General features: G+C 59.3%; 34 protein-coding genes (1 of these 34 running past the window's edge). 19 read left to right on the forward strand and 15 right to left on the reverse strand.

Annotated elements, in window-relative coordinates; translation table 11 throughout:
- The 5 genes from ftsW to KF767_02580 form a co-directional block, all read left to right on the forward strand.
- A protein-coding gene (gene ftsW / locus KF767_02560) for a putative lipid II flippase FtsW (protein MBX3016745.1) crosses the window boundary here: on the forward strand, positions 1-524 show its end. 541 nt of this gene lie to the left of the window's left edge; the window shows 524 of its 1,065 coding nt (coding positions 542-1,065); the start codon falls outside the window, past its left edge; the stop codon is at positions 522-524.
- A 48-nt stretch (positions 525-572) separates the two neighbouring features.
- Positions 573-1,664: an undecaprenyldiphospho-muramoylpentapeptide beta-N-acetylglucosaminyltransferase gene (murG, locus tag KF767_02565; protein ID MBX3016746.1), complete on the forward strand. Its 1,092-nt coding sequence runs from the start codon at positions 573-575 to the stop codon at positions 1,662-1,664.
- 8 nt (positions 1,665-1,672) lie between these two features.
- The gene (locus tag KF767_02570; protein ID MBX3016747.1) at positions 1,673-3,070 is read left to right on the forward strand and encodes a UDP-N-acetylmuramate--L-alanine ligase; all 1,398 of its coding nucleotides are present in this window, start codon (positions 1,673-1,675) and stop codon (positions 3,068-3,070) included.
- A gap of 146 nt (positions 3,071-3,216) precedes the next feature.
- Positions 3,217-4,071 carry a hypothetical protein gene (locus KF767_02575; GenBank protein ID MBX3016748.1) on the forward strand — a complete coding sequence of 285 codons (855 nt, stop codon included), beginning with the start codon at positions 3,217-3,219 and terminating at the stop codon, positions 4,069-4,071.
- Positions 4,072-4,219: 148 nt separating this feature from the next.
- The gene (locus KF767_02580; protein ID MBX3016749.1) at positions 4,220-4,816 is read left to right on the forward strand and encodes a hypothetical protein; all 597 of its coding nucleotides are present in this window, start codon (positions 4,220-4,222) and stop codon (positions 4,814-4,816) included.
- Between the two features lie 57 nt (positions 4,817-4,873).
- Here the strand turns inward: KF767_02580 and KF767_02585 are convergent, their stop codons facing one another.
- On the reverse strand, positions 4,874-5,206 hold the full coding sequence (locus KF767_02585; protein MBX3016750.1) for a hypothetical protein: 333 nt from the start codon (positions 5,204-5,206) through the stop codon (positions 4,874-4,876).
- Between the two features lie 100 nt (positions 5,207-5,306).
- Here KF767_02585 and murB point away from each other — a divergent pair, with 100 nt between their 5' ends.
- The 6 genes from murB to KF767_02615 all read left to right on the forward strand — a co-directional run bounded on the left by murB (position 5,307) and on the right by KF767_02615 (position 11,750).
- A complete protein-coding gene (gene murB / locus KF767_02590) occupies positions 5,307-6,254 on the forward strand; it encodes a UDP-N-acetylmuramate dehydrogenase (GenBank protein ID MBX3016751.1) in 948 nt (315 codons plus the stop codon).
- The gene (locus KF767_02595; protein ID MBX3016752.1) at positions 6,244-7,005 is read left to right on the forward strand and encodes an FtsQ-type POTRA domain-containing protein; all 762 of its coding nucleotides are present in this window, start codon (positions 6,244-6,246) and stop codon (positions 7,003-7,005) included. Before murB ends, KF767_02595 begins: the two co-directional genes overlap by 11 nt.
- A 38-nt stretch (positions 7,006-7,043) precedes the next feature.
- Positions 7,044-8,306 (forward strand): cell division protein FtsA, encoded by a 1,263-nt coding sequence (gene ftsA / locus KF767_02600; protein ID MBX3016753.1) that lies wholly within the window; start codon positions 7,044-7,046, stop codon positions 8,304-8,306.
- Between the two features lie 75 nt (positions 8,307-8,381).
- A complete protein-coding gene (gene ftsZ / locus KF767_02605) occupies positions 8,382-9,986 on the forward strand; it encodes a cell division protein FtsZ (protein ID MBX3016754.1) in 1,605 nt (534 codons plus the stop codon).
- 11 nt (positions 9,987-9,997) lie between these two features.
- Positions 9,998-10,768 (forward strand): UDP-2,3-diacylglucosamine diphosphatase, encoded by a 771-nt coding sequence (locus tag KF767_02610; protein MBX3016755.1) that lies wholly within the window; start codon positions 9,998-10,000, stop codon positions 10,766-10,768.
- A gap of 85 nt (positions 10,769-10,853) precedes the next feature.
- On the forward strand, positions 10,854-11,750 hold the full coding sequence (locus KF767_02615) for a GntR family transcriptional regulator (protein MBX3016756.1): 897 nt from the start codon (positions 10,854-10,856) through the stop codon (positions 11,748-11,750).
- A 105-nt stretch (positions 11,751-11,855) separates the two neighbouring features.
- Here the strand turns inward: KF767_02615 and KF767_02620 are convergent, their stop codons facing one another.
- The 5 genes from KF767_02620 to KF767_02640 all read right to left on the reverse strand — a co-directional run bounded on the left by KF767_02620 (position 11,856) and on the right by KF767_02640 (position 18,096).
- Complete coding sequence (locus KF767_02620; protein MBX3016757.1) at positions 11,856-12,566, reverse strand: hypothetical protein; 711 nt, start codon at positions 12,564-12,566, stop codon at positions 11,856-11,858.
- 103 nt (positions 12,567-12,669) lie between these two features.
- Positions 12,670-14,352, reverse strand: a complete 1,683-nt coding sequence (gene recN / locus KF767_02625) for a DNA repair protein RecN (protein ID MBX3016758.1) — start codon at positions 14,350-14,352, stop codon at positions 12,670-12,672.
- Positions 14,353-14,391: 39 nt separating this feature from the next.
- Entirely contained in the window at positions 14,392-15,333 is a 942-nt protein-coding gene (locus tag KF767_02630) for an NAD(+)/NADH kinase (GenBank protein ID MBX3016759.1), read from the reverse strand.
- The gene (locus KF767_02635) at positions 15,333-17,390 is read right to left on the reverse strand and encodes a M3 family metallopeptidase (protein ID MBX3016760.1); all 2,058 of its coding nucleotides are present in this window, start codon (positions 17,388-17,390) and stop codon (positions 15,333-15,335) included. Before KF767_02635 ends, KF767_02630 begins: the two co-directional genes overlap by 1 nt.
- A 157-nt stretch (positions 17,391-17,547) precedes the next feature.
- Positions 17,548-18,096 carry a hypothetical protein gene (locus KF767_02640; protein MBX3016761.1) on the reverse strand — a complete coding sequence of 183 codons (549 nt, stop codon included), beginning with the start codon at positions 18,094-18,096 and terminating at the stop codon, positions 17,548-17,550.
- A 269-nt stretch (positions 18,097-18,365) separates the two neighbouring features.
- Here KF767_02640 and KF767_02645 point away from each other — a divergent pair, with 269 nt between their 5' ends.
- Positions 18,366-19,349, forward strand: coding sequence for a hypothetical protein (locus KF767_02645; GenBank protein ID MBX3016762.1), 984 nt, complete (start codon positions 18,366-18,368; stop codon positions 19,347-19,349).
- Positions 19,349-20,113, forward strand: coding sequence for a hypothetical protein (locus KF767_02650; protein MBX3016763.1), 765 nt, complete (start codon positions 19,349-19,351; stop codon positions 20,111-20,113). The genes KF767_02645 and KF767_02650 overlap by 1 nt, the downstream gene beginning before the upstream one ends.
- On the opposite strand, the gene KF767_02655 is transcribed toward KF767_02650, so the two are convergent.
- The 4 genes from KF767_02655 to KF767_02670 all read right to left on the reverse strand — a co-directional run bounded on the left by KF767_02655 (position 20,110) and on the right by KF767_02670 (position 27,585).
- Positions 20,110-21,096 (reverse strand): HNH endonuclease, encoded by a 987-nt coding sequence (locus KF767_02655; GenBank protein MBX3016764.1) that lies wholly within the window; start codon positions 21,094-21,096, stop codon positions 20,110-20,112. The two genes, KF767_02650 and KF767_02655, sit on opposite strands and share 4 nt — an antisense overlap.
- Before the next feature lie 1,050 nt (positions 21,097-22,146).
- On the reverse strand, positions 22,147-23,352 hold the full coding sequence (locus tag KF767_02660; GenBank protein ID MBX3016765.1) for a threonine--tRNA ligase: 1,206 nt from the start codon (positions 23,350-23,352) through the stop codon (positions 22,147-22,149).
- Between the two features lie 240 nt (positions 23,353-23,592).
- A complete protein-coding gene (locus tag KF767_02665; protein ID MBX3016766.1) occupies positions 23,593-25,407 on the reverse strand; it encodes a long-chain fatty acid--CoA ligase in 1,815 nt (604 codons plus the stop codon).
- Between the two features lie 54 nt (positions 25,408-25,461).
- Entirely contained in the window at positions 25,462-27,585 is a 2,124-nt protein-coding gene (locus KF767_02670; GenBank protein ID MBX3016767.1) for a protein kinase, read from the reverse strand.
- A 176-nt stretch (positions 27,586-27,761) separates the two neighbouring features.
- Between KF767_02670 and coaE the strand changes: the two genes are divergently transcribed.
- Positions 27,762-28,352 (forward strand): dephospho-CoA kinase, encoded by a 591-nt coding sequence (coaE, locus tag KF767_02675; protein MBX3016768.1) that lies wholly within the window; start codon positions 27,762-27,764, stop codon positions 28,350-28,352.
- A 9-nt stretch (positions 28,353-28,361) separates the two neighbouring features.
- Here coaE and KF767_02680 read toward each other — a convergent pair whose 3' ends face one another.
- Entirely contained in the window at positions 28,362-29,057 is a 696-nt protein-coding gene (locus KF767_02680; GenBank protein MBX3016769.1) for a hypothetical protein, read from the reverse strand.
- A 47-nt stretch (positions 29,058-29,104) separates the two neighbouring features.
- On the opposite strand from KF767_02680, the gene KF767_02685 reads away from it, so the two are divergent.
- Complete coding sequence (locus KF767_02685) at positions 29,105-30,280, forward strand: hypothetical protein (protein MBX3016770.1); 1,176 nt, start codon at positions 29,105-29,107, stop codon at positions 30,278-30,280.
- Between the two features lie 44 nt (positions 30,281-30,324).
- On the opposite strand, the gene KF767_02690 is transcribed toward KF767_02685, so the two are convergent.
- Positions 30,325-30,996 (reverse strand): hypothetical protein, encoded by a 672-nt coding sequence (locus KF767_02690; protein ID MBX3016771.1) that lies wholly within the window; start codon positions 30,994-30,996, stop codon positions 30,325-30,327.
- 254 nt (positions 30,997-31,250) lie between these two features.
- On the opposite strand from KF767_02690, the gene KF767_02695 reads away from it, so the two are divergent.
- The 4 genes from KF767_02695 to KF767_02710 all read left to right on the forward strand — a co-directional run bounded on the left by KF767_02695 (position 31,251) and on the right by KF767_02710 (position 35,789).
- Positions 31,251-32,306, forward strand: a complete 1,056-nt coding sequence (locus KF767_02695) for a hypothetical protein (protein MBX3016772.1) — start codon at positions 31,251-31,253, stop codon at positions 32,304-32,306.
- 12 nt (positions 32,307-32,318) lie between these two features.
- Positions 32,319-33,161, forward strand: coding sequence for a hypothetical protein (locus KF767_02700; GenBank protein ID MBX3016773.1), 843 nt, complete (start codon positions 32,319-32,321; stop codon positions 33,159-33,161).
- Positions 33,158-34,294 carry a hypothetical protein gene (locus KF767_02705; GenBank protein MBX3016774.1) on the forward strand — a complete coding sequence of 379 codons (1,137 nt, stop codon included), beginning with the start codon at positions 33,158-33,160 and terminating at the stop codon, positions 34,292-34,294. The genes KF767_02700 and KF767_02705 overlap by 4 nt, the downstream gene beginning before the upstream one ends.
- A 100-nt stretch (positions 34,295-34,394) precedes the next feature.
- On the forward strand, positions 34,395-35,789 hold the full coding sequence (locus tag KF767_02710) for a hypothetical protein (GenBank protein ID MBX3016775.1): 1,395 nt from the start codon (positions 34,395-34,397) through the stop codon (positions 35,787-35,789).
- Here the strand turns inward: KF767_02710 and KF767_02715 are convergent.
- Genes KF767_02715 through KF767_02725 form a run of 3 tightly spaced genes read right to left on the reverse strand, consistent with a single transcriptional unit; the run spans position 35,786 to position 42,344 of the window.
- Positions 35,786-36,982, reverse strand: coding sequence for a hypothetical protein (locus tag KF767_02715; protein ID MBX3016776.1), 1,197 nt, complete (start codon positions 36,980-36,982; stop codon positions 35,786-35,788). The two genes, KF767_02710 and KF767_02715, sit on opposite strands and share 4 nt — an antisense overlap.
- Complete coding sequence (locus tag KF767_02720) at positions 36,979-38,856, reverse strand: hypothetical protein (GenBank protein MBX3016777.1); 1,878 nt, start codon at positions 38,854-38,856, stop codon at positions 36,979-36,981. Before KF767_02720 ends, KF767_02715 begins: the two co-directional genes overlap by 4 nt.
- Before the next feature lie 5 nt (positions 38,857-38,861).
- Complete coding sequence (locus KF767_02725; protein MBX3016778.1) at positions 38,862-42,344, reverse strand: S8 family serine peptidase; 3,483 nt, start codon at positions 42,342-42,344, stop codon at positions 38,862-38,864.
- Positions 42,345-42,694: the final 350 nt, after the last annotated feature.

Consider the following 42,694-nt stretch of genomic DNA (forward strand, 5'->3'; position numbering starts at 1 on the left):
CATTTTACTTTTTGGTCATGGCCGTTCCCTACCGCCGGGCGCGGGTGATGAGCTTTCTGGATCCGTGGTCGGATCCCGAACAAGCGGGCTTTCAGGTCATCCAGTCGCTGCTGAGTTTTTCGAGCGGGGGCGCGACCGGTGTCGGTTTGGGGCAAGGACAGGGGAAACTTTTCTTCCTACCCGAGGCGCACACGGATTTCACGCTCGCGGTGCTGGGTGAAGAGACCGGCTTCGTGGGATTTTTCATCGTGATGTCTTTGTACGCATTTTTGATTTTCCGCGGCTTGCGGATCGCGGCCCGCAGCGAAGATAATTTCATCCGTTCGCTCGCGACGGGTCTGACGACCTTGTTCGCGATGAACGTGTTCATCAACGTCGGCGTCGCGCTGGGGCTTTTACCCACGAAGGGGTTGACCCTGCCGTTCATGAGCTACGGTGGCTCGTCGCTGGTCGCGATGGGAATCTTGTTCGGCCTGCTTTTGAATTTGGAACGTCAGGCGAACCTCAGCAGTCGTCATGGCTAGGCCGTCGACGTAAAGGATCAAGTGAAGGATTCGCAACGCTGTTATTTTATCGCTGGCGGAGGCACCGGGGGCCACGTTTTTCCCGGCATCGCCATCGCCAAAGCCCTGCAAGAGATGGATCCCGGCTGCAAAATTTATTTCGTCGGCACGTCGCAAGGGCTCGAAACGAAATTGGTGCCCGCCGCGGGTTATGAGTTGTTTCTGCTTCCGGGCGGCAAACTCAATATGCCGGGACGTTATTTCGAAAAACTCAAAACTTTGCTTAAGATGCCTTTCGGATTTCTGAAGGCAGCACGTCTGTTGTTGCGTCACCCACCGCAAGCGGTTCTCGGCGTTGGCGGTTACGCTTCGGGCCCCTTCGTGCTGATCGCTTCGTTGATGGGCTTCAAGACCGCGCTCTGGGAGGCGAATGCCTATCCCGGAAAAGCGAACAAGTGGCTGTCGAAGTTCGTGGATCGGGCCTTCGTTGTTTTCGAAGAGGCGCGTCCTCAGTTGAAGGCCAAACACGTGCAACGTTTGGGGATGCCCGTGCGGGCCGAGATCGAAGCCGGTTACGCGATGACGAAAGCCGCGCTTTCTTCGGGGCTGGCCGCCCCGGAGCGCGCTAAACTTCATGTCCTTTGTTTCGGCGGCAGTATGGGCGCGCGCGCCGTGAATCAGGCGCTGGCGCAGGTTCTGGAAAACTGGGGCGAGCAACTGGATCTGGAAGTCGTGCACCAAATCGGCTCGACCGATTGGACGCAGTTTCAAGAGCGTTACAAGAAGCAGGGCGCCTGGCTTCGTCCCATGGAATTTCTGAAGGATATGCCTGAACGCTACGCATGGGCCGATCTGGTGATCGCGCGCGCGGGGGCGTCGACCGTGGCGGAGATCGCGGCCTTCGGGAAGCCCGCGATCCTGATTCCGCTGCCGGGGGCGGAAGCTCATCAAGAGAAGAACGCCGAGGCCCTGGCGGCTAAAAATGCCGTCGTGCTGCTGCGCCAAAGTGAGCTGACTCCGGAACGATTGAAACTCGAGATTGAATCGTTGAAAGGCGACCCCGCTCGGCGTAAACAAATGGCCGAAAACGTCGTCGAATTTTTCGAACCCAAGGCCGCACATCAGATCGCGCGCACTTTGATGGATTTCGAAACGCCTTAAGGAGTCCCATGAATTCCACCGCCAGCCACCAACTCTGGAAGTCCAAATTTCACTTCGTCGGGATCGGCGGAATCGGGATGTGTGGGTTAGCGGAGCTTCTGCACAATATGGGCGCGCAAGTGACCGGCTCCGATCTGGGAGAGAATGCCAACACCGATCGCTTGAAAGCGATGGGCGTCAAAGTCATGAAGGGACATGCGGCCGAGAATCTGGGCGCCGTGGATGTCGTCGTCTATTCCAGCGCCGTCTCGATGGAGAATCCCGAAGTCGCGGCCGCGCGCGCGCGTGGCATCCCGCTCATTCCGCGCGCGGAAGCTTTGGCCGAAATGATGCGCTTGAAACGCGGAATCGCGCTGGCGGGCACGCACGGGAAAACCACGACGACGGCGATGACCGCGGCGATTTTCTTAGAGGCACAAGCGCGTCCCACGATCGTCGTCGGCGGACGTTTGGATCTGATTCAGTCGACGGCGCTGCTCGGGGACGGTGAATGGTTGATCGCCGAAGCGGACGAGAGCGACGGCAGCTTCCACAAGCTGCAACCCGAGATCGCGGTCGTGACCAACATCGACTCGGATCACCTGGACTACTACAAAAGCTTCGAGAACCTGCAGCAGTCGTTCACGGCCTTCGGTTTGAAGGTGCCGTTCTACGGTTCGCTGATCGCGTGCGGGGACGATCCGCAAGTGCGCAGGGTCTTCGAAAACTTCCCGAAACGCGTGAAGTACTACGGCTTCGACGCGAAGAACGAGTACCGCATCGAGGGCGGCAAGGGGCGCTACAAGCTCTTCCAGAAGAAAAAGCTCGCCGGCGATCTTGCGCAAACGGAAGACAAGCTTCTCGGGGATTTTGAAGTGAAAGTGCCCGGGCAACATAATGCTTTGAACGCGACGGCGTCGCTCTTGGCGGGACTCGCGGCCGGCATTCCCTTCGCGATCTGCCAAAAAGGGCTCGCGAACTTTCAAGGCGTCGATCGCCGTTTTCAACTCAAAGGCGAAGCGAAGAACATCAAAGTGTACGACGATTACGGACACCATCCGACCGAGGTGCGCGCGACCCTGCAGGGCTTCCGCGAGCGCTTCCCCGACAATCGCGTGGTGGCGCTTTTCCAGCCGCATCGGTACTCGCGCACGCAGCTGTGCTGGCATGACTTCACGAACTGTTTCAGCCAGGCCGATCACGTCATTCTGACCGACATCTACGCCGCCGGCGAAAAACCCATCGATGGCATCACCGGTGAACGTTTGGTCGCCGAGGCCAAACACAATTCGAAGTTGTACCTCGCGAAAGACGATCAGCTGGCGGCCAAAGTGCGCGCCCAGCTCAAGGACGGCGACGTGCTTGTCACCTTGGGCGCGGGCGATATCTGGAAGACGGGGATGCAGGTCCTCGATCTGCTGAAATAGCCCCTCTCGATACATAATTCTTGGAGTTTCGCCGGAAGTGTTGAGGTCCTTGTCAGGACCATCACCCTTCATTCACGAGTCGCGTCCACGACTTCGACGAAGGTCCAGATATTCAAGACGTAGGTCCAGTCGCCCGATGAAGCTTCATGCGACTTTGGATCACCCTTTTTCTGCTGACCGCCTTTACGACCTTGCTTGCCGGTTGCGGAAATTCCATGAGTATCGAAGACCGAAACGCGACGGGCGACAATGCCAGTTTGCGCGACCCCGCCGGGGAAGAGCCTGAAGACCCCGTGAAGCCTCCGCCGGTGGGCGGGAATGACTGGTCGGATGCGGCCGTGAAACTTGATGCGACGGGTGAGGCCTTCGCGAGCTCTATCGCGAACGGTTTGAAGGCTTCACGTTATATGGAAGACGAGTGTCGTGACGACCGCAGCTGGCCGCTGTACGGCGATCTGCCCGTGATTCGTTGCAAGTACGGACTGGGCGGGCAAAGGGCCGAGGTCGTGATGTTGAATCCTGGGCCGCGCCGTCTGACCCAGTGGTTGGCGGACGCTTGCCAAGGTTTGAACGAGAACCTGACGACCTGTATGAACCGCGGCTATCGGCAAATCCTTCACCAGTCGGGCGGACAGTTCCCGGTCACGGGCGTGGTGCTGGAAGACATGAGCGGGAACGGCAAAGGCGAAGCCTTCGCCTTTCGCGAGGGCGTCACCATTCGGATCAGCACGTTCGGCACCGGTACCGAGTCGATCATCTCTGCCAGTCAGGTGCAGGCCGCGATGACCGCGACCGCGATGTACACCTACACTTACGGTCGCCCCATTTCGGTCACGCGCGATCAGATGACCACTTACGCACGCAAAGAAGGACTCACGATTCCGGTCTTGGGGGCGAGTTCGGAACGGAAGAACAACTGGCACGTCTTGATCGGTGAGATGTATCGCGACTCGTGGAAGACGGGACGCAGTCACATCTTGCGTGCCTGGCTTCGTCGCTGAGGCCGAGATTTTCTCCCTATACTCGTGGCGCAATTCCCCCGGACCTCGGTGAGGTTTGCGTAGTCTCATAGCAATTCCGTTGAAAACCCGACCTTTTCCTATGGTGTCCGTCTTGCACAACGAGGACGACAGGAGAGAAGGAGGTCGTGTGAACACGCCTAAAATGATGAGTCGGTTTGGATCTGCATTGGCGGCGGGAGCCGTCGCAACTGTTCTTTCAGCTTTGTTTTCGGTCTCGGCGTTCGCCCAGACTTCAACTTTGCCGGCCGTGCGCGGTCCCGCGATTGACGATGAGTTGAAACCTCACGTCGGTGCGATCATCGGCTTCAGCGAACCGGATGGCTCCGGTCGTGCGGGTGGGGACTTCGGTGTGGACATCGGCTTTCAGCCCTACATTCCCTTCGGCTTCGGCTTGGAATTGGCGGGATCGAACAACACCGAGGTGGATCAGACCCGTTTGTTGATCCGCGGAACTTATAACTTCGGCGGGACGATTCCGGTGATCAAAAGCAGCTACGTCGGTGCGGGGATCGGTCCCGTCATCGGTTCGGTGGGCGACAGCGATCGCGTTCTGTTGGGCTTCGCCCCCATGGTCGGCTTCGATATGCCGGTTTACCGGTTCTCGTCGATGTCGGAAGGTCGTAAAGACTATCTGACCCTCGGCCTGCACGCGAAATATCTGATCCTTGAAGGCAGCGATCCCGACGCGCTCAGCGCGAACGGCGTCGTGAAATACTGGTTCTAAGCTGGATTTCGAAATTGAGGACTGAGGACGGCTCCCGGAAGGGGGCCGTTTTCGTTTCTACCGTTCGCGGTAGGTCAGGCCGAAGTTGTAGTTCGCGCAGTCGGTGATGCCCGAGTAGCAGTTATTGTACTGGGAAATATCGGTCGCGAAGCCGGCGACCTCTTTACGGCCGCGCAGTGGGCGCCCCGTACCGGTGGTGGGCGGGAAGTCGCTTTTCACGCGCGAGGGTGCGCCGCTAATGGTGACCGAAGACTGCGTGCTGTCGAAGCGTGAGTATTGAACCTGCCCGTTCTCGTCGGTCACGAAGGTCGGCCCGCAGTTTTGGAAACTGAGGGCGCCGGCGATGATGCCAAAAATGACGACAAGTCGTAAAACGGCAGGTTTCTTCATTCCTTTCCAGTGTATCCGCGACGGACGTCCAGGACAAGACGCCCTCTTTAGAGGGACAGTTCTTTTGAAGATGGCGTCTTATCATGAGACACTTTTGGGTATGAACCCCTCTGGTCCCTTGGCCATCGCGCGCGACGTGAAGCTGTCCACCTACAACACCTGGCAGGTGGGGGGCAGCGCCGAATTCTTTTGTCTGCCGCGGACGGTGGACGAAGTGGTGCAAGCGCAGAAGTGGGCCGAGGCGCAGCACTGCCCGGTGCACATTTTGAGCGGTGGATCGAATGTGCTGGTGTCCGATGAGGGGCTTTCGGGCCTGACGATCTGTCTGAAAAATCTGGCGGGGACCGAAATCGCGGAAAGCGACGGTCGCTTGCGGATCACCGCGCTGGCGGGGACGGGCAAGTCGGAACTCTTGAAGATTTTTTTGAAACACAAACTCGCGCCCGCGCTGTTTTTGGCGGGAATCCCCGGCGATACCGGCGGGGGCGTCGTGATGAATGCGGGAGTGGCCGAGTCGTTCAAGCCGCGTGAATTCACCGAGATCACGGAGTGGTTCGAAGTGTTGAAGCCCGACGGCTCGATCCGTCGCTATGAGCACAAAGACGTGCGTTGGAACTATCGTCATTCCGACGGTTGGCAGCCCGGCATCATCGTGCGTGTGGGGATCGGTTGGCCGAACGAGCCGGACGCTTCGATCCTGACCCAGGTGCGTGACGCGAATAAGATTCGATTGCAGAAACAGCCGCTCGACATGCCCAGTTGCGGCTCGGTTTTTCAGAATCCGGTGGGCCACAAGGCCGCGCAGCTGATCGATCAATCGGGGCTGAAGGGTTTTCAGGTCGGCCAAGCGCAGGTGTCGCTGAAGCACGCCAATTTTATCGTCAATCTGGGCGGCGCCAAAGCCCGCGACATCTGGTCGGTCATCCAAAACGTGCGCCGCGTGGTGAAGGAAAAAAAGCAAGTGGAGCTTCGAACCGAAGTCGTCCTGATGGGCGCTTGGTCGGATCCCACTTTGAATCTACGGGAAGTGAAAAAGGATGAGCACTAAAACTTTGTCATGGAAAATCATCGCCCTGCGAACGTTCGGCGTGTTGGCCGTCGCCGGTTTGGTCGTGGCGACGCCTTTCATTTTACAGCGCGAAGGTTTTTTCAAGATCGAAAGCGTCGAAATCAGCCTGAATGAAGGCGTCATGATGCCCGCATGGTTGCAATCGGAATGGCAATCCATGCGCAAAGACGCTTTGAAGATGAAGGGTCGCGATCTTTGGTCGCTCGATATGGATGAAGTCGTGCGTGAGATCAAGGCGCGTCCTTGGGTCCGTGAGGTCAGTCTTTCGCGTTCGTGGCCGGATGCTTTGGTTCTTTCGATCGATCCCAAAGAATTGAAGGCGCTCGCGCGCGCGAAGAAGGGGGCGCTCGTTCCCGTGCTCGAAGACGGCACGACTTTGTCGGCCGAACAAATGACGAACTTCGTTTCGTTGCCGATCTTTTCGGGTGAAATTACGAATGAAGATCCCGCGCGTATCAAAGAGGCGTTGCGGTTGCTTTCACTTTTTCCGGGACAAGGTGTGCTTTCGATTGATCGCGTCTCGGAAGTCGGATTTCACGAGAAGGAAGGTTACTGGATTCTCGTGATGCCGTTCGCAACGAAAGTGCGTTGGGGCTTCGGCGATTTCGAAAAAAAGATTTCGCGCGTGAAACAAGTGATGGAATATCTTGATTCTCGTCAAATAGGCGCTCGCGTCATCGACGCGGACTTGTCAAAGAAAGTTGTTGTCAGGCTGCGTAAGACTCCTTAGCCTTTAAGCAGGACATGAGTCCTGTTCAAGACTTAAGGATGAGAATGACTAAACTGAGTGCACCGGTCATCGCTGGCCTCGACATCGGTTCGACGAAAGTCACCGTCATTATCGGTACGGTGAACGACCAGAATTCCCTGCAGATCGTTGGTGTGGGCACGGCCCCCAACCCGGGAATGCGGCAAGGGATGGTCGTCAACATCGAAGCGACCACCGAATCCATCAAAAAAGCACGTGAAGAAGCGGAATTGATGTCGGGCTACAAGATCCAAGAGGTCTGGCTCGGCGTCTCGGGGAGCCACATCCAGTCCTTCGATTCGAAGGGGATGGTCGCGATCAAAAACAAAGAAGTCGCCTCGATGGATGTCGAGCGCGTGATCGAAGCGGCGAAGGCCGTCGCGGTCCCCAACGACCGCACCGTTTTGCACGTCATTCCCCGCGAATACAAAGTCGACGGCCACGAAGGGATCTTGGACCCCATCGGGATGTCGGGTATCCGTTTGGAAGCCAGCGTTCACATCGTGACCGGTTCGCAAACCGCGCTGGCGAACAACTCCAAGTGTTTGGAAAAAGCGGGACTGAAAAGCGCGGGCCTCGTGCTTGAGCCCCTCGCGGCGGCGATGGCGACGTTGTCCGAGGACGAAAAAGCCCTCGGCGTTTGCGTCGTCGATATCGGGGGCGGCAGCTGCAACCTGATTTATTTCGTGAACGGATCGGTCGCGCACACGTCGCTGATCCCGGTCGGCGGGCAGCATTTCAGCCACGACGTCGCGATCGGTCTGCGTACCCCGCAGTCGGCGGCGGAAGAACTCAAGAAAAAGTACGGCGCGGCCATGCTTTCGATGGTTTCCAGTGACGAAAGCATCGAAGTCGAAGGCGTCGGCGGCCGCAAGCCCCGCAGCGTTCTGCGCCGCGATCTGGTCGAAGTTCTCGAGCCCCGTGCCGAAGAAACCCTCCAGCTCATCCAGCAAGATATTCGCCTGAGCGGATTGATGCCGCTAATGGGTTCGGGAGTCGTGCTGACCGGTGGCGCGAGCCAGCTGGAGGGCATGCTCGAGATGGCGGAGTTCGTCTTCGACATTCCCGTGCGTCGCGGAGTCCCGGTGAAAGTCGGCGGCCTGACGGAAATCGTGCGTGCGGCGAGCTTCTCGACCGCCGTGGGACTTCTGCTCTTCGGACAAAGTAAAAAACGTTTCACCGAGGCCTTTCCGGTTTCGGTGTCGTCCAGCGTGACGGGCGCGAAAGAAGACGCTCCGAAATGGACATTGAAGATGAAAGAGTTTTTTGACGGTTTATTCTGATTTTTAGCCACGCGACCATGGAATGGCCGCGTGCGCGCGTCGACGGCGAAGCCGTGACGGGCAACAGGGGGTCTCATGTTTGAGCTCGAAGAAAACGTCCACATCGGTGCCAACATTAAAGTTGTCGGCGTCGGCGGTGGTGGATCGAACGCGGTTTCGACGATGATCGAAGGCGCGATGAGCGGCGTAGAATTCGTCGTTGCGAATACGGACATTCAAGCGTTGAACGCGAACAAGTCGACCGTGAAAATCCAGCTGGGCCTGGATTTGACGAAGGGCCTTGGCGCGGGTGCGAACCCCGACGTCGGCCGTCGCGCGGCGATCGAGTCGTACAACGAAATCGTCGAAAAACTTGAAGGCTCGGACATGGTCTTCGTGACCGCGGGCATGGGCGGCGGAACCGGAACCGGTGGCGCGCCGATCGTCGCGAAAATCGCACGTGAGTTGGGCGCCCTGACCATCGGGGTCGTCACTCGCCCCTTCGCTTTCGAAGGTAAACGTCGCGGCAAACACGCGGACATGGGTCTACAAGAACTCAAAGAGAACGTCGACACCCTGATCGTCATCCCGAACCAAAAACTGCTCTCGATCTCGGGTGATCGGACTCCGCTGACCGAAACTTTCAAAAAAGCGGACGAAGTTCTGCTGCAAGCGGTGAAGGGGATTTCGGACCTCATCAATATCCGCGGTCTGATCAACTTGGACTTCGCGGACATCCGCACCGTCATGCAAGCGAAAGGCATGGCGCTGATGGGCACCGGTTACGCCAAGGGCGACAACCGCGCGGTGCAAGCGGCAACGGCGGCGATCTCTTCGCCCCTGCTCGAGAACATCCGTATCGACGGCGCGACCGGCATCATCATCAACGTGACCGGCGGCCCCGATCTTTCGCTGTACGAAGTGAACGAAGCTTCGACTTTGATCACCGAAGCGGCTCATGAAGATGCGGAAATCATCTTCGGTGCGGTGATCGACGATTCGATGAAAGACGAAGTTCGCGTGACCGTGATCGCGACCGGCTTCCAAGATCCCGAGTTCAAACAAACTTCGGCGAGCGCCTCGGCCAGCATGCAGGATTTTCTGAATGCGCAGCCCTCGAACTCGATGAACATGGCGATGCCGCAGATGCCCCGCATGGAGCTGCCGCCTTTGCCGCCCGTCGCGCCCCCGCAGAATATCGAGATCAACTTCTCGGGTCTGGGACAGCCGCAACCGATGCCTCCGCCCGCGATGCCGGCGTCGTACCAACAGCAGCAGCAGCGTCCGCCGGAGTCTTACAACCCGGCTCCCGCGTCGTTCCCGCTGCAAAATAACGAGATGGATCCTTACGCTCAGCAAGCTGCGGCGATGCCCGCGGCACCGGCAGCCCCGGCTCCGCAAGCTCACGATCATTACGCGGCTCCGACCGCTCCGCACGAGTCGACACCGGTGCTGGATCAGCAGTCGGCACGCGACCAGCTGATCGCGAAGGCGAAAGCTTTTCGTGAAGGACAAGATGCGAACCGTCGCAATCCTTCGCCCGAGCAGCTTTCGATGAATATGGAAGGCCAAGAGCAACCCACTTTGGAAGAAGCGCGCCGCATGGCTCGCGAAGTGTTGAGTTCGCCCTTCTCGGGTCAGAACTTGGAAGTTCCGGCGTTCATCCGGAAGCGCCAAGGCGATCCGAACGTTAAACAGTAGTCGGGCGGACCGTGGTCGCAGCCTGGTTTGTCTCGGATATCCATCTGAAAGACATCAATGAACGGAGCGGGATCACCCTGCTCCGTTTTTTAGTTTCGCTGGCCGAAGGCGCGCGTCCTTGCACGCATCTTTTCTTATTGGGCGACATCTTCGATCTGTGGGTGGGTGGGAGCGAGGTCTTCGTGCGCCGTTACCAACCCATCGTCGACACTTTGGCGCGCCTTCGCCGTAAGGGCGTCGAAATCCATTTCTTCGAGGGGAATCACGACGTCCACATCGAGAAATTTTTCGAACGTGAGCTGAATATCCCGTGTTGGACCGAGGCGAAATACTTCCCGTTGGATGGACGAGTCTTCCGCTTGGAACACGGAGATCTGATCAACCTGAACGATGAAGCGTACTTACGCTACCGGCGCTTCTATCGCCATCCCGTCATGGAGAAGGTCGCGGACATCGTGCCCGGCACGGTTTGGGATCGGATCGGCCAGTGGGCTTCGAAAACCAGCCGTAAATATTCGGCCCGCGACCGCGCGGCTCGGGAAGCCGAGCTGCGGGACATGATCCGCATTCACGCCCGTCGCTCTTTCGCCGAGGCCCCTTTCGACGTCGTCATTTCGGGTCATATGCACATTCGCGACGATTTCGAGTTCGAGGCGGACGTCATCGGGGGGCCGGTCCGGGGGACGCGGCAGGTGCGGTCGATCAATCTGGGCTCTTGGTTCGAGGGGGCGGTGGCGCTTTCGTTCATCGACCACGAATTCACCTGGGTTGAGCTCGAGTAGCTGGACGAGGTCCGCATTTCCGCAAAGACTTCAATGGGTTCGGCGGCGGATGACGTCGCGCGAGTTTGGGTGTAGGTTGCCGCCCATGGCAGTTCTGGGCATTGGGCAATTTCTCGAGATTATGGAAGTCACCGCGAATGGTGTCTTAGTTGACGGGGGTGACCTCGGGCCCATCCTGCTTCCCAATGGCGAGGTGCCCGAGGGCGCCGGGGTCGGCGATGAAGTGGAAGTCTTCGTCTCGCGGGACTCCGAAGATCGTTTATTGGCGACGACCACTTTTCCCGTCGCGCAGGCCGGTGAGTTCGCGGTGCTTCGGGTCGCCGGGCTCGAAAAGATCGGCGCTTTTCTGGATTGGGGTTTGAAGAAAGACTTATTTCTTCCTTTCCGCGAGCAAAATCGTGAATTGAAAGTCGGCGACAAGGTCGTCGTTTACATCGGCATTGATTCCAGCGACCGTATGGTGGCCTCGATGAAGGTTTCGGATTTCACCGAAGCCGAAGTTCCCGAGATGCCCGCCGATCAGGCCGTAAAACTTTTGATCTTCGGCAAATCCGATTTGGGTTACAAGGCCGTCGTCGACGGGAAGTACGAGGGGCTGCTCTTCGCGAACGAAGTGCATCAGCCCCTTCAGTACGGGCAATCGATCGAAGGGTTCGTGAAACGTGTTCGGCAAGACGGGAAGATCGATCTGTCGTTGCGCCCGACCGGCAAGGGGTCGAACAAGGTTCTGGTCGACGAGACCTCGGCGAAAATTTTGAAATACCTCGAAGAGAATCAGGGTTTCGCCGCGCTCACGGATAAGACTTCGCCGGAAGAGATCTACAAGTTGTTCGGCGTTTCGAAGAAGAAGTACAAGATCGCGCTCGGCGGACTCTACAAGGCGCGCCGGCTCCTCGTCGAAGAGGGAGGCGTGCGCTTGGTGCCGGGAGCCGTCCCCGCGGGCGATGCGGTCGCCGGTGACGATGAAGACGACGGCGAGTGAATAAAAAAATCCCGGCACCATTTGAATTGGGTGGCCGGGATTTGAAATCTAAGTTTCCGAGATTTCGAAAATCTTTGCGCCGGCGGGTTCCCGCCGATGTCGAAACTAGAAATTGTATTGGTAAGCGAGCGAGCCGACCACGCCACTGAGAGTGGACGCGACGTCCATGCCGTTCACTTCAAGTTCGCCGTTCTCTTGCGTGATGCGCGAAGAGCCGCCGGTCAGGCCATTTCCCGAGCCCGTCAGGCGCTGCATGGGCAGGTAACGGAAGGTGCCTTCCGCGACGATGCACGACGAGTCGGTGATGCAGAAGTACGCGCCCAAGCCACCCAGCGCGCCGAAGTTTCCGCCGGTGTAGTTTCCGTTTCCGCCCGTGTTGTTCGAGAGCGCCAGATTCATGCTTCCGTAACCGAGACCGACCTGGAAGAAGAAGCGGATGAAGTCGTTTTCCAAAGGATACAGACGCAGCATCGGGAAGAAGGTGAAAGCCGTCATCTTCGCTTCGACACCGCCGCCCGAAGCCGACTGCATGACGTAAGAGGGACGGAAGTGCAGGGCGTAGATCGTGCGGTCAAAGCGGTATTCGTAGTTGAAGAACACCTCGTAGCCGGCGCCCATCTCTTTGGTACCGACGACGCCCAAGCCGCCGATCCAGCTGTTGATGTCGTCCTGAGCGGGACTGATCATCGCGACGCCGCCGCCGAACTGATGCGAGCCCGAGCTCATGCTGCCGCGGCGTTGAGCCATCGCGGGTTGATAAGCCATAAGAACGAACGCCACCACCGTGGCGAAGAAAATCAGTGCCGTACGCACCATATTGGACCTCCTGTCGCTCACTTAGGATGACGGAGGTCACACCCGATGACAACCCGACGATGGTCTGGATTCGGAGCTAACCCCGGACCATCGTGGGGAACTTCTATTTCAGAAGCTCTTCGGCGTGCGCGAGCGACGTCTTGGTGATCTTTTCACCGGAAATAAGACGAGCGATTTCTTGCACGCGGTCCTTTTTCAAAAGCTTCTTCACTTCCATCGACACGGACTCGCGTCCCGGATTTTTCTGGATCGAGAAATGGTTGTCGCCCGCGGCCGCCACCTGCGGCAAATGCGTCACGCAGATGACCTGCTGGCCTTTGCCGATCGACTTGAGCTTGCGGCCGACCTTTTCGGCGGTTTCACCCGAAACTCCCGTGTCCACTTCGTCAAAGAGGTAGGTGCGCGGGAAGCGTCCCGCGCCCATCACGGTTTTGAGCGACAGCAGAATACGGCTCAATTCACCGCCCGAGGCGACCTTCGCCAGCGGTCGTTTGGGATCGCTCTTCGAGGTCTGCGTTTGGAACTCCACTTCGTCCATGCCCGTCGGGGTCAGGCGATCGAGCTTCGTGGTTTCGACGAAAAGCTGCACGCCCTTCATGTTGAGGTCCTTCAGCTCTTCGTTCACGGAGTTCGCGAGCACCTGCGAGCCGCCGTTACGACGCTTCGAAAGCTCGCCGGCCTGCGCGCGCAGATCTTTTTCCATTTTCAGGGCCTTGGTTTCGAGGTCTTTCAAATGCGCGTCCGAGTTTTCGAGCTGGCCGAGTTCGGTTTCCATCTCGATGAGCGAGCGCAGGATATCGTCGACGGTCGGGCCGTGCTTTTTTTGCAGTTTGCGGATTTGGCTCAGGCGGCCTTCGAGCTCGTCCAGACGGCCCGCATCGGCTTCGAGTTTCGAGACGCCCGCGCGCAGCTCGAACAGACCGTCTTCGATCAGGGCCTTCGCTTGGATCAGGCTTTCCATCCGTCCCGTCATGGCGGGGTCGACGTTGTTCAGCTCTTGCGCCTTCTGGATGACCGATTGCAAACGTTGAATCGACGAATCTTCGGGACCATCGAGGTTTTCCTCGGCCCAATTCACGAAGTTCACGAGCTTTGCCGCGCCCTTCAGAAGTTTGAGTTCGCCTTCGATTTCGACGTCTTCACCGGGATTCAGGTCCAGCGCCGCGATTTCATCGCGCTGGAAACGGAGGAAGTCCAGACGCTGCGCCTTTTCGGCGGACGTGCGACGGAACTCTTCGATCTCTTCTTGCAGGGCCTGCCACTGCGTATAGCCCTTGGCGTATTGGGTGCGCGCATCCCAGACGCCGACGTACTGATCCAGCAGGTCGAGCTGGTAGGATTTCGAAAGCAGGTGACGGTTGTCGAATTGCCCCGTCATTTCGATCAGCGGCGCCGCTTGGCCCGCGACTTCGATCAAAGGCGAAACCAGGTCGCGCAAGGTGTTCAGCGGCGAAAGTGAGCCATTCAGGTAGACGCGGGATTTTCCCTCGCTGATCACGCGGCGAACGATCAGCTGATCGTCGTCCGTGGGAATGCCCAGGGCTTCCAAACGTTGCGCCAGATCGGGGCGATCCGACAGATCGAAGCAGCCTTCGATGGACGCTTGATCGTGGCCCGCGCGGATGGATTCGACCGAACCCTTCGCGCCCATGAGGAGGCCCAGCGACTTCAGCAGGATGGACTTTCCCGCGCCGGTTTCACCGGACAGGATGTTCAGGCCTTTGCCGAACTGAATATGGATGTTGTCGATGATTGCGAAGTGACTGACTTTCAGTTCTTGAAGCATCGGCGTTTCCCCCTCGTCGTGCGCTTTGCCGCTCCTGATTTAGGAGCGGTCTCCAAACTTTAACTTATCCCGCAGCAGGAAAAAGAAATTCCTTTGCGGATCTTGCACCATCCAGTGATCGACCGGGGTGCGGCGAACGCGAATCTCGTCATCGACCCCGATATCGCCGAAGAACTGACCGTCCACCACCACCTGGGCCACTTGATCCAGGTTCGTCTGCGGGCGCAGTCCCAGCGGTTTGCCGACGATGCGGAAGACGAGCTCTTCGTCGGTCGGCATGATGAGCGGTCGGCTGGTCAAACTGTGGGGCGCGATCGGTGTGACGACAATCCCGTTGACCGACGGATGCAGTAGCGGTCCACCCGCCGCGAGGTTATAGGCCGTCGAACCCGTGGGGCTCGCGATGATCAGACCGTCCGCCTTCACTTCCGACACGAAGTCGGCCCCGCACTGCATGGACAGCGTGATCAGCTGGGACTTGCGGCCCCGCTCGATCACGATGTCGTTGAGCGCGAGGATCCGGCTCTTTTTACTTCCTTTGCCGCATTCCACTTCAAGCATCGCCCGGGGCGTGAGCTCCATCTTGTTCTTCAGCGTATAGTCGACGGCTGCAAAAACCTCGTCGGCGCGGGTGGGCGTTAAAAAGCCGAGCGAACCCAGGTTCACTCCGAGAATCGGAACGGGATGGCCTTCCAGCATCCGGACGGCGCGCAGGTAAGTCCCATCGCCGCCGAGGACGACGATGAGTCCCACTTTGCGCAGCTCCGTGCGCGAACGCATCGCGCGGGTGCCGGGAACGGGTTTTTGTTCGGGAGCGGTGAACACTTTGTGTCCGCGGTCCTTCAGCCATTGGGTCAAGGCTTCCGCAAGCGTCGAGGCGCTTGCGGTTTCCAGACGGTAGACGATGGCGATCGCGGGCGTTCCTTTGAACGACAGCGGCCGGTCCTTCCTCTTTTTCGTCGCGGCTTTCTTCTTGGTCATTACGACAGACCATCCCGGCGCAGAAGCGCGTCCGGATCGGGCTCGCGTCCGCGGAAGCTCTTGTAGAGTTCCATCGGGTGCACGGTGCCGCCACGGCTCAGGATGTTGTCGCGGAACTTGGTCGCGACCTCGGCGTTGAAGAGGCCTTTTTCTTTGAAGAACTCGAACGCGTCCGCGTCCAGAACTTCCGCCCACTTGTACGAGTAGTATCCCGCCGAGTAACCGCCCGCGAAGATGTGACCGAACGAGCACGATGAGTTCGTGCCTTCCACTTTCGGGAAGATCTGCGTTTTCGCGGTGGCCTGGGCTTCGAACGCGGCGACGTCTTTGATCGACGACGGCTCGGCCGTATGCCAGTTCATGTCCAGGAACGCGAAGTTCAGCTGGCGCAGCGAGAAGTAACCCGCTTGGAATTTATCCGCACGGATCATTTTTTGGATCAGGTCCGCGGGGATCGGCGCGCCGGTCTCGTAGTGTTTCGCGAACAGATCCAGACCTTCTTTTTCCTTCGTCCAGTTTTCCATGATCTGCGAGGGCAGCTCCACGAAATCCCAGTAGACGTTCGTGCCGCCCAGCGAGCGGTACGTGCACTTCGACAGCAGGCCGTGCAACGCGTGGCCGAACTCGTGGAAGAGCGTCTGCACTTCGTCGTAGCTCAGGAGCGACGGTTTTGTCGCGGTGGGCTTCGTGAAGTTGCACACGATGGACACATGCGGGCGGCGGATCGCGCCCTGGAAGAAGCCCTGGTCACGGAAGGTCGTCATCCAGGCGCCGCCGCGTTTGGTCTCGCGCGGGAAGAAGTCCTGGTAGAAGAAGCCGATGTTTTCGCCGGTCTTCTCGTCGGTCACCTGGAAGGTTGTGACTTCGGGGTGATAGACGGGGATGTCCGTGCGCTTCTCGAACTTCAAACCGTACAGACGGCGCGCGTGTTCGAAGACGCCGGCGACGACGTTTTCGAGTTTGAAGTAGGGGCGCAGATCTTCGGCGTTGAAGTGGTACTTCTCGGCTTTGAGTTTTTCCGAGTAGTAGTTGAAATCCCAAGGCATGATTTCGTCGGTGCCTTCTTTGGCTTTACGGAACTCGCGCAGCTCTTTGATGTCCTGATCGGCCGCTTTGCGCGAAGGCGCGTAGAGCTTTTCGAGGAAGCCGAAGACCTGCTCGGGGGTTTCCGCCATGCGCTCTTCCAGAACGAAGGCCGCGTGGGTTTTGTAGCCCAGAAGTTTCGCGCGGGCGTCGCGCAGCTCGACCGTTTTCATGACGGTGGCTTGGTTGTCGAAAGAGTCCTGGAACGACTTCGAGTTGTAGGCGCGCCAGAGCTTTTCGCGGATTTCGCGTTTATCGAGATACTCCATCGCGGGCAGGTACGAGGGGATTTGCAAGGTGATCAGCCATTGGCCTTTCTTGCCTTTGCGTTCCGCCTCCATCGCTGCGGCCTCGATCGCGCCTTCGGGAAGACCCTTCAGGTCGGCGGCGTCGGTGATCCAGAGTTCGAAGGCGTTCGTCGCCTTGAGCAGGTTTTCCGAGAACTTCGGGCTGAGGACCGAAAGCTCTTGGTCGATGGCTTTGAGTTTTTCTTTTTTGTCGGCGGCGAGCAGCGCCCCGTTGCGCGCGAAATTTTTGAACGAATGCTCGACGAGGCGTTTTTGCTCGGCGTTCAAATTCAGTTTTTCGCGGTTGTCGTAGACCTCTTTCACGCGCTGGAAAATCACGGGATCGAGATTCACTTCGCTTTGGAATGCGGCCATCACCGGCGAGATGTCCTTCGCCAGGGCTTGCAGCGCCTCGGACGCTTCCGAGCTGAAGAGGTTGAAGTAGATGCCGGTCACAAGCTCGGCGGGCTCTGAGAAGGTCTCGAGCGCGAGCAGGGTGTTTTCGAAATTCGCGGGCGCGGTGTTTTCGCGGATCTTTTGCAGATTCGCGCGCGAGATTTTCAACGCCTCATCGAGGGCGGGCATGAAGTGGGTGACATCCAGCTGGTCGAACGGGAACGCCTGGTCGGGAGTTCCGAAAGTGCCGGTCGAGAAAAACGTCAGAAAGGGATTTTGCTTTGTGCTCATAGTGCCAAACACTATGGACATAAATCAGGGGAGTAGCAAGGTTGGGGACGCCGAGTCCGGAACGCGGAAATCCGCGACCGCGGCGGCGCTGGGGGCGGTCCGGAGCGCGGATGGAAGGGCCGCCGCGCTCAGGGGGCGGCGGACGTACGGACCCCGATCAGGGGCCACGAACACACAGACCGATGGTCGAACCGCCGCTGGTGGGGCGGCAGAGCTGACCCGAGGGGCAGTTATTCATGCGGACGTCGCAGCCTTGAGCCGTTTGGTTCAGACACTGCGAAGCGATCTGGGTGCCGGCATACTGATTTTGCGGAATGTTCACCCACTGCGTGTTCTGCGCGGGGCCATTCATGCCCCAGTTGAAATAGACGACGGGCTGCTGAACGAAGAATTGATTCGTGGGGGCGCAGGCGACGCTCTGGCCGTTGAAAACGGGGGTAAAGCCGTAGGGGCAACCGCAATAATCCTGCTGGGGTTGCCATTGGTAGGGCCAGTACCAGCCTTGGGGATATTGACCGGGATATTGATTCTGCGGAATGCAGCCGGGAACCAGCAACTGGGCGTTACAAGGCTGCGGCGTCGTCGCGTAAGTGGTGGGCACGGGCGCGGCGGCGGGCGCCGGGGCGTTGCCTCCGGAGTCCGATTTCTGGCAGGCCGCGAGGCCAAACAGAACGGCGAAAATGCTCCACATCAAAGCCTGCTTCATACGCGCTCCTTCACATGACAATCCATTCTCAGAATTATCAAATTTGATGCCTCGAAGAAGAGGGGCTCAGGGTGAACCTATTGCAGTCCACACTTTGGACAGCGACCAAAATCGTCACTGGCGACTCAATTGGGGCACGTCCAGTTCCCGACGGAAGCGGCCTCTGCGGGCTGCATCAAAATTGACTTCAATTGGGCCCACTGACCAAAATGGAGGCTCATTGTGTCGGATGATTGGCGCGCAGTGTCGCGCCGCCGAAGGGGGAAGAGATGCGGATCACACTATTAAGCCTCGGAGTCGTGTTGGGATGTTGTTCGTGGGCTTCGGCCGCGATTCCCAAAGCGCAGGTGAATCCGTCGCGGATCCTGATCGGGAACTCGTCCACTCAGGGCGGAAAGTCCGGACAGGCCTTGGCGTTGATGGATGTCCGCCATTCGGCCTCGAAGAGCGGAAAGATGGAGCGCGTGGTTCTCGACTTCGGGAGCTCGGATTTGAAGGACGCGAAGGGACTCGTTGGCTACTACCACGCCGAGCTTCAGCAAAATCCCGCACGTCTCGTGCTGGAGCTTCCGCAGACCTACGCTTCGCGCTTGCCGGAAAAAGAGATTTTGAAGCGCCTGCAAAAATCCAATTACGTTCGCAGCGCGCAGGTGGGTTTCGATCGCAATCTGCAAAGCTTGACGATGGTGTTTCAGTTGAAGCAGCCCGTGCAGGCGCGCGTGGCGCGAGTCACGAATCCCGAGTCGACCGGCAAGATCGTGATCGACTTTGCGCCGGACACGCCCCAAGCGCGCGCGGCCCTCGCGCGTCGTCAGCAGCAGCAAGCAAGTCGTCTGCGCGCGGCTCCCGAGCCGGGCGTTCGTGCGGCGGCCTCGCGAACCGCACCCGGTGTGGGCTCACGTCAACGTGCTCCCGCGACGGCGCCCGCGAATCGCATCGCGGCACCTGCCGCGCAAACCACAGCGGCTCCTGCGGCGCGGACGAGAACGGCCACTCCGGGCGCGAAGGCGACAGTGGTTCCCGCAGCGCGGAAGGCGACGGCGGATCGGGCTGCGGCCTCGTTGCGTGAGGCTCCGGCTCGTCAGGCTCCCGCTCTGAAAACAGCGCCGGTATCGAATGGCTTTTTCGATAGCGCACCGGTTGCGCCCGCCAAGGCGCTTCCGCCGAAGAAGAACGCGCGTCAGCCGGAGGGTTTGACCGACGCCGATCGCGCGGCCGCTGAATCCGTTTTGTCCCCGAAGGCGAATCGCTGATGAAGGCGGGGTTGTTGGGTTGGGTCTGCGGTTTCGCGTTGGTGTTGGGCGTTTTACCGGCCCACGCGCGCCAGCTCAATCTGATCAATGAAAGCTTCGCGCCTTATCTGCGTGGCGGTTACCAAGTTTCCAATCTGAAAAAGTCTTCGTTCGCCGAGTCCAGCGGGACCGGCAATGAGTTTAGCGGCGATTTGCCGTTCATCGCGAACTACGAGTTCGGTTTCGTGTGGGCGATCAAAGAGGTTTCGCTCCGCTTCGGCTTCGAGGTGATCCGTCCCCGGGCCGAGAAGGGCATCTTGGCGACGAACGCGTCGGGGACCGAACTCTTCACGGTGGATACCGATGTGTCGGGTTACGTCCCGCGGTTGGGCGTGGATATCAACATCAAGCAGTGGCCGAGCGCGCGCATTTTTTTGAATGCGAGCTACGGCATGGCGAATGTCACCGTTCAGAACTCTTACGGCTTCACGGCGGCGGGACAAGCGGCCTACTCGCTGGCGAATTTCCGGGAGGAAGTGAAGGGCAGCGCGGCCCTGCAAGAGTACGCCCTCGGTTGGGAGTACAACGCCTTCGACACGACGACCATTGTGCTCGATGCCGGTTACCGTTACCTGAAACTCGACGGTCTTTCGCACAACGTGGACGTGACGAACTTCCAAGGCGCGGTCACGAAGGGCTCCAGCGCCCTCAATAACACCGGCGGCAATCGTGCGCTGGATCTGTCGGGCTATTTCGCCTCGTTGCACCTGCGGTTCTGGCTTTAGAATCCTTGGCGGGATGCTGACCACCGATGCCGATTGTGCGCGCCACAAAGAACTTGAAGATTCTCGGGCGAACGTGAGCCGCCGCCGCTGACGGGGCGGATGTGATCAATTTGCAGATAGCGGCGTGAGCCACAGGCTTTTCCCGTGCGCGCGTCCCGATACCCACAGGCCGCGTTTCGTAGCAGCGCTTTTCGTTGATTCGGAGGAATCTGCCGTGGGTTGCGGGAGGCGTTCTTTCGCGACGCGATTGCGGGGGCCCCATTCACTTCCGCATCGGAAGTGAGATCGAACTTGTTACCGCGAACCTCGTTTGTGAATTTTGCCGGGCTTGTCCGCGAAACCGATGTGCGAGCGGGACGATGAATCTCGGTGCGACGGCGGATTTCCTGTTTCGCGAGGTAGTGCGCGAGCGCGGACGCGTGCCGAGAGCTGACGGCGTGGACCGCGAGTTCTTCCGCCCGCCGCCAGTCGGCGTATTGCTCGGGCGTGAAGGTGAGCGAGAGGGTCACCGATCCATCGGCGTGGACCTGCGTTCGCTCGGGAGCTTTCACTTCGACTTTGAGTTCCTCGGCCAGAATCCGCTGGGTTTCGAAGACGTTTTGGTTCTCCAGCTTTTCGAGCAGCTCCAGTTTCGTTTCGGAGTCCATCTTCGTGGCGAATTTCTTCTCGGCGATTTTGATCGTTTGGGCGAGTAGCGAGATCTGCGAAAGATGGATCTGACCTTGCTCTATTTTTCGCGCGACGGTCGGAACTTCAATGAGAAATCGCGCAGCCGAAATCCGGCGTTGGGCGGCTCCGGCCGAGTAGCCGTAAGCTTGGGTGAGGTATTCGAAAAGGTTGGGATAGGCTTTGTCGAGATAGAGTTTGCGCCGGTCGATCTCGGCGATGCATTGGAGCACGAGATGCGTGATCTTCCGCTCGGTCCGCACGAGTTTGTCGAAGCGTTGGAGAAGGGAGGCGTCGGTGAGGGGCTGCAGAGCCATGATTTCGTCCTTTCGCAGCGGGAACGAGCGCAGAGTAACATGGGTTTTGGAATCCTGTTTTTGCGGTTTGTCTCTCTGGTGGAGGCTTTTCGGGAGGAGCGAAAGTCCCCCATGAGATTGATTTATCGCACGCAGGGGCCACGCAAATTCGTGGGGCACGGTCGGAGTCGTTTCCGAAAGAATCGGAGCACAGAGAGGGATCTGGTTCGCCGGAAATGGCGTCAATCGATTTGCGTCGAGAGACTCAGTGCGAAGTGATTTTTCGCACTTCCGAATCGGAAGTGCACCGCTGTCGATGGGGCAAGTTCTTTCGTCGGGACACGGTCGTCCTCAGCTCCGACTCCAACTCCTCGCCGATCTGGAGTTCCGATCTCGAGTCTGTTCCGAAATCCAATCGCCGGTTTGAGTCTCGGTTCTGAACTTCTAATCCCAGATCTGAACTCTCAATCCCAAATCCCAAATCCCAAATCCCAAATCTCAATCTCAATCTCAAATCTCAATCTCAAATCTCAATCTCAATCTCAAATCTCAATCTCAATCTCAAATCTCAATCTCAAATCTCAATCTCAATCTCAAATCTCAATCTCAAATCTCAATCTCAATCTCAAATCTCAATCTCAAATCTCAATCCCAAATCTCAATCCCAAATCTCAATCTCAAATCTCAATCCCAAATCTCAATCTCAAATCTCAATCCCAAATCTCAATCTCAAATCTCAATCTCAAATCTCTCAAATCTCAAATCTCAATCCCAAATCTCAAATCTCAATCCCAAATCTCAAATCTCAATCCCAAATCTCAATCCCAAATCTCAAATCTCAATCTCAAATCTCAATCTCAAATCTCAATCCCAATCCCAATCCCAATCTCAATCCCAAATCTCAATCCCAAATCCCAAATCCCAATCTCAATCCCAAATCCCAAATCCCAATCTCAATCCCAAATTCCAATCTCAATCCCAAATTCCAATCTCAATCCCAAATCCCAATCCCCAATCCCAAATCCCAAATCCCAAATCCCAATCCCATCGTTCCGCCGCCCCCACCCCCCCCTATCGCAACGGCCGCGCGAACCGTCGCGCGCAGACCTCCAGCACTTGCGGGGCCGGGACTTCCATGCGGCTATCGCGCGATTGCAGTCCCCAAAAGCCGCCCGCGACTTCCTGATCGCCGATCACCGCGAAGAGGACCGGGCGCAGGCGGTGGGCGAGCGCGAGACGCTTGGCTAATCGCCCCTCGCGGCGATCGACCTGTGCGCGCAGGCCCGCGCTCCGCAGACGCGATTCCCAATCGGCGGCGAACGCGCGGTGCTCTTCGCGCACGGGGATCAGAAGGATCTGTACCGGCTGCAACCAATCGGGCAGGCGTCCCGCGTGGGCCTCCAGCAAGACCGCAACGATACGTTCGAAACTTCCGAGCGGCGCCCGGTGCAGAATCCACGGGCGTCGCAACGAGCCGTCGGCGGCCGCGTACTTCAGGTCGAAGCGCTCCGCCGAAAGGAAATCCAGCTGCACGCTCGCGACCGACTCTTCGCCGCCCCCGAGTTTCATTTGCACGTCGATCTTCGGTCCGTAGAAGGCGGCCTCTCCCGGCGCTTCGAAGAACGGCCGCCCGCGCTCAAGCAAGACCGAGCGCAGCAGCTCTTCGGCCGCCACCCAATCCGCGACCGCGCCTTCGAAATCCGCCCGTGCGGGATCGCCGCAGGACAAACGAAAGCGGCGTTCGCGTAAGCCCAGATCCGCGTGCGCGCGGTCGAACAGATCGAGCACGCGGTGCAGTTCCGCGCGCGCGTCCTCGGGCGCCAAATAAATGTGCGCGTCGTTCTGGCAAAGGCCGCGCACGCGCGCCAGGCCCCGTAGCGATCCGCCATTTTCGTTGCGGTAGACGTGGCCGCACTCGGCCAAACGTAGCGGCAGCTCCCGGTAACTGCGGGGGCGGTGCCGATACACTTCGTGGTGATGGGGGCAGTTCATGGGCTTCAGGTAAAATTCGTCGCCTCCGTCTCGGAGCGGCGGAAACATATCCGCGCGGTAGTGGCGCAGATGTCCCGAGCTTTCGTAAAGAACGGCTTTGCCGAGATGGGGGCTGAGCACGCGCTCGTAGCCCGCGCGATGCTCGAGGTCGCGGATGTAGTCTTCGAGAGCCGCGCGCAAGGCCGCGCCCGCCGGAAGCCAAAGCGGCAAACCCGCACCGATGTCTTCGTTCAGACAATAGAGTTCCATTTCCTCGGCGAGTTGCCGGTGATCGAAGACGGACATAAAAATCTCCAAGCGCGCACGCGCGACGTTCAGGGGTCAGTCAAAAAAATTGAATTGTGGTGGGGCGAAAGCCCCAAAAGAAATTAGAACCCGGAACGGGTGGTGGTCGAAACCATCGAAGGACAGAATGAAATGGAAAGCGAGATCGCCGATTTCATATCGTTCATCTTAACGGCGGGAGCGCGAATTTCTCAAGATAGAGTTTTGAATAGGCGGCCCAAGAAATTCTTGGGCCGACTTTTACGAGTACAAAGAATCCAGTTCTTTCTTGTACTTGGTGTCCACGAATTTGCGTTTGATCTTGAGCGACGGGGTCAATTCGCCGGTCTCGATCGAGAAGTCCTGGGGCAGGATGATGAAACGTTTGATCGTCTCGTAGCTGGCCAGCTGGGAATTCGTTTCGGCGACGGCCTTGCGGACGCTGTCTTGGACCGAGGGGTGTTGGGTCAGCTTCGCCAGGCCCTCTTTGTCGGCCGACTCGGGGACGGGAAGCGAACGATCCTTCGCGAACTGACGCAGATTGACGATATCCAAGGTAATCAGCGCGGCGATGTACTTGCGTTGATCGCCGTGGATATGGACCTGCGAAAGCAGCACATTCATTTTCAGCATGCCTTCGAGTTTCTGGGGCGCGACGTATTTGCCGCCCGCCGTTTTGATCAGGTCCTTCTTACGGTCGGTGATTTTGAGCTGCCCGGTGCCGGTGACTTCGCCGATGTCGCCGGTTTTGTACCAGCCGTCCACGAAGGCCTCTTTCGTCGCTTCGGGGTTGTTGTAGTACTCGGTCATGACCTTGTCGGACTTCAGCAGGATCTCGCCGTCGTCGGCGATTTTGATCTGTACGTCGCCGATGGGCTTGCCGACGGTTCCGAAAACGTAGTCGAAGGGCGTGTTCACGCACACGGCCGCCGTCGTTTCGGTCAGGCCGTAGCCTTCCAGGACGAGCACGCCGCAGGCATGGAAGAACTCCGCGATCTCGGGGTTCAGCGGAGCGCCGCCGCTGACGGCGAAACGTAGGCGACCCCCGAAAGCGTCACGCACTTTTGTCAAGACCAGGCGATCGGCGATTTCAAACGAAGGGATCATACGCAAAGGAACGGGACGCCGTGCGATTTTCAGGTGACCGATGGTGCGCCCGATGTCGATCGCCCACGCGAAGAGTTTTTTGCGCAGCGGATTCGATTCAATCTGCGATTGGATCGCCAGGTAGATCTTTTCGAAGATGCGGGGAACGGCCATCATGATCGTCGGTTTCACTTCGCCGAGGTTCGCACGGATCTTTTCGATCGATTCGGCGAACGCCAACGTGAAGCCGAACGACAGGGAGCCCCACAGCTCGATCCGGCCGAAAATGTGCGAGTACGGCAGGAAGGTAAGCGAGACGTCGTGGTGGGTGACGCCGCAGAACGGGAAGGCCTCGTTCACTTCGCTGGCCACTTGCAAATGCGTGAGCAGAACGCCTTTGGGTTTTCCGGTCGTGCCGCTGGTGTAGATGATCGTGGCGGGATCGGTGATTTTCAGCGCCTTCATGCGCGTGCGCCATTCGGTCCCGAGCTCCGTGCGTTTCATCGCGCCCATCTTGCGTAGGTCCGCGAGGGGCAGGGCGGGTTTTCCCGTATCGGCGGTGCCCGCTTTCGGCGCGTCCATCACGAAGACCTTTTCGATTTGCGGACAATCCGCTTCGCAGCCGCGGAAAATTTTGAGCAGATTCGAGTTTTCGGTGAAGAGCATCCGCGCGCCCGAGTCGGTCAGGATGTAGTGCAACTCTTCGGAGGTCATCGTGTGGTAGATCGGCACGACGATGATTCCTTGCGAAAGGGCGGCGGTGTCGATCAGCGTCCACTCGTAACGTGAGCTGGCGAAGATCGCGATCTTCTCGCCCGGCTTGACGCCGAGATCGATGAGCGCGGCGGCCATCTCTTCGACCATGATCGCGTAGTCGGCCCAGCTGACTTCGCGCCATTCGCGTTTTTGTTTAAACTTGATCGCGGGAAGGCTCCCGCGCGCGGACATCTGCTCGACCCATTGGGGGAAAAACGGCTGATTCACGTTCATGCGCAGGGTCTAACGCCGGGGGCCCGAGGTTGCAACCCCAGGGAACGGATTTCTTTACTGAGTCTGGCCGGTCCGGCCCAAGATCAAACGGACGGCGCGGCGTTGGCCGACGCCCACGATGACGGTTTCTTCAGCATAGAGCTGGGTCAGCGGATTGTAGACGCGGATCTTCACGGGAACGCCCGCCGGGACGGGATAACGTTGAATCGGCGGTTTCTCGGCCAGGCGGACGCCGTTGACCGAAATGACGGGCTCGCCGCCGCCATTGATGACGTCGACGCCGATATAACCGGTCGGGGGTTCGGGCTGTAACGTCGCGCGGATGGTGACGCCCTCGGCGCTCGCGGCCTTCATCTCGCCGCGATCGTACGGCAGATATTCTTCTTTCACCAAAGTGATGCGGAAATTTTTATTCAGTTCGATCCAGCCACGGTAGGGCGTAAAGCCCCGGTTTTGTCCGTTGACGTAAACGGTCGCGCCGGTGGGCTGCGAGTGGATCGCGAGCGGAACCTGCTCGACGAATTTACTGTCTTTCGTATCGCTGGTACTGTCGTTGGCAGAAGGCGAAGTCGTCGTCGTCGCACCTGCGTCCGTCGAGGATTCGTTGATCACACCCGAAGGGGCACCGGCGAAGATGCCTTTCAGCTGCGCGAAGGGTTTGCCGTCCAGCAAGGCGCCGGGGCCTTGGAAGAAGACGAAGGCCAGCGCGACCAATACGAACACCCCACCCGCGATCGCGCCGGGGGGAAGTCCCTTTTTCTTTTCGCTCGGGAAGGGACGCGCGGTGATGCGCGACTGCGTTCCCGTCGGCAGCCCCGGATGCGTTCCGGGAAAGGTCCCGGGATGCGTGCCGGGACGGCTGTAGGAGCCGCCAGGCGTCGTGCGCGAGGCCTCTTTCAGCTGCGCCGCAAGCCGCGGCGAAGTTTCGGGGCGATCCTGCAAGCGCAGGTTCTGCACGTCGACCTTCGAGTTCTCGGGAACTTCGAGTTGGAGCGGTTCATCTTCCGACACCTGATCCGCCGGCGGGGGCGCGATGATCGCGCCGGCACGGCCAGGAGGCATCGGCACCGAGTTCAAACTCGGCGGCGGCATCGCGACGTGATTCACTTGCGCGGCCGGAGGCGGGAAGCTGTTCGCCAAATGCGGAGCCGTGTCCGTCGCGGTGACGGTCGCGGTCGCGGTTTGGGTGACCGCCGTCTTTTCTTCTTCGATCTGCAACTTCGCGTACTCGGCGAACTTCTTACGGTTCTCGACGTACATTTTGTTGTAGAGCGACTTCATGAACTTCGAGAACTCCTGAGTCGAGAACTCGGGATACTGAACGTTCAAGAAGCGGTTCAAATCTTTATGGAATGCCGCCGAGGTCTGGTAGCGCAGCGAGCGGTCCTTCGCGAGCGCTTTGTTGCAGATGCGCTCCAGCTCGGGAGGGATATTCGGATTGATCTTACGCAGCGAAGGGATCTGGCACTCGCGCACGCGGCGTAGCGTGGCCGCTTCGCTTTGCGCGACGAACAGACGGTCTTTCGCGAGCAGCTCCCACAGCACGATGCCGAGCGAGAAGATGTCCGTGCGCAGGTCGACGGATTGACCGTCGGCCTGTTCGGGGGACATGTAACCGAACTTCCCTTTGATGGTTCCCGCGCGGGTGTGCTCCATCTGGTTTTCGGCTTTCGCGATACCAAAGTCGACGACCTTGATTTCACCTTCGAAGCTGAGCATCACGTTCTGCGGGCTCATGTCCCGGTGGGTGATGTTCAGCGGACGTCCGGTCGCGCCGTCCAAGCAGCGGTGCGCGTGATCCAGGCCCGAAGCGACTTCTTTGATCAGGTACACGATCTGATCGAGCGAGAAGTCTTTGTTTTCTTTCTTCATGTGGTTCAGAACTTGGCGCATGTTCTGACCTTCGACGTACTCCATGACCAAGTAGAACTGCGAGCGCTCGACCCCGAAGTCGAAGATCGAAACCACGTTCCCGTGGTTGAGGTTCACCGCGATCTTCGCTTCCTCTTTGAACATCTCGATGAATTCAGGATTGTCGGAGTACTGGGGAAGGATTCGCTTGATCGCGAGGAACTTGTTGATCCCGTTGGCACCAATGGATTTCGCAAGATACACTTCGGCCATTCCGCCGGAAGCGAGCTTCTCCAAAAGTAAGTATTTGCCAAAGGCCTCAACCATCGAATTCGGTTTCCTTCTAAGACTCGCATCGGTATATTCACCCCAAGAGTTAACGGATGTATTCGTAATCCCCGAAGAATCGGACCGGATGGCGAGCGTCCCAAGACGGGAACTCTGGGCCAAAGTCGGGGAGTCACCACTGGACTGGTGATCGGGACCGGGATAAAGGACAAACCATGAAATGGATCGGGCTGACGGGCGGAATGGGGTCGGGAAAGTCCGCGGTGACCGCGCTGCTTCGCGCTCGAGGGTTCACGGTCATCGATGCGGACGTCGTCGCCCGCAAAGTCGTCGAGCCGGGGACCCCGGGACTCGCGCAGGTCGTGCAGGCCTTTGGTCCAGGTGTGTTGAATGCCGAGGGTGAACTCGACCGAAAAAAACTGGCCGCCCAAGTCTTCGGCAAACCGGACGAACTGCGGCGTCTCGAAATGATCCTCCATCCTTTGATCCAACAAAAGGTCGCCGATCGGCGACAAGAGGCCGCCGCCCGCGGCGAAGCGCTCGTCTTCTATGATGTACCGCTATTGTTCGAGAAAAATTTGGGCGCGCAGTTCGACGCGGTCGTCGTCGTTTGGAGTACGCAAGCGCAGCAAATCGAGCGCTCCATGAAACGTGACGGCGCCTCGCGCGAGGATGTCGAAAGACGGTTAAGCGCGCAAATTCCTCTCGCCGAGAAGAAGTTGAAGGCCGACGTTTTGATCGACAATTCGGGAACGCTCGAGTCTTTGCCCGTCAGGGTCGACACGGCTCTGAAGGCGCTCGGCTAAGAGATTCAGTTAAAAAGGAAATTCATCGGCGGCGAACGTCCATCCCAGGCCGATCTGGGCCGATGCGCCCAAAAGTCCCGCGCGCACGACGATTTCGGCGCGCAGTTGACGATTCAAACCGAAGAGATCCTCGAAGCCCGCGCGGGCGCGCAAGTGATAACTTTCGATATTCACGAGCGCCGCCATTTGATCGCGGGTTTCGTAAAATGCGCCCAGGCCGAGACCCCAGTAAGGCTCGCTGTAGTCGCCTAAACAGCAAAAGCGATGCGTATCCCAATGCAGTCCCCAAATGTCGCGGTCCGCGACGCTGAGCCCGTAACTTTGCCCGGTTTCGTTTTGGTTATCGTTTTGGAAGGTGAGGGTCAGCCAGGGAATCGTGCGTGGGGCCGTTTCTTCGATCGCGCCACTGATCAGTCCCAGGCCGACGATGCGTGACTGAGTCCGCACCACGCGGGTCGCGGAAATCGCCGGCGCGTTCGCGGTGATCGGTAAAAGCGCGGCGGCTTCGGGGTCCGGCGCCACGCCGGTGTCCAAGCTCTCGTCGCGACTGAGCTCGGCCGGTAGGCTCTGCGCGGGGGGCGGGGGCTCCGTGGGACGTAGCGCGCGACCCGGACCGGGACTCACGGGCGCCGCGACGGCGACCGAAGTCGCGATGAGCGGCGTCAAGACCAAGGTCAATATTTGAATCGTGAGGGCAGGACGCATCGACGAAATCATATCAGAAGTTTGGGGGATCAGAATAAAATTCTAGAGTGCTTAGTCGTAAAACTCCCGCGTTGCTCTTACTGACTTTCCTCTTCGGGGGAATTCCTCTCGCCTTCGCGCAAGAAGGTGTGCACACGTCCATTCACCGTCTTTACGAATCGCCGCGGGCGATGGGCATGGGCGGCACGTCGATCGCGGTGGCGAACGACTACAGCGCGATCTTCCAAAATCCGGCGGGACTTGCGCGGTTTGAAAACTGGCAGTTCAACGGATCGCTCGAAGTGGGACTGTCGGCCGAACAGCTCATGGCCTTCACCTCCGAACTCGATCGCGCCTCGAAAATCGAGAACGAACAGGACTCTTTCAACGCCACCGTCGAAGTTCTGCAACGTAACTACGGGAAACAGTACTCCCTGCGCACCGGAGTTTTTCAGGGGATCTATGCCGCGCCCAACTGGAGTTTGGCGATCATTCCCGCGGAGTTGACGCTGGATTTGCGCGTGCACAATCAAGGAACACCGGCGATCAACGTGCGCGCGTTTCTGGATACGACGATCGCGTATGGTTACGCCAAAGCCTTCGCGGTCGAGGCGCTTCCGGGTCGGTGGTCTTGGGGTGTGACGAGCAAGTTCGTGAACCGCGGTTACGCGAACAAACAGGTGAACGCGCTGGATTTGTCGGTGGACCCCGAAGTCTTCCGCGCTTCCGATTTGCGCGATGGTTCGACGGTGGACTTCGACATCGGATTTTTGTATTCGCCCGCCGCGGCGAACGGTTGGCTTGAGGCCACGCGTCCCACCTTCGGTTTCGTCGCGCGCAACGTTTTGGATTACGGCTTCAAGAACTCGTTGAACCTTTTTAACAAAGAGGACACCGAGCCGCCCGAAAAACTTCACCGCACCTTGGACTTCGGATCGAAGTTCGAGCTGCCGTCGTGGTCGATCTTCAACTGGCGTCTGGCCGCGGATTTCCGCGATGTTCTGCATCCGAGCTCTTCTTTGCGCAAGTCCACCCATCTGGGGGCCGAATTCGATTGGACGATGATGAGCCGGTGGAAAGGGCAATACCGCATGGGCGTGAACCAAGGTTATCCGACCTTCGGTGCCAGCTTCATGATGCTGATCTTCCGCATGGATCTCGTCACCTACGGCGAAGACATCGGTGGCCCGAATTCGCCGCGCGAAAACCGCATGTGGAAAGTGAAACTCAATTTAGACATTTAGGGCAGGTCACGGCTTCGCCGTCGACGCATTCCACGTCATGCACGTCAGGGCGTGCAGAGGTTTGTTTCGAGCTGCGAGCCGATCTGTTCATCGGTTGTTCCGCCGCCCACCGCCGCCGCGTACTCTTTGCAGACGGGGTCGGGGTTTTCCTTCCCTTTGCAGTTTTGCTCGTAAGCCGCGCGGGTCGCCGAGCCGATCACCGCGCGTGAAGCGGGCGTCGCGTTCGTGCAGAGTCCTTCGCGAATTTGCGATTCGGTGGGGGGAGTGCCCGTCGTGGGATCGTACAAAGTCACCAAGCCGAGCGCGACCGTCGCGATGCGGGTCATCGAAGACAGATAGATCATGCCTTTCGAACTCGAGCCCTGGCAGCTCGCAAAAGCGGTCTCGCTGAAATTCAGATTGGTCGTTTTGTCGTATTTCGATGCCGAGAAGGCCATGAAGGACAGCACCGCGATGGTCGAAGATCCGCCCCCACCGTTGTTGCCGTCCTTTTTCAGTTCTTCCGAGACGCGCGAAAGACGGCCGGGATCGCTGAAGCCTTGATCGATGAAGTAGGCCGAGCAGCGAACGAGCTCGGCGCCGGCGGTTTCGACACCGTCGACTTTCGACAGACAGGCCAGCGCCGTGTCCGAGGTTGCGCGATCCAAACAATCCTGGGCGTCGGCGACCTTATCCGCGTTCGAAGGCGCGCAAGCGGCCAAACCCAGGGTGGTCATTGATGTGAGCAGAAAATTGCGGGCGGTCCGATTCATCCCAAACATAGATAACGTATCGGAAAGCGGGCGGCGAGTCTGAAGCGTTCGTGTCGTACCGGTTTCAGGACGAAACGCCAGGTGGATCGAGCCGGGGCGTTGCGTGTCGTCCGGTCTTCGGTCCAGAAGATGTCGGTGTGGCGGATAAGCGCCTCAAAACGGGGCGGGGTTCTGCCGATAAGTCGTTCATGGCAAGGACGCCTCCGCCGTCACTGATGATGGCACTGATCACCACCCTCGTTTTCGCTCACGCCGCCCAAGCGCGTGAAGTGAGTCGCTTCTATATGGGCGCGCGGGCCGCCGGCATGGGCGGAGCCTCGATCGCGGTCGTGAACGACGAAACCGCCTTGATCATCAATCCGGCCGGACTGGGAAAACTGCGCGACTATTACGGCACGATCCTGGATCCCGAAATCGAGGGTTCGGACAACATGTTCGAGCTTTACCGCAAAAAATCGTTCTCGGGTCTTTTCGATCCCGAAAAAGTTTCGCCGTCCTTGCAGGAAAGCCTGACGACGCCGTACCACGCGCGCGCGACTTTGTTCCCGAGCTTCGTGGCGAAAAATTTCGGCATCGGTATCTTGGGACGTTACTCGCTCGATGCCCGCGTGGACGACACCGGGACCGAGATGGACACGCTTTACCAAGACGATCTGGCGGTGCTGCTGGGATTCAACCTGCGCCTGTGGGGCGGACGGATCAAACTGGGCGCCACCGGGAAATTCATTTCGCGAATCGAAGTCGACAAGGTCCTCAGCACGACCGGTGACATGAGCATCAACACGAACGCCAGTGAAGGCGCGGCGGTGGGGGCGGACGTGGGCTTGAGCCTGACCGCGCCCTGGGCTTGGTTGCCGACGATTTCCGTCGTCGCGCGCGATGTGGGGGGGACCGACTTTGGTGCGGGCGCGGGCCTGCGCAAGTCGACCGCGACTCGTCCGAATCGTATCGAGCAGGATATCGACGTCGGCCTCGCGCTGTTCCCCATTCATTCGAATAACACGCGTTCGGCCTTCACCCTGGAATACCAGAAGCTGAACGAAGCGGCCCGCGCCACCAGCAAAACGCGCTACATGCATTTCGGCTACGAGTACAACTACGGCGACATCTTGTTCCTGCGCGCGGGTATGAACGGGCAGTACTGGACGACGGGAGTCGAGATCGCGAGTGAAAACACGCAAGTGCAGCTGGCTTATTACGGAGTGGACGTCGGTACGGACACGAAACCCGAAGAGCAGCGCCGCTGGTTGATGAAGTTCGTTTTCCGCTACTAGAGGAGGGACGTCATGACATTGAAACGTTACGCGACCCTGACCGTGGCCGCGATTTTCCTATTCACCGGGTGCTCGAATATCTATGCGCCGCTGGCGAACAAAGATTCCGACGAGGCCCGTTACGAAGACGCGATGAAACTACTGAACGATGCGAAGTACAGCGAAGCGGTCGCGCGGTTCGAGTCGCTGAGCGCCGATTTCATGCGCAAAACTTCGGTCCGGCAGTATTATGCGGGGGCGTTGGCCGGCAAATGCGGCTACAGCATGGCGGGCTTCGTGACGTTCCTGAGCACCGCGGACTTCACCACCTCGCCGTTTTTCAAATCGCTCATGAATCAGTTCACGGGGCGCGTCGTCGCGCCGGAGTTTTGCAAAGCGGCCGAAGGGGTCATCAAGTCCATTTGGGCAGAGGAGACTCCGACCGCGTCCCAGCAGTTCTTTATGGTGATCCTGTCGATGTCCAAGATCGGCGCTTACTTGCGTGCGAAAGGCGACATCGACGGCACGGATGACCTGGGCGACAGTGATCCCGACGCGTCCTTCAACGTTTGCAATACCTCGGACTTCACCGACGACGACGTCAAAGAAGTCGTGACCGGATTTTCGTTGATGCTCATGAACATCGGCGGATTCATCGGCTCTATGTCCGGGGGGACGGCCGACACGATCAACGACATCAACGCCGCCTGCGGCGTTCTTTCGCCGAATCCTTGCGCGACCACCGAGGCGGCCAACGTGGACGCGGGTATGATCACGAGCATGCGCAATATTCTGAATACCGGCGCGGCGAACCCGGCTTTGCCCTTGGGAATCGGTAGCTGCGTCAATCCGGATATCACTCAATGCTGTCCATGAAACGTTTGCGCCCTCGGTGGCGTCTTTTTCTAGCGGTCTTGACCCTCGCGCTGAGCGCGGTGCTCAGCGGTCATGCCGAAGCGGCGGAGCTTCGCTCGTTCGGTCAGAACATCCGCGCCCTCGGGATGGGCGGCGTGCGTCTGACGACGGGAGAGGACGCGGCGGTGCTGCTGTGGAATCCGGCCGGCCTTCGGCTCAGTGAAGGCATGCGGTTGGACATTTTCAATTTAGGTCTCGGCACGAACGGGTACCAGAACTACCAAACCTTCACGCAAATGGGCACGATCCACGGTCTTGAGGATCTGACGCCGCTTTACGGAAAGCCTTTTAACGTGGGCGTGAATGGGTACGCGGCGATGTCGTTCCCGAATATGGGGTTCGCCGTTTTCGATGAGGGTTGGACGGATATCAAGTTCAACAACCCGGCTTTCCCCGAGTTGAACGTCGCCTATTACAACGACTACGGTTATGCACTGGGGGGAGCCTTCGGCGTCGGCCCCGTTTCTTTCGGTGTTTCCGTGAAACGCATCACGCGTTCGGGCGGGTACAAAACGATTGGCGCCGAGATGCTCGATGGTTTCGACACTTCGACCGTGACTTCGATGTTCACGGACGAAGGCGTCGGTTACGGCCTGGATTTGGGCGTTCTTTTGCGGGCGCCCGCGCCTTTCAATCCCACCTTGTCGATCGCTTGGCAGAACGTCGGTCATACGGAGTTTCAGCTCTCGAAAGGTACGATCACTCCGCCCGGAATTCGTGACAACGTGGTGTTAGGGGCGACCATCGACGGCGATGTGGGTTTGGCGGGATTCGCGGCGGGAGTCGAGTATCGTCACGTCGGTTTGCCGGGAGAACAACTCGGTAAGAAAATCCACATGGGCGCGGAGCTCAGTCTATTGAATCTGGATCTGCGCGCCGGTTTCTACCAAGGCTACACGACCTACGGCGTGGGCCTGGACCTCTTTTTGGTGCAACTCGACGCCGCTCTTTATTCGGCCGAACGGGGAGCCTACCCGGGGCAAACACCCGATCAGCGTATCAATGTCGGTTTGTCGGCGAGCTTCGGCTTCGATCCCGACTTCAATCTGATTTCGTTCGGCGGCAAGGGCCGCAAACTCAAACAACGCCGCTAAGATCCACTTTCGACCCGACCTCGACTTTTGTTGCGATAGCGCATGATCGACATGATCGATTGTTGTCGGCCGTGACAAGCCCCTGCGAGAATAAAACCTCATGATGAAGAGGACTTGGCTCGGTTTCATAGTTGCGGCATTCGGGGTCACATTGTTGATGACCGAAAGTGCGCTCGCGCAAAACTCGGCGCCCACGGTCACGGCCCCGCGTCCCGGCGCGAAAAGACCCGCGCGCCGATCCGCGCCCGGCGCACGTGCGCGGACCGCGCTTCCCGATAGTCGTATCGACAACAAAGTCGTCGTGTTGCGTGAAGGTCGACCGCTCCCGCTGAAAACCAATGTCCGCTGGGATTTCCTCGAGGTCGCCCCCGGCGCGAAGGCCTTCTTCGCGCAAGTCGTCATCGTCCCGCCGCCCGGTGCGCGCATCACCGAAATTTCGGGCGCGAACGTGGTTTCCAAACCGGGTTGGTTGCGTGCGGATGCCGCACTTTTCGCGTTGGGTTCGATCGTCACGGATCTGAAAGTCAAATTCGCCGACGGGCGTGAGGAAACTTGGAAGGCGCAGGCCGAGTTCACCAGGCCCGCGTTCCGCATGAAGGGCTGTATCGAGGCGGGGCTGAAGGTCGTCTCGGCCGATAGCTCGGTCCCGAACGTTTTCTTCGCGGCGGAATGTACGATTAAAGAAGACCGCGTGGTTTTCAACCCTTCGGTTCCCGGTGATTTGGAGTGGGACGTGACCACCATCTTCGAAACCGACGGTAAGGGCGAGCGCTGGAAGATGTTCGAGATCTCGCGCAACAACTTGGTGACCGGTGACGACGTCGTCGCGACGCTGGGGTTCCGTTATCAAGGCCGGAAAACATCATTCCTCGTGGTGCAAGATCGCGGAGTGTTCGCATCGGCGCAAGACAGACTCCGCAAAGAGCGTCGCGATGGCACGCGCGCGCGTTTTGATTTCGGCGCGGCGCAATTTTCGGCGACGACTCCGGTCACGACCGCTTCGAGCTCAAGTTTCTTTCTGGGCGGTGACGTCCTGACCCGCGAGCTGCTATGGGGCCTGCGCGGGATCGCGCAAGGGCGCTACATTTTTCCGGTGCAGCGGGCGAGCGCGGTCAGCTTTGCGGGCGGCGTCAGCTACGTCTACGGTGATTTCATGCCGGGCTCGAATATGTTCGGCGCGGCGGGTGAGTACGTCGTTTACCAGCAAAACCAAGAGGCCGACGGCAAATCGATCACCTTCCAGCACAGCCAGTTCGGCGTGAATCTCTTCTACCTGCGGATGATGTCCACGACCTCGGAACTCAAAATCGCGCTGAAGTACAACGGACTCGGCGGCGACTCTTCGGGAATCGCGGCGGACCTCGTTTACGAGGGCCTGCTGGGCACGGAAACGCGTTGGGGATTGATGCTCAGTTACGCGAATCAGGCCGCGAAATCGACTTCCGGATCTTCGACGTTTACGCAGATGTTCCTGGGCGGAAATCTTTCGTTCTAGGGATCTTCCTTACAGCTCGGGTAGATGAAGACCCCGCCGCCGCTCCACAGGCCGCGGTACCCATTACAAGTGATGAGCGATTTGTAGTTCGTGCATTTGTCGGTGCGCGCGACTTTCATGCGCGAATAGGCGGTGACTTGGGTTCCGTGGGTGACCACGCCCGAACCCCACGGCAATCCGCAGAACCAGACGGGCGCGCCGCCCCCGTCGCCGGTGATGCGGCCTTGGGATTTGTCGCCCTTGGGGCCGGTGGGATCGCAGGCCGATTCGCAGGCGGCAAAGCGGTGCTCAGGATAGAGCGCCCGGTCGCCGAATTGACCGCTGGCGCAGGTGAGCGTCACCTGATTGTTGTTCGCATAGCAAGAGGTCCCGCAAGGCACGTTCTGCAAGCGGAAGAACGAGTAGCGCTCGCCGTTTTGCAATTTCACGCCGTCGGGAGTCGTGCAAGTTTGGCAGTTCGTGGGGTTCGCGCAGGTGGGCGACGGGTACAACGCGGGATTGCCGTTCAGCGTCCCGTCATTGCAGCTCAGACTCATCACCAATGAACTGCAGGAGGTCCCGCAGGGTGCGGTCGCGGCCTTGTAACGTGCCGTCGAAGCACCGTGATTCAAAGTCGTGCCGTCGGGAAGGGTGCAAGTGCGGCAGGTGTTGTTGCAAAGGGACGACGTGAAGATGCTGGGCGCCGCGGGATCGGGACTCGTGGTGGCGGCGTCCTTCATCACCCCACCCGCGCACATCAACATTTTTGATTCGCACGCGGTTCCGCAGGTCATGACGCTGGGTTTGTAAAAACGGGCGCTCGTTCCGTCTTCGACCTTCACGCCACCATGGTCGCAGTCGCAGCGACGTTGCCAGCAACTGCGGACGACCTTGGTCTCGCCGATATCGACGTATTCTTGGCCGGGACGGCGGACTTGCAGTTTCGCGAGTTGGCAGCGCATCTCGAGGCGATTGTCCATACACGAGGTGCCGCAAGCGGCGAGATCCGTCGTGTAGACCGCGTTCAAAGACTCGCCACCCGGCAGCGTTCCGCCCCAGGGCAGCACGCATGCGGCACACGCGGGGCCGACGCAATTCGCTTGGGCGTCGCGATCCGGGTCGGACGCCAGATCCGCCACGTCCACACGCCCGGTGCAGGCCGCGAGCGACGAGATCAGTAAAAGGGCGCTGAGCAGGCGGTTCATCATCATCATGGGCACGCATCCGTGCAGCTCAAATAGGGGAACTGCGTTTGTCCGCTCATGACGCCGTTGTCACAGCGGATGAAGCCCATAAAACTCGAGCAGCTTTCGTTGCAGGCCGCGGTGGTGCGCGAATAGGCGGGGATGTAGCCGCCGGGCGAAATCCGTTGCGCAATCGCGGTCGTATCGGTCGAGACGTAACCGTTCGCTTTCGGTAGGTAACAGAATGAAACCGGGGTTTGGACTTCCAGGCCGTAGCTCAGACAGAAGTAAGGCGGCTTGTTCACGTCGCAAGGCGCGCCGCCGCCACCGCCGCCACTGGAGCGTCGCCGGAAACCTTCGCCTTCGCCGTCATCGTTGCCGAGGCCGCCTCCCGAACCGCCGCCCGAACCGGGACCGATGTCGAAATCGCTCGAGCCCGTGCCGCCGCCCGTTCCCTGCGGCACGTTCACGCAGGTCGTGTGGGGGAACGTCGCCGTATTCGTATCGCCCGTCGTGCGGAAACCGGTTCCTTGCGCCAGGCAAGAGACCTGTCCGTACATTCCCGTGAGTTCGCACTTTTCGGGAGCGACGGCGCGATCTTTTTTGAACACCATCAACGGCGGATCGGTCGGTTGGAATTCGACGCCGAGATGGCGGCAGCCGCAAGCGAGCGCGCTGCAAGACGACGCGCGGAACTGATTCAAATCGCCACTGCCTTCCGCGAAGGTCAGGACATTGGACATGGGATCGCTGCACGTGACGCGAACCCGGTTGGCGGGGCCGTTACATTCACTTTGCATTCCGCAGGCGACGGTCGAGCTCTTGAAAAGCTCACGCGATTCTCCGGCGGGAATGATCTGCCCGCCGGGCGCGGTGCAACCGCAGGCGGTCGCTTGGCAAGCGGTCTGTAAGAAACCGACGTCGCCCATCAGCACGCCGTCGGTGCAAGTGACGCGACCCGGATTGCAAGCGATGTTGCAGGCGGGGAGTGCCTCGGCGAAGACGGCCAGACTCCCGCCGTTCGTGATGAGCTGAGTGCCGTGACGGCAACTGCAAGCGTTGGTGGTCGTGCCGGTACGGACGGAAGGGAATCTCGCGATGTTGCCGGACAAGTCGCGCACTTGCACTTGATTCGCCGGCAAGCTGGCCGAAGCCGCGGAGACTTCCATTTCGTTCGTCGCGGTCCAGGTGATCCCGCCATTGAAAGAATAGGGCTGGGGATGCAAGTCGGTCTCGTTGTCCTTGGCGAAGATCGCGAACTTCACTTTCTTGCAGATCGACGTGTCGACCGCGACCTCGGTGATCACGGGCGGCGTTGTATCGTCCGCGCAGGCGGTGCAAGAGGGACCACCCGCGGCCACGCACATCGGGCAGGCGGGAGGCGTCGTATTGATCGCGACATCTTTCGCGCCGTCGGTGGAAGGGACGCCGTTTTGCAGGCTGACCAGAATTTTTCCCGTACAACCCCAGGGCAGTTTTTCGAAATGGAACTGACGGATACGCGCGGTGCCGCGGGTGACGAGGTCGATGATTTCGTCGGGTTCTTTTCCGCAGACGCGCATTTCTTCGCACGGGCGCCACGACGGATCGGCCGTGAAGTTCGCGATGGTCACTCCTCCCGCGCAGATGGGCCCGGGGGTCAGCGTGGTCGCCAGCCGCGTCTCGTCTTTGCAGTAAACGGGCGCTTTCGGATTCTGGGTCACGACGAGGCGGAGGCTATTCACCGGCTTGCAGCCGGGTTTTTGCGCGGCGGTCAGGAAGGCGTCGTCCATCACTTCGATGGACGAGTCGACTTCGGGCATGACGTAGTCGCCCGTCTCGGCCAGGTTTTCCAAACCTTCGTTCACCGCGGCGGTGCACGCGGTGAGCCCGAAGATCAGCAGGGGGAAAAGCAGCAACTTCATCGGGCTCATTGTGCCAAAACTCCGATGCGGCTCAAAGTGAATTGCTGCGTTCCCTTCGCCTTCAGTCGCAGCGTCAAAGAATTCGCGCTGGCGGGCAGATTCACGTCGGCCAGAAGTTGTCCTTCCAGCGTCGAGTTCGTCAGATTCCCGCTGACCCCTCCGAATTTGGCGACGGGAGCTTGATACCAAGTGCCGGTCCCGTTGATCTGGAATTCCAGCAGCAGATCGCGCGGGACCGGCGTCGCGGCGGCGCCCCGATATTTCAGCGCGACGAGCAGGCGTTGGCTTGCGGGCGCGGGCAACGTCACCGCGCCCACGTCTTTGACGAGCGTCCAATTCGTGGCCGAGCTCACGCGCACGTTGGTCGAAGTCACATCGGCCCAGACGCGCGCGTGCAGTGGAAAGTGTTTGCCGATGAGCTGCGAGTAGCTGAAGGTCACGACATCCGGCAGGGTGATGTTGGAGCCATCTTGATAGCTGGTACCGCCCGAGCCCGAACCCGAAAGGCTTTCGCTACGGAACATGGACGAGGCCGCGTCGAGCGTTTGCGCGTTCGGCGTGTTCGTGCCGGCGATCAGTGCGCCCGAGTTGAAGTAACTTATGAACGAATCCACGGTCGGCACGACTCCGCCCATCATGCGGGGGGCGCCGACGGCGGCGTACGAGATCGGCAGCGAACGGGGTGACCACTGCAGCTGCGCGATGGTGCGGTTGATCGCGGGCGTATTCAGCGCCGAGATGAATCCGGCCGGAACCTGGCGCGCGGCCAGAACGGCGTCGATGTCGGGAATCATGTCCGGACGCCAAGTGACGCCGATCGAGGCTTTGACCTGGGTCATCACTTGGCGCACGTCGTAGGTCGCCGTGAAACGACTGGGGAACGCGCAGCCGTCGCCGGCATCGGCTGAAGGCGCGAGCGTCAGCATACTGAAATTGGAATAGGTATCCGTGCCCATACGCACGAGACGATTGGATTCGCCGATGGGGGCGGGCGCGACGTAGCGGTACTCGTCGGTGTCGTCGTTGAAAGGCGGTGTATAACGCGCCATCAATCCGGCGTTGTCGATCGCCCGGGGAGAAGCATTCGTATACTGGATCCGACTCGATTTTCCCGAGAGCGTATAGACCGAAGCGACCCGGCCGTCCGGTGATTCGACGGGCGCGTTCAGCGGCAGTCGCGTTTCCGGAATCATATCGAAGATGTCCTCGACGGCGATACCCAACGCGACGGCGATGGGTTTGCGCGAATTGGTGAAGCACGCGGTGCCCGTGATGTTCAAAACGAAATTTGCGTAGCTCACGCTCGTGAATCGGATCGTCGGTGACTCGTCCGCCAGGTAAGGATCGATGTAAACGCTGGCCGCCGTTTGCGCGGGGGTCGCGTCCATGTAGCCGGGTTGGTACTGGTAGACCGGCAAATCCAAAAAGCGCGCGCCGTCCGGAGTCAACGCGCGAAAGAAGAGCGTCCGCGCGGTGCCGTTCACTTGGGCCGGGGGAACCGCGTACTGGAATCCCAGTCGCACTTCGGCGGAGTTGCATTGGGCGAAGTAGTCGCCCCGCGCCCAACGGGAGGCTTGGATCGTGCTCAGCAGTGTGCCGTTCGCGGAGTTCAGGCGCACCTCGATCGGGAGCTGATCCGGAAAGCCGTTCAGGCAGGCCCAGCCTTCGATCAAAACGTCTTTCCCGCGCGCGGTCACCGAGACGACGGCGCCACGCAGTTGGGCGGCGCTGCGGTCCCCGAAGTTGAGCGCGGTTTTCGCGATCATTTTGTCGGTGATCAATCGGTCCGCGTCGTCTTTGATTTCGAGGTAGACGCCCGGGTCGACGAGCATCGATGAATTGCTGATGTCGAACGTACAGGTGGTGTTGGTGGTCACGCGGCAGGTCTGTCCGGTGAAGGTCGCGCTGAGGAAGTCGGGATTGGTGTAGGCGCGCATCGTCCAGCCCGTCGAGAGGTTGGCGTTCGTGACCGCCACGGTCACCCGCATCGTGGTTCCGCCGACGAGTTCGCTGCTGATCAAAGAGATCTGCGCCAGGGCGGGGGAGGTGCTGCTGACCAAACTTTCGATTTCTTGTTTCAGCGCGGGGAAATTCAAATAGCGCTGCGTCTGCACTTTTCCCTCAAGCGCGGCTTGGGGAACCGTGCTGGCCAGCACGATATCTTTCACTTGACGGGCCGTGATCTTCAGGCCCGCGGCTTTGGCGTAGTGGCGCACCCACAACGTCGCGGCGGTCACCATGGGAGCCGCGAACGAAGTTCCGCTCGCGATCGTGTATCCGCTGTCCAAACCCAGCGTGCGGATGGATTTTCCGGGCGCGGCGATATGGATTTGCGCGGGCGAAAAATTCGAGAACTCATCCAACTCGATGGGCGAAGCGACCTGTGCCGCCGTCGGCACGCTGGTTTGTCCGGTCATCGTGATGGCGCGCGGAGAGGCCGACGCCACGTTGATCTGACCGTTCACCTGGAAGCTCGCCGGAAAGTACCGGGCCTCGTCGAGGTTCTGTTTGACGTTACCGGCGGCCACGACGATCGAGATGTTGGCGGCCGCCGCGCGCTCCATGGCGTCCTGCAGGGCGAAATCGTTCGTGTTGAATCCGCCGAGACTCAGGTTGATGACTTCCGCGTTCACGTTGCGCAGCCAAGTCAAACCGTTCACGAGTTCGGTCGTGGTGATGACGCCTTCGGCATTACCGACTTGGGCCGAGTACAAAAGCATGTTGCCCGCGAACAGCCCCGCGCCGCCGCGGGCGTTGTTCATCATCGACACCATGACGCCGGCGACCGCGTTGCCGTGAAAGTTGCAGATCGCCGTGCAGCTGCTGGAAAAATTCGAGTTCACGATCGGCACGCCGGACAAATCCTCGTGCGAGGACTGCACGCCCGAATCGACCATACCCACGATCAGGTTTCCGCTGGTCGGACGGGGCAGCGAACGAAGGTACTCCATCACGCCCGCGCTACCGAGAACCTGGTGGTGGTATTGCCCGGCGACCCCGGGATCGGTCAGGTAAGAGGTTTGGTTCTGCCGGTAGGCGCGTTCGTCGGCGATGCCGATCACGCATTTGTTATTCGCGTGGCTGTACTGTACGAGCTCTTCAATGGCTTCAGCGGATAAGGGGTCTTCCGGATTGTAGCGGTAAGCTTGCAGCGAGTTCTCGAAATCGGGGCGCAGCGACTGGCGTTGCAGCCGGCAGACCAGCGCATCCGGATCCTGCGCGCACGCTTGGATTGCGCAGGGATTGTTGACCAAGACGGAAAGCTGCTGGCGGTAGGCGTTCGCTTTGCCGGCGGCGCGCATTTTCATTTGCACGTTCTCGGGCTCGTCGATGCGAACACGCTTTTCGAAGAAGGGCGAACGGGCCGGGGTTTCGATCAGACTCGTGTCGAAGTGGGTTTGACCGCAGTTCTGAAATAGCGCCGCGATCCCGAGGGCCGGGATGGCGAAGACGAGTAGTCTCAAATAGCGCGAATGCAGTCTCAGCAAGGCGATTCCCCCGACATTAGATATCGGCCCGGCGGCGCGGGGTCTAAAGCCGGTTTTTCGTCAAAAAACCAGCCGTTACGCGAGGTCCAGTGGGTCACCGGGATGTCTCGGAACGAGATTTTCCCGAAATGGGAAATGGTCGTGAAACGGTTCAGGTAAAGACGCCTCTTTCCGATAAGTCGCATTATGAACATTTCCTCATGGACCGGCTTCGCGATTGCATTCGGCGTGCTCTACTTCGGGGTCTTCAAAGGCGCGACGAATCCATTTTTGTTTCTGGATTCCCACGCCTTGATTCTCGTGCTCGGCGGAACGCTCGCGGCGACCTTGATCGCCTTTCCCTTCCGCCG

This window comes from Pseudobdellovibrionaceae bacterium, from assembly GCA_019637875.1.
Taxonomy (GTDB): domain Bacteria; phylum Bdellovibrionota; class Bdellovibrionia; order Bdellovibrionales; family Bdellovibrionaceae; genus JAHBUW01.

What these genes read in the sequence shown, in the direction of transcription:
- KF767_02615 (MBX3016756.1), top strand. Translation starts at nt 10,854, where the DNA reads ATGGCAGTTCTGGGCATTGGGCAATTTCTCGAGATTATGGAAGTCACC.
- murB (MBX3016751.1), top strand. Translation starts at nt 5,307, where the DNA reads ATGAACCCCTCTGGTCCCTTGGCCATCGCGCGCGACGTGAAGCTGTCC.
- KF767_02630 (MBX3016759.1), bottom strand. Translation starts at nt 15,333, where the DNA reads ATGACCAAGAAGAAAGCCGCGACGAAAAAGAGGAAGGACCGGCCGCTG.
- KF767_02715 (MBX3016776.1), bottom strand. Translation starts at nt 36,982, where the DNA reads ATGATGATGATGAACCGCCTGCTCAGCGCCCTTTTACTGATCTCGTCG.
- KF767_02680 (MBX3016769.1), bottom strand. Translation starts at nt 29,057, where the DNA reads ATGCGTCCTGCCCTCACGATTCAAATATTGACCTTGGTCTTGACGCCG.
- KF767_02650 (MBX3016763.1), top strand. Translation starts at nt 19,349, where the DNA reads ATGAAGGCGGGGTTGTTGGGTTGGGTCTGCGGTTTCGCGTTGGTGTTG.
- KF767_02705 (MBX3016774.1), top strand. Translation starts at nt 33,158, where the DNA reads ATGAAACGTTTGCGCCCTCGGTGGCGTCTTTTTCTAGCGGTCTTGACC.
- KF767_02570 (MBX3016747.1), top strand. Translation starts at nt 1,673, where the DNA reads ATGAATTCCACCGCCAGCCACCAACTCTGGAAGTCCAAATTTCACTTC.
- coaE (MBX3016768.1), top strand. Translation starts at nt 27,762, where the DNA reads ATGAAATGGATCGGGCTGACGGGCGGAATGGGGTCGGGAAAGTCCGCG.
- KF767_02595 (MBX3016752.1), top strand. Translation starts at nt 6,244, where the DNA reads ATGAGCACTAAAACTTTGTCATGGAAAATCATCGCCCTGCGAACGTTC.
- KF767_02720 (MBX3016777.1), bottom strand. Translation starts at nt 38,856, where the DNA reads ATGAAGTTGCTGCTTTTCCCCCTGCTGATCTTCGGGCTCACCGCGTGC.
- KF767_02670 (MBX3016767.1), bottom strand. Translation starts at nt 27,585, where the DNA reads ATGGTTGAGGCCTTTGGCAAATACTTACTTTTGGAGAAGCTCGCTTCC.
- KF767_02640 (MBX3016761.1), bottom strand. Translation starts at nt 18,096, where the DNA reads ATGAAGCAGGCTTTGATGTGGAGCATTTTCGCCGTTCTGTTTGGCCTC.
- KF767_02665 (MBX3016766.1), bottom strand. Translation starts at nt 25,407, where the DNA reads ATGAACGTGAATCAGCCGTTTTTCCCCCAATGGGTCGAGCAGATGTCC.
- ftsA (MBX3016753.1), top strand. Translation starts at nt 7,044, where the DNA reads ATGAGAATGACTAAACTGAGTGCACCGGTCATCGCTGGCCTCGACATC.
- ftsZ (MBX3016754.1), top strand. Translation starts at nt 8,382, where the DNA reads ATGTTTGAGCTCGAAGAAAACGTCCACATCGGTGCCAACATTAAAGTT.
- KF767_02645 (MBX3016762.1), top strand. Translation starts at nt 18,366, where the DNA reads ATGCGGATCACACTATTAAGCCTCGGAGTCGTGTTGGGATGTTGTTCG.
- KF767_02635 (MBX3016760.1), bottom strand. Translation starts at nt 17,390, where the DNA reads ATGAGCACAAAGCAAAATCCCTTTCTGACGTTTTTCTCGACCGGCACT.
- KF767_02660 (MBX3016765.1), bottom strand. Translation starts at nt 23,352, where the DNA reads ATGTCCGTCTTCGATCACCGGCAACTCGCCGAGGAAATGGAACTCTAT.
- KF767_02655 (MBX3016764.1), bottom strand. Translation starts at nt 21,096, where the DNA reads ATGGCTCTGCAGCCCCTCACCGACGCCTCCCTTCTCCAACGCTTCGAC.
- KF767_02575 (MBX3016748.1), top strand. Translation starts at nt 3,217, where the DNA reads ATGCGACTTTGGATCACCCTTTTTCTGCTGACCGCCTTTACGACCTTG.
- KF767_02700 (MBX3016773.1), top strand. Translation starts at nt 32,319, where the DNA reads ATGACATTGAAACGTTACGCGACCCTGACCGTGGCCGCGATTTTCCTA.
- KF767_02710 (MBX3016775.1), top strand. Translation starts at nt 34,395, where the DNA reads ATGATGAAGAGGACTTGGCTCGGTTTCATAGTTGCGGCATTCGGGGTC.
- KF767_02620 (MBX3016757.1), bottom strand. Translation starts at nt 12,566, where the DNA reads ATGGTGCGTACGGCACTGATTTTCTTCGCCACGGTGGTGGCGTTCGTT.
- recN (MBX3016758.1), bottom strand. Translation starts at nt 14,352, where the DNA reads ATGCTTCAAGAACTGAAAGTCAGTCACTTCGCAATCATCGACAACATC.
- KF767_02695 (MBX3016772.1), top strand. Translation starts at nt 31,251, where the DNA reads ATGGCACTGATCACCACCCTCGTTTTCGCTCACGCCGCCCAAGCGCGT.
- KF767_02690 (MBX3016771.1), bottom strand. Translation starts at nt 30,996, where the DNA reads ATGACCACCCTGGGTTTGGCCGCTTGCGCGCCTTCGAACGCGGATAAG.
- KF767_02585 (MBX3016750.1), bottom strand. Translation starts at nt 5,206, where the DNA reads ATGAAGAAACCTGCCGTTTTACGACTTGTCGTCATTTTTGGCATCATC.